Origin of the sequence: Pseudomonas sp. GW460-12-10-14-TSB1 (assembly GCF_017349775.1) — a bacterium.
Taxonomy (GTDB): domain Bacteria; phylum Pseudomonadota; class Gammaproteobacteria; order Pseudomonadales; family Pseudomonadaceae; genus Aquipseudomonas; species Aquipseudomonas piscium.
In genome coordinates this window covers 1-53,827 of sequence record NZ_JACNAC010000033.1, presented here as the reverse complement: position 1 = coordinate 53,827, position 53,827 = coordinate 1, and the positions used below count along the sequence as shown (strand labels likewise).

General features: G+C 64.6%; 54 protein-coding genes (1 of these 54 cut by a window edge). 23 read left to right on the top strand and 31 right to left on the bottom strand.

Features of this window, described 5'->3' with window-relative positions; genetic code table 11:
• Positions 1-1,134: the 5' portion of a gluconate:H+ symporter gene (locus J4D52_RS19070; RefSeq protein ID WP_102677505.1), read on the bottom strand. 207 nt of this gene lie to the left of the window's left edge; only the first 1,134 of its 1,341 coding nucleotides appear in the window; it begins with the start codon at positions 1,132-1,134; its stop codon lies beyond the left edge, outside the window.
• Between the two features lie 219 nt (positions 1,135-1,353).
• A complete protein-coding gene (locus tag J4D52_RS19065; RefSeq protein WP_063429695.1) occupies positions 1,354-1,758 on the bottom strand; it encodes a RidA family protein in 405 nt (134 codons plus the stop codon).
• A gap of 146 nt (positions 1,759-1,904) precedes the next feature.
• On the opposite strand from J4D52_RS19065, the gene J4D52_RS19060 reads away from it, so the two are divergent.
• Together J4D52_RS19060 and J4D52_RS19055 are read left to right on the top strand one after the other, a co-directional pair.
• A complete protein-coding gene (locus tag J4D52_RS19060) occupies positions 1,905-2,831 on the top strand; it encodes a LysR family transcriptional regulator (RefSeq protein ID WP_102677506.1) in 927 nt (308 codons plus the stop codon).
• A 287-nt stretch (positions 2,832-3,118) separates the two neighbouring features.
• Entirely contained in the window at positions 3,119-4,537 is a 1,419-nt protein-coding gene (locus tag J4D52_RS19055; RefSeq protein ID WP_102677507.1) for a phosphatidylserine decarboxylase family protein, read from the top strand.
• 51 nt (positions 4,538-4,588) lie between these two features.
• Here the strand turns inward: J4D52_RS19055 and yghX are convergent, their stop codons facing one another.
• Positions 4,589-5,488, bottom strand: a complete 900-nt coding sequence (gene yghX / locus J4D52_RS19050) for a YghX family hydrolase (protein WP_102677508.1) — start codon at positions 5,486-5,488, stop codon at positions 4,589-4,591.
• Between the two features lie 185 nt (positions 5,489-5,673).
• Between yghX and J4D52_RS19045 the strand changes: the two genes are divergently transcribed.
• The 3 genes from J4D52_RS19045 (at position 5,674) to J4D52_RS19035 (ending at position 8,811) form a co-directional block, all read left to right on the top strand.
• On the top strand, positions 5,674-6,462 hold the full coding sequence (locus J4D52_RS19045; protein WP_097302905.1) for a DeoR/GlpR family DNA-binding transcription regulator: 789 nt from the start codon (positions 5,674-5,676) through the stop codon (positions 6,460-6,462).
• 64 nt (positions 6,463-6,526) lie between these two features.
• A complete protein-coding gene (locus J4D52_RS19040; protein ID WP_025809674.1) occupies positions 6,527-7,393 on the top strand; it encodes an AraC family transcriptional regulator in 867 nt (288 codons plus the stop codon).
• Positions 7,394-7,551: 158 nt separating this feature from the next.
• Complete coding sequence (locus J4D52_RS19035; RefSeq protein ID WP_102677530.1) at positions 7,552-8,811, top strand: DUF1479 domain-containing protein; 1,260 nt, start codon at positions 7,552-7,554, stop codon at positions 8,809-8,811.
• 18 nt (positions 8,812-8,829) lie between these two features.
• Here the strand turns inward: J4D52_RS19035 and J4D52_RS19030 are convergent, their stop codons facing one another.
• On the bottom strand, positions 8,830-9,285 hold the full coding sequence (locus J4D52_RS19030) for an Rrf2 family transcriptional regulator (protein ID WP_063429709.1): 456 nt from the start codon (positions 9,283-9,285) through the stop codon (positions 8,830-8,832).
• A 148-nt stretch (positions 9,286-9,433) separates the two neighbouring features.
• On the opposite strand from J4D52_RS19030, the gene J4D52_RS19025 reads away from it, so the two are divergent.
• Entirely contained in the window at positions 9,434-10,333 is a 900-nt protein-coding gene (locus J4D52_RS19025; RefSeq protein ID WP_102677509.1) for an NAD(P)/FAD-dependent oxidoreductase, read from the top strand.
• A 25-nt stretch (positions 10,334-10,358) separates the two neighbouring features.
• On the opposite strand, the gene J4D52_RS19020 is transcribed toward J4D52_RS19025, so the two are convergent.
• The 3 genes from J4D52_RS19020 to J4D52_RS19010 form a co-directional block, all read right to left on the bottom strand.
• The gene (locus tag J4D52_RS19020; protein WP_102677510.1) at positions 10,359-11,300 is read right to left on the bottom strand and encodes a class I SAM-dependent methyltransferase; all 942 of its coding nucleotides are present in this window, start codon (positions 11,298-11,300) and stop codon (positions 10,359-10,361) included.
• Positions 11,301-11,574: 274 nt separating this feature from the next.
• Positions 11,575-11,961: a hypothetical protein gene (locus tag J4D52_RS19015; RefSeq protein ID WP_063429713.1), complete on the bottom strand. Its 387-nt coding sequence runs from the start codon at positions 11,959-11,961 to the stop codon at positions 11,575-11,577.
• Between the two features lie 379 nt (positions 11,962-12,340).
• On the bottom strand, positions 12,341-12,631 hold the full coding sequence (locus tag J4D52_RS19010) for a hypothetical protein (RefSeq protein ID WP_164485740.1): 291 nt from the start codon (positions 12,629-12,631) through the stop codon (positions 12,341-12,343).
• Positions 12,632-12,772: 141 nt separating this feature from the next.
• On the opposite strand from J4D52_RS19010, the gene J4D52_RS19005 reads away from it, so the two are divergent.
• On the top strand, positions 12,773-12,934 hold the full coding sequence (locus tag J4D52_RS19005; RefSeq protein WP_081001468.1) for a DUF2986 domain-containing protein: 162 nt from the start codon (positions 12,773-12,775) through the stop codon (positions 12,932-12,934).
• An 80-nt stretch (positions 12,935-13,014) separates the two neighbouring features.
• On the opposite strand, the gene J4D52_RS19000 is transcribed toward J4D52_RS19005, so the two are convergent.
• The 3 genes from J4D52_RS19000 to J4D52_RS18990 all read right to left on the bottom strand — a co-directional run bounded on the left by J4D52_RS19000 (position 13,015) and on the right by J4D52_RS18990 (position 16,304).
• Positions 13,015-13,821: a lytic transglycosylase domain-containing protein gene (locus tag J4D52_RS19000; protein ID WP_063429717.1), complete on the bottom strand. Its 807-nt coding sequence runs from the start codon at positions 13,819-13,821 to the stop codon at positions 13,015-13,017.
• A gap of 191 nt (positions 13,822-14,012) precedes the next feature.
• Positions 14,013-15,149, bottom strand: coding sequence for a hypothetical protein (locus J4D52_RS18995; protein ID WP_146018007.1), 1,137 nt, complete (start codon positions 15,147-15,149; stop codon positions 14,013-14,015).
• Positions 15,150-16,013: 864 nt separating this feature from the next.
• Positions 16,014-16,304, bottom strand: coding sequence for a hypothetical protein (locus tag J4D52_RS18990; RefSeq protein ID WP_025809660.1), 291 nt, complete (start codon positions 16,302-16,304; stop codon positions 16,014-16,016).
• 406 nt (positions 16,305-16,710) lie between these two features.
• Between J4D52_RS18990 and J4D52_RS18985 the strand changes: the two genes are divergently transcribed.
• Together J4D52_RS18985 and J4D52_RS18980 are read left to right on the top strand one after the other, a co-directional pair.
• Positions 16,711-17,091 (top strand): RidA family protein, encoded by a 381-nt coding sequence (locus J4D52_RS18985; RefSeq protein WP_102677512.1) that lies wholly within the window; start codon positions 16,711-16,713, stop codon positions 17,089-17,091.
• A gap of 124 nt (positions 17,092-17,215) precedes the next feature.
• Entirely contained in the window at positions 17,216-19,204 is a 1,989-nt protein-coding gene (locus J4D52_RS18980; RefSeq protein ID WP_102677513.1) for a U32 family peptidase, read from the top strand.
• Between the two features lie 131 nt (positions 19,205-19,335).
• Here J4D52_RS18980 and J4D52_RS18975 read toward each other — a convergent pair whose 3' ends face one another.
• A complete protein-coding gene (locus tag J4D52_RS18975; protein ID WP_025809658.1) occupies positions 19,336-19,881 on the bottom strand; it encodes a thioesterase family protein in 546 nt (181 codons plus the stop codon).
• Positions 19,882-19,988: 107 nt separating this feature from the next.
• On the opposite strand from J4D52_RS18975, the gene J4D52_RS18970 reads away from it, so the two are divergent.
• Positions 19,989-20,951 (top strand): GlxA family transcriptional regulator, encoded by a 963-nt coding sequence (locus J4D52_RS18970; RefSeq protein WP_025809657.1) that lies wholly within the window; start codon positions 19,989-19,991, stop codon positions 20,949-20,951.
• Between the two features lie 80 nt (positions 20,952-21,031).
• On the opposite strand, the gene J4D52_RS18965 is transcribed toward J4D52_RS18970, so the two are convergent.
• Genes J4D52_RS18965 through J4D52_RS18955 form a run of 3 tightly spaced genes read right to left on the bottom strand, consistent with a single transcriptional unit; the run spans position 21,032 to position 26,769 of the window.
• Entirely contained in the window at positions 21,032-22,432 is a 1,401-nt protein-coding gene (locus J4D52_RS18965) for an efflux transporter outer membrane subunit (RefSeq protein ID WP_102677514.1), read from the bottom strand.
• A 5-nt stretch (positions 22,433-22,437) separates the two neighbouring features.
• On the bottom strand, positions 22,438-25,578 hold the full coding sequence (locus J4D52_RS18960) for an efflux RND transporter permease subunit (RefSeq protein WP_102677515.1): 3,141 nt from the start codon (positions 25,576-25,578) through the stop codon (positions 22,438-22,440).
• A gap of 27 nt (positions 25,579-25,605) precedes the next feature.
• Positions 25,606-26,769, bottom strand: a complete 1,164-nt coding sequence (locus J4D52_RS18955; RefSeq protein ID WP_102677516.1) for a MexC family multidrug efflux RND transporter periplasmic adaptor subunit — start codon at positions 26,767-26,769, stop codon at positions 25,606-25,608.
• A gap of 171 nt (positions 26,770-26,940) precedes the next feature.
• On the opposite strand from J4D52_RS18955, the gene J4D52_RS18950 reads away from it, so the two are divergent.
• From J4D52_RS18950 to J4D52_RS18940, 3 genes are all read left to right on the top strand, one after another.
• On the top strand, positions 26,941-27,501 hold the full coding sequence (locus tag J4D52_RS18950; RefSeq protein WP_053278505.1) for a TetR/AcrR family transcriptional regulator: 561 nt from the start codon (positions 26,941-26,943) through the stop codon (positions 27,499-27,501).
• 114 nt (positions 27,502-27,615) lie between these two features.
• On the top strand, positions 27,616-28,455 hold the full coding sequence (locus J4D52_RS18945) for a helix-turn-helix domain-containing protein (protein WP_102677517.1): 840 nt from the start codon (positions 27,616-27,618) through the stop codon (positions 28,453-28,455).
• Positions 28,456-28,548: 93 nt separating this feature from the next.
• Complete coding sequence (locus J4D52_RS18940; RefSeq protein ID WP_025809650.1) at positions 28,549-28,959, top strand: hypothetical protein; 411 nt, start codon at positions 28,549-28,551, stop codon at positions 28,957-28,959.
• A gap of 201 nt (positions 28,960-29,160) precedes the next feature.
• Here the strand turns inward: J4D52_RS18940 and J4D52_RS18935 are convergent, their stop codons facing one another.
• The 6 genes from J4D52_RS18935 to J4D52_RS18910 all read right to left on the bottom strand — a co-directional run bounded on the left by J4D52_RS18935 (position 29,161) and on the right by J4D52_RS18910 (position 33,000).
• Positions 29,161-29,601 carry a GNAT family N-acetyltransferase gene (locus tag J4D52_RS18935; protein WP_102677518.1) on the bottom strand — a complete coding sequence of 147 codons (441 nt, stop codon included), beginning with the start codon at positions 29,599-29,601 and terminating at the stop codon, positions 29,161-29,163.
• Positions 29,602-29,614: 13 nt separating this feature from the next.
• Positions 29,615-30,013, bottom strand: coding sequence for a hypothetical protein (locus J4D52_RS18930; protein ID WP_009048349.1), 399 nt, complete (start codon positions 30,011-30,013; stop codon positions 29,615-29,617).
• A 115-nt stretch (positions 30,014-30,128) separates the two neighbouring features.
• On the bottom strand, positions 30,129-30,494 hold the full coding sequence (locus J4D52_RS18925) for a DUF2784 domain-containing protein (protein ID WP_025809643.1): 366 nt from the start codon (positions 30,492-30,494) through the stop codon (positions 30,129-30,131).
• 36 nt (positions 30,495-30,530) lie between these two features.
• Complete coding sequence (gene pcsA / locus J4D52_RS18920; RefSeq protein ID WP_063429733.1) at positions 30,531-31,250, bottom strand: phosphatidylcholine synthase; 720 nt, start codon at positions 31,248-31,250, stop codon at positions 30,531-30,533.
• A 302-nt stretch (positions 31,251-31,552) separates the two neighbouring features.
• Entirely contained in the window at positions 31,553-32,149 is a 597-nt protein-coding gene (locus J4D52_RS18915) for an NADPH-dependent FMN reductase (protein WP_102677519.1), read from the bottom strand.
• The gene (locus J4D52_RS18910; RefSeq protein ID WP_063429737.1) at positions 32,146-33,000 is read right to left on the bottom strand and encodes a sterol desaturase family protein; all 855 of its coding nucleotides are present in this window, start codon (positions 32,998-33,000) and stop codon (positions 32,146-32,148) included. The genes J4D52_RS18915 and J4D52_RS18910 overlap by 4 nt, the downstream gene beginning before the upstream one ends.
• Positions 33,001-33,069: 69 nt before the next feature.
• Here J4D52_RS18910 and J4D52_RS18905 point away from each other — a divergent pair, with 69 nt between their 5' ends.
• Positions 33,070-34,029, top strand: coding sequence for an AraC family transcriptional regulator ligand-binding domain-containing protein (locus tag J4D52_RS18905; protein WP_102677520.1), 960 nt, complete (start codon positions 33,070-33,072; stop codon positions 34,027-34,029).
• Between the two features lie 135 nt (positions 34,030-34,164).
• Positions 34,165-35,406 (top strand): MFS transporter, encoded by a 1,242-nt coding sequence (locus J4D52_RS18900; RefSeq protein WP_102677521.1) that lies wholly within the window; start codon positions 34,165-34,167, stop codon positions 35,404-35,406.
• On the opposite strand, the gene J4D52_RS18895 is transcribed toward J4D52_RS18900, so the two are convergent.
• A complete protein-coding gene (locus tag J4D52_RS18895) occupies positions 35,403-36,029 on the bottom strand; it encodes a TetR/AcrR family transcriptional regulator (protein ID WP_063429743.1) in 627 nt (208 codons plus the stop codon). The two genes, J4D52_RS18900 and J4D52_RS18895, sit on opposite strands and share 4 nt — an antisense overlap.
• Positions 36,030-36,121: 92 nt before the next feature.
• Here J4D52_RS18895 and J4D52_RS18890 point away from each other — a divergent pair, with 92 nt between their 5' ends.
• Complete coding sequence (locus tag J4D52_RS18890) at positions 36,122-36,736, top strand: NAD(P)H-dependent oxidoreductase (protein WP_063429745.1); 615 nt, start codon at positions 36,122-36,124, stop codon at positions 36,734-36,736.
• A 63-nt stretch (positions 36,737-36,799) separates the two neighbouring features.
• Here the strand turns inward: J4D52_RS18890 and J4D52_RS18885 are convergent, their stop codons facing one another.
• Together J4D52_RS18885 and ppnN are read right to left on the bottom strand one after the other, a co-directional pair.
• Positions 36,800-37,117 (bottom strand): DUF2388 domain-containing protein, encoded by a 318-nt coding sequence (locus J4D52_RS18885; RefSeq protein ID WP_007924983.1) that lies wholly within the window; start codon positions 37,115-37,117, stop codon positions 36,800-36,802.
• A gap of 167 nt (positions 37,118-37,284) precedes the next feature.
• Positions 37,285-38,658 carry a nucleotide 5'-monophosphate nucleosidase PpnN gene (gene ppnN, locus J4D52_RS18880; protein WP_063429746.1) on the bottom strand — a complete coding sequence of 458 codons (1,374 nt, stop codon included), beginning with the start codon at positions 38,656-38,658 and terminating at the stop codon, positions 37,285-37,287.
• Between the two features lie 293 nt (positions 38,659-38,951).
• Here ppnN and J4D52_RS18875 point away from each other — a divergent pair, with 293 nt between their 5' ends.
• The 3 genes from J4D52_RS18875 (at position 38,952) to J4D52_RS18865 (ending at position 42,107) form a co-directional block, all read left to right on the top strand.
• Complete coding sequence (locus J4D52_RS18875; RefSeq protein WP_158246973.1) at positions 38,952-41,087, top strand: C1 family peptidase; 2,136 nt, start codon at positions 38,952-38,954, stop codon at positions 41,085-41,087.
• Positions 41,084-41,494, top strand: a complete 411-nt coding sequence (locus J4D52_RS18870) for a hypothetical protein (RefSeq protein WP_102677523.1) — start codon at positions 41,084-41,086, stop codon at positions 41,492-41,494. Before J4D52_RS18875 ends, J4D52_RS18870 begins: the two co-directional genes overlap by 4 nt.
• A gap of 208 nt (positions 41,495-41,702) precedes the next feature.
• Complete coding sequence (locus J4D52_RS18865; RefSeq protein WP_102677524.1) at positions 41,703-42,107, top strand: response regulator; 405 nt, start codon at positions 41,703-41,705, stop codon at positions 42,105-42,107.
• Between the two features lie 92 nt (positions 42,108-42,199).
• On the opposite strand, the gene J4D52_RS18860 is transcribed toward J4D52_RS18865, so the two are convergent.
• On the bottom strand, positions 42,200-43,069 hold the full coding sequence (locus J4D52_RS18860; protein ID WP_009048360.1) for an oxaloacetate decarboxylase: 870 nt from the start codon (positions 43,067-43,069) through the stop codon (positions 42,200-42,202).
• Positions 43,070-43,573: 504 nt separating this feature from the next.
• Between J4D52_RS18860 and J4D52_RS18855 the strand changes: the two genes are divergently transcribed.
• Positions 43,574-44,113: a DUF4174 domain-containing protein gene (locus tag J4D52_RS18855; RefSeq protein ID WP_025809620.1), complete on the top strand. Its 540-nt coding sequence runs from the start codon at positions 43,574-43,576 to the stop codon at positions 44,111-44,113.
• A gap of 131 nt (positions 44,114-44,244) precedes the next feature.
• On the opposite strand, the gene J4D52_RS18850 is transcribed toward J4D52_RS18855, so the two are convergent.
• Positions 44,245-45,468 (bottom strand): acetylornithine transaminase, encoded by a 1,224-nt coding sequence (locus J4D52_RS18850; protein ID WP_102677525.1) that lies wholly within the window; start codon positions 45,466-45,468, stop codon positions 44,245-44,247.
• A gap of 101 nt (positions 45,469-45,569) precedes the next feature.
• Between J4D52_RS18850 and J4D52_RS18845 the strand changes: the two genes are divergently transcribed.
• The gene (locus J4D52_RS18845) at positions 45,570-46,472 is read left to right on the top strand and encodes a LysR family transcriptional regulator (protein WP_097302937.1); all 903 of its coding nucleotides are present in this window, start codon (positions 45,570-45,572) and stop codon (positions 46,470-46,472) included.
• A gap of 170 nt (positions 46,473-46,642) precedes the next feature.
• On the opposite strand, the gene J4D52_RS18840 is transcribed toward J4D52_RS18845, so the two are convergent.
• The 6 genes from J4D52_RS18840 to J4D52_RS18815 all read right to left on the bottom strand — a co-directional run bounded on the left by J4D52_RS18840 (position 46,643) and on the right by J4D52_RS18815 (position 52,698).
• A complete protein-coding gene (locus J4D52_RS18840; protein ID WP_102677526.1) occupies positions 46,643-47,035 on the bottom strand; it encodes a VOC family protein in 393 nt (130 codons plus the stop codon).
• Between the two features lie 48 nt (positions 47,036-47,083).
• Positions 47,084-47,455, bottom strand: a complete 372-nt coding sequence (locus tag J4D52_RS18835) for a GFA family protein (RefSeq protein ID WP_063429757.1) — start codon at positions 47,453-47,455, stop codon at positions 47,084-47,086.
• Positions 47,456-47,639: 184 nt separating this feature from the next.
• Positions 47,640-48,953 (bottom strand): FAD-binding oxidoreductase, encoded by a 1,314-nt coding sequence (locus tag J4D52_RS18830; RefSeq protein ID WP_102677527.1) that lies wholly within the window; start codon positions 48,951-48,953, stop codon positions 47,640-47,642.
• A 58-nt stretch (positions 48,954-49,011) separates the two neighbouring features.
• Positions 49,012-50,376, bottom strand: a complete 1,365-nt coding sequence (locus J4D52_RS18825; RefSeq protein ID WP_102677528.1) for a glutamine synthetase family protein — start codon at positions 50,374-50,376, stop codon at positions 49,012-49,014.
• Between the two features lie 480 nt (positions 50,377-50,856).
• Complete coding sequence (locus tag J4D52_RS18820) at positions 50,857-51,516, bottom strand: isoprenylcysteine carboxylmethyltransferase family protein (RefSeq protein WP_102677529.1); 660 nt, start codon at positions 51,514-51,516, stop codon at positions 50,857-50,859.
• A gap of 279 nt (positions 51,517-51,795) precedes the next feature.
• Positions 51,796-52,698, bottom strand: a complete 903-nt coding sequence (locus tag J4D52_RS18815; RefSeq protein WP_025809604.1) for a LysR family transcriptional regulator — start codon at positions 52,696-52,698, stop codon at positions 51,796-51,798.
• Positions 52,699-52,873: 175 nt separating this feature from the next.
• On the opposite strand from J4D52_RS18815, the gene J4D52_RS18810 reads away from it, so the two are divergent.
• Complete coding sequence (locus J4D52_RS18810; protein WP_110721782.1) at positions 52,874-53,518, top strand: hydrolase; 645 nt, start codon at positions 52,874-52,876, stop codon at positions 53,516-53,518.
• 72 nt (positions 53,519-53,590) lie between these two features.
• Positions 53,591-53,827 (top strand): antibiotic biosynthesis monooxygenase (locus tag J4D52_RS18805; protein WP_207272146.1); only part of this gene is annotated, 237 nt, incomplete at its 3' end.

Sequence of the window (53,827 nt, the reverse complement as noted above, 5' to 3'; positions counted from 1 at the left end):
GACGCCCAGGGTCGGCAGCACAATGGCGGCGGCGCTCATCATGGCCACGGTGGCCGAGCCCACCGCGAAGTGCATCAGGCCCGCCACCAGCCAGGCCAGCAGCACCGGGTTGATGTCCAGCCGGGTCAGGGAGTCGGCCAGCACCTTGCCCACGCCGCTGTCGATCAGGATGCCGTTGAAGGCGCCGCCGGCACCGATGATCAGCAGGATGCTGGCCAGCGGTGGCAGGCTTTTCTGGGTGTGCCCCAGCAGGTCCAACATCGACAAACCACGGCGCAGGCCCAGGGACCAGTAGGCGAAGACCACGGCGATCACCAGCGCCACCAGCGGGTTGCCGAAGAACGACAGCAGCACGGACAGGGTCGAGCCGGCGGGCAGGGCGCTGGCGAAGGTCTTGCCGATCATCAACAGCAACGGCAGCAGGATGGTCAGCAGGGTCAGCCAGAAGTCCGGCAACACTCGCGCGCCACGGGCCTCGCAGCGTTCTTCGAGGAAGGCCGCCTGCCAGGGTTCGGCCCGGCTGCGCGCTACCAGGCGGATCCACAGCGGCCCGGCGACTATGGCGGTGGGCAGCCCGACGATCAGGCCGTAGAGGATCACCTTGCCGACGTCGGCCCCCAGCAAGTGGGTAATGGCCATGGCCGCGGGGTGGGGTGGCAGCATGCAGTGCACGCACATCAGCGACACCGCCAGCGGCACGCCGAGGTACAGCAGGTTGAGCCGGGTTTCCTTGGCCACCACGTACACCAGGGGAATCAGCAGGATATAGCCGACCTCGAAGAACACCGGGATGCCGGCGATGAACCCCACCAGCATCATCACCCAGGACGCGCGCTGCTCGCCCAGGGTGTTGAGCAAGGTCTGGGCGATGCGTTCGGCGCCCCCCGATTCCTCGAGCATCTTGCCGAGGATGCTGCCCAGCCCGATGATCGCGGCGAGAAACCCCAGGGTATCGCCCAGGCCCTTCTGGAAGGATTCGAGCATGGCATTCAAGGGCATCCCCGAGCCCATCCCGACCAGGCCGCAGGCGGCGATCAGCGCCAGAAAGGCATGCACCCTGAACCTGACAATCAACACCACGATCATCACGATCGCGGCCAACAACACCCACAGCAACGCGCTACTGCTTTGCATCGGCCAACCCTCTTATTGATTTTGTGACGGGGTCCGTCAAAGGACTTCGCGGGGCGAGAGTTAACTATCGGGCGCGCGGGGCTGACAAAAGATCATTGGTCAGCAGATGGGTGATGCTGGGTCAGGCGTGAGCACGGGTGTGGGAATGGGAGGGGCATGGCCGGTCTGTCCGGCCGTGGAAGCCCGGGTCACGGACGTGACCCGGTCGAGGGTTGTGAATCAGCCGGCGGTGCTTTCCGGCAGCCTGGCGATGACCTTGATCTCGAAGTCGAAGCCATACAGCCAGGTCACGCCCACGGCGGTCAGTGTCGGGTGCGGTGCTTTCCCCCAGAACTCCGGCACCACCTTCCAGATGGTTTCGAAGCGGGTTTCGGGATCGACGATAAACACGGTGACGTCGATCACCTCGTCGAAGGAGCTGCCGGCGGCCGCCAGGATCGCGTTGAGGTTGGTGAACGCGAGGCGCACCTGGGCCTCCAGGTCCGGCTCGGGCGCGCCATCGGCGTTGCTGCCGACCTGTCCCGAAACGAACAGGAAACCATTGGCGCGGATCGCCGGCGAGTAGCGGTTGCGCTGGTAAAGCGCCTGGCGTCCGGGCGGAAAAACCACGTCGCGCTGAGTCATGTGTTGCCTCCATCGATAAGGGTCGAAGCCGACCTGGAATGAACGATGAAGCCGACTCTAGGCACTTGCGCCTGGCCGATAAACGAGCAACCGTAGCCATCACTGTTTGTGAAATCCAAACAATCCAATGGTTAGCCGGGGTGGAAATGGACCGTTTTGATGCGATGCAGGCCTTTGCCCGGGTGGTGGAAGCGGGCAGCTTCACCAAGGCCGCCGACACGCTGCACATGAGCAAGACCAGCGTGACGCAACTGGTGCAGCAACTGGAGGCACGCTTGCGAGTCAAGTTGCTCAACCGCACCACGCGCCGGGTCCACCTGACAGCCGACGGCGCGGTGTATTACGAACGCGTGGTGCGCCTGCTGGCCGACCTCGACGATGCCGAGACCAGCCTGTCCAGCGCCTCGACACTACCCAGGGGACGCTTGCGGGTGGATGTGCCCAGCCCGCTGGCCAGCATGATCCTGGTGCCGGCGCTGCCCGGGTTTCACGCCCGCTACCCGGACATCCAGATCGACCTGGGTGTCAGCGACCGTATCGTCGATGTGCTCGGCGAGAATGTGGATTGTGTGGTGCGCGGCGGCGAGCTGACGGACCAGTCGCTGATGGCGCGACGGATCGGCGATCTCCAGCTGGGCGTGTATGCGGCGCCCAGCTACCTGGAGCGCCTCGGCACCCCCGCGCATCCGCGCGAGCTGGAAGACTCCTTGCATCGTATCGTCGGCTTTCTCTGGGCGCGCACCGGCAAGGCCTTGCCTTATGCCATGCGCGGCCACGGCGAGAGCCTGCAGATCAAGGGCCGCTACGTGCTGGCGGTCGACGATGGCAATGCCTACCTCGCCGCCGGCCTGGCGGGCCTGGGCGTGCTCTGGCTGCCGGACTACATGGCCAGGGGGCACCAGGAACGGGGCGAACTGGTGCGTCTGTTCGAGGACTGGCAGCTCGATCCGATGCCGATCTACGTGGCGTTCCCACCCAACCGGCATATCAGCATCAAGCTGCGGGTGTTCATCGACTGGGTCGCGGAACTGATGGCCCGGCATGCGCCGGTCGCCAGCCGAGCGGGGGCGTGAGGCGGTCGGCTGGATGAATTTTTTAGCCGGCCCCCCGAAACCCGCCGGAGCAGCTTTACTTGTGCAGGCAAGTCGCGCCTGTAGATGGCCGTTCGGCCGCCGCATTCTGCCCGGGACCGGCATTGCGAGAAGGACAGGGAATGTCGTTCACCCCCCTATACAACCCTTGTCGCCCCCCTGACATGAGCGCCTGCTGGAGCAGTCGTTTGCTGGCCAGTACCTCACCGCAGTCTGGTCGCGCCCGCGCCATCGCAGCCCGGGCGCCGCCTCTTTAAAGGAGTAAAGAAATGACTCAGTACGACAAGCAACTCAACAACCCCAAACAGCGTTCGCGGCAGGCACGCCTGGAAAGCACCGGCGCCGAGCGCCTCACGCTGGCCAACGCCGGGCCGATCCAGATGGGCTTCTGGGTGCCCAACCGGGTATGGGCCACGGCCAAGTTCCTGGTACCGCTGCGCGACCTGATCGCCGAGAAGAAAAAGGCCGGCACCCTGACGCCGATGCGCAAGGAAATCATCGAGTTCAAGACCTGGGTCACCCACAACAGCGTGTACCGCATGTGGATCAATTCGATGATCGAACAGTCGAACGCCTATGTGGCGACCCTGGACGAGGCGACCCAGGAGCAGATCAAGGACTCGGACGGCGATGTGCTGTGGATCGCCGGTTATGACAGCTTTTTCGAGATCCTCAACGAGATCATCAGCACCTCCCCGTCGTTCAACGCCACGGCCCAGGTCGGCACGCCGATGAACGCCTTCCTGGCGGTGTCGATGGGCACCGAGGCGGGTGTGGCAGTGTTCCATGACACGACCTTCAACCAGCAGTTCAAGAAGGTGCTCAACGCCTGGAATACCTTCCTCAAGAGCAGCGCTTCCCTCGACAAGCTGGATATCAACGACCCGGAAAAAGAGGGCTCGTGGATCTCCAAGGCGGCCTACGAGGCCGGGGTCTGGACGCAGATGGAGCATGACCCGAACCTGCCCGGCTACGGCTTCGATTCCTGGAACGCGTTTTTTATCCGCCAGTTCGTGCCGGGGGCGCGGCCGTTCAAGGGCCTCCCGGCCACCCAGGTCGATATCGGCTGCGAGACCACGCCCTGGCAGTACGAAAACGACCTGGCGTTCGAGACCGAGTTCTGGATCAAGGACGTCAATTACTCGCTGCTCGACCTGTTTGCCGGCCAGGATAAGTGGGCCAGCCTGTTCCAGGGCGGGCAGGCCTACCAGGGCTTTTTGTCGGCGACCCACTACCACCGCTGGAACGCTCCGCTCGATGGCAAACTGGTGCGTTCCTGGGTGCAGCCGGGCACCTATTTCGCCCAGCGTCCGGGGCAGGGCGAAGGCGAGGGCACCTGGGAGGGCACCGAGTCGCAGCCGTACCTGGGGCATGTCGCCGCCCGGGCGATCTTTGTCTTCGAGCACCCGGCCTGCGGTTATGTCGCGCTGATCTGCATCGGCATGGTCGAGGTCTCGACCTGTGTGATCGAGCCGCAGTTCATCGTCGACGAAGGCGCTGCGCCGGTGAACATCACCCGTGGCACCGAGATCGGGCATTTCGAGTTCGGCGGTTCGACCCACATGATGATCTTCCAGAAGGACCGGGTGCAGCTGGAGGACTGGGCGGTGAATGCGGTGGCGCATCAGAACGACCCGATACCGACGCCCTTGGGTAGCATTATCGCCACGGCGTTGCCGAAGGAGTGAGCCGCTGAGTACAAGCGACGGCGCGCTCGCGCCGTCGCCTTCATCTTTGTGTCAGCCGCTGGCCAGGACCAGGTACTTGCGAAACCACGCCAGCGTCCGGTCCCAGGCCAGGTTGGCGGCCGCCTCGTCGTAGCGCGGGGTCGAGTCGTTGTGAAATCCGTGGTTCACCCCGGGGTAGATATAGGCCTCGTAGGTCTTGCCCGCGGCTTTCAGCGCCTGCTCGTAGGCTGGCCAGCCTTCGTTGATGCGCGTGTCCAGTTCGGCGTAGTGCAGCAGCAGCGGGGCCTGGATCCGTTCGACTTCCGCGCTGTCCGGCTGGCGCCCGTAGAAGGGCACGGCCGCCGCCAGTTCCGGGTAGGCCACGGCCGCGGCATTGGCCACCCCACCGCCATAACAGAAGCCGGTGATGCCGACCTTGCCGGTGCTGGCGTCGTGCTCGAGCAGCCATTGGATGGCGGCGAAAAAGTCGTTCATCAGCTTTTCCGGATTGACCTTCTGTTGCAGCTCGCGGCCCTTGTCGTCGTTGCCGGGGTAGCCGCCGACCGACGTCAGGCCGTCGGGGGCGAGGGCGATGAAACCGGCCTTGGCCAGGCGCCGCGCGACGTCCTCGATATAGGGGTTGAGCCCGCGGTTTTCGTGGGCCACCACCACCGCCGGCAGCTTGCCTTCGGCTTTCGCCGGGCGCACCAGGTAACCCCGAACCTGTTCGTGGCCCTTGGGCGAGGGGTAGGTGATGTATTCGGCGACGATCTCCGGATCGGTGAACGACACCTGTTCGGCCAGGGCGTAGTTCGGCGTCAGGGCGGCGAGGGTGGCGCTGGCGGTCAGCCCGACCAGGGTGAAGGCCGCCGCCCGGTCGAGAAACTCGCGGCGGCTGATCTTGCCGTGGGCGTAGTAGTCGTAGAGTTCGAGCAACTCGGGGGCGAAGTCTTTGGCACTGAGACGTTCCATCGCGCGCTACCTCTTCAATCATGGGGGGCGTCCTGGTGCCGCACGGCCTGTGGGCGGGACAGGTTCGACCTGGGATTGAATCAGTAAAGCAAGCCTGGGACCAGGCAGCCAATGCGCAGGGCAAGCGTTGTGTTTGGGCGGGGTCTTGGCTAATCTCGCATAAACACGCAAGAACAGGCATAACCATGCAAAACCAGCATTCAGTCGCCGAGCTGCCCCATGTGCGCCGGCAGAAGATCCTGTTGCTGCTCGAACGCGACGGCAAGGTCATGGCGTCCGAGCTTGGCCAGCATTTCGCAGTCTCGGAAGACACCATCCGCCGCGACCTGGCGGAGCTGGCCGATGCCGGGCTGCTGCAGCGGGTCCACGGCGGCGCGCTGCCACGGCCCAAGGACACCGGCAAGGATGTGTTCACCCGCCTGGGCGAAAGCAGCGAGGTCAAGCGCCACCTGGCCAGGCTCGGCGCGCAGCGGGTGCAGGAAGGGCAGATCGTGATGTTCGACTCGGGCTCGACCACGCTGCTGATCGCCCAGTCCCTACCTGCCGATATCGGCATCACCGCGGTCACCGCTTCGCCGCTGATCGCTATCGCCATGGCCGAATACCCGCGCAGCCAGGTGATTCTCGCCGGCGGCCGGCTCAACCCGGCTACCCTGTCTGCCGGCGGCCACGAGGCGGTACGCCTGATCCAGGGCATCCGCGCCGATCTGCTGTTCACCGGGGTGTGCGCGATTCACCCGGAAGTCGGCATCACCTCGCAGCACTTCGACGAGGTGCCGGTGAAGCAGGCCTTGCTCGACAGCGCTTCGCAGGTGGTCGCGGTGACCACCGCCGACAAGCTCGGCGCGGTGGAACCCTTTGCCGTGGCGCCGTGCAATCGCCTGCATACGCTGATCACCGAGCAGCACCTGGCCTCGGGCAGCATCGAGGACTATCGGCGCCTGGGCATCGAGGTGGTGCAGGCGCCGGTGTGACGGCGGCGCCACTTCAGGGTACTTTCCCTGGCCATGAGCCTCGCCAACAGGACAGCGTGTCGCCATGAAACCGAGCTTCGAGCAGATCCCCACCACGGCCACCGCTTCCTGGTCGATGCTCGATCGGCGTTTGCCTGAGGCAATTCCCTTCGAATGGCACCACCACCCGGAATACGAACTGACCCTGACCCTCAACAGTCGCGGGCAGCGTTATATCAGCGGCGATGTGCGTGCCTATGACGACTGCGACCTGGTTCTGCTGGGGCCGAACGTGCCCCACAGCTGGAGTTCGCAGCAGCGGATCGATCCGCGCCAGCCCCATGTCGCCCTGGTGATCTGGTTTTCCGAAGCCTGGGCAACGTCCCTGGTCGAGCTGTTTCCAGAAATGGCCGGCCTGCGCCCCATGCTGGCCGCGGCCCGGGGGGCCGTGCAGTTCAGCGGCGAGGCTGCGCGGGAGTCGCGCCCGCTGATCGAGGCCATGGTCGCCCAGGATGAACCGACGCGGCTGGTGTCGTTGCTGGCCTTGTTGACCCGCCTGAGTCGCGACCCTGGCGCGGAGAAGATCCTGCCGGCCGCCGCCGGGCCGGTGGTGATCGAGGACGGGCGCCTGCAGCGGGTGCTGGAGCATATTCACGCTCATTACTGCGAAGCGCTGACCATCGCCGAGCTGGCGGGGCTGGCCTGTGTCAGCGTCTCGGCGTTTCACCGGATGTTCCGCCGCCATGCCCGGGCCACGCCCCTGGAATACATCGCCCGCCTGCGTATCGGCCGCGCCTGCGAGTTGCTGGTGCAAGGGCCGCAGACCCCGGTGACTCAGGTCGCCGAGGCGGTGGGCTATGGCTCGCTGGCCTTGTTCAATCGCCAGTTCAAGGCCCGGCAGGGCATGACGCCTTCGGCCTTTCGCCAGCGTCACCGCGCGCATTTCCAGTGACAGGATCCTGCTGTTGGAGGCGATAGAAACGCCATAATCGTATCGGTCGACGCGCCAAACCCTACTGCCCGCGGCCAGGGCCCTGGGGTTTCATGGCGGCAGTGCGGCGCCATGCCCGCGCAGCGCTTCTCCCGACCAGAACGACACAGGCCATGACGATGAATCCTTCCGCTGCCTTCCACTGCAAAACCCTGCCCGATAATTACCCTGAGCACATAGTGCGGATGAAGCGCGCCTTGCGCGCGCGGATCGGCGACGTGCAGTCGCTGTTCGCCGAGGTCAGCGCTTTTATCGAGCAGGAGATCGCCTCGATCGATGCCCACGGCGGCCATGCCTGGCCGGAGCTGGACTATGAGCAGATCGCCGCCGGCCGGGTCAGCGCCGAACAGCGCGCGGCGATCCACCGGCGCGGTTGTGTGGTGGTGCGCGGGCACTTTGCCCGGGAGACGGTCAGCGCTTGGGACCAGGACCTGTTGGGCTATCTTGCGCAGAATGACTTCGAGCGGATCTACCGTGGCCCGGTCGACCGTTTTTTCGGCAACCTGGAAGTCTCGCGGCCGCAGATTTTCCCGATCTACTGGTCGCGGGCGCAGATGCAGTTGCGCCAGCACGAGCGCATGGCCCGGGTGCAGGGTTTTCTCAACCGGCTGTGGAAGAGCGAGTCCCAGGGCCGGCAATGGTTCGACCCTGAGGTGAATGCGCTGTACCCCGACCGGGTCCGGCGCCGGCCGCCGGGTACCCGTTCCTCGGGCCTGGGCCCGCACACCGATTCCGGCGCCCTGGAGCGCTGGCTGCACCCGGCCTACCTGAAGGTCTTCGACAGCCTTTACCGCAATGACTTCGCGGCGTACGACCCCTGGGACGCGGCGCATCGCACCGAGGTCGACGAGTACGCCTACCGCGACACGGTGACCTGCTCGGTGTTCAGGACCTTCCAGGGCTGGACCGCGCTGTCGGACATGCGCGCCGACCAGGGCGTGCTGCACTGCGTGCCGATTCCCAAGGCCATGGCTTATCTGCTGTTGCGCCCGTTGCTCGACGACGTGCCGGAAGATCAGCTGTGCGGCGTGGCGCCGGGCCAGGTGTTGCCGGTCTCGACGCAATGGCATCCGTTGTTGATGCGGGCCCTGAGGCCGATCCCCGAGGTTCGCGCCGGTGACTCGGTGTGGTGGCATTGCGACCTGATCCACAGCGTGGCCGGGGTGGAGAACCAGCAGGGCTGGGGCAATGTGATGTACGTGCCGGCGGCGCCCATGTGTGCGAAAAACCGGCGTTACGCCAAGGCGGTGTATGGCGCTTTCGAGCGGGGCCTGTCGCCGCCGGACTTTCCCCGGGAGGACTATGAAAGCACCTGGCGGGGCCGGTTCAGTCCGCAGGAGCTGAACGCCATCGGCCGGCGCGGATTGGGGCGGGAGTGAGCCGTGGGCTGGCGGTGCTCAGGCCGAGGGCGGCGGTGTCTGCTGCTGAACGGCCCGATAACGCTCTTCAAAATCCTCGGCCAACTGCGCCAGGGTGATCTTGCCCAGGCGCTCGACGAGCAAGGCCTGGGCGGCGTCGAAGACTTCGCTGAGGGCGGTATTGACGGCCTGTTCCACCAGGCATTGCGGATGGTCGGTGGACAGGCCGATGGCGAAGATCGAACTGCTTCCCAGGGCCTGGTGGATGTCCAGCAGGGTCATGTCCGACAACGCCCGGGCCAGGCTCCAGCCGCCGCGATGACCCTTTTCCGAACGCACGTAGCCCTGCTCCTTGAGCAGCGCCATGGTGCGTCGCACCACCACCGGGTTGGTGCCCAGCATCTGGGCGATGGTCTCCGAGGTGGCGGGGCTGTCATGCCGGTCCATATGGATCAGCACATGCAGCATGCGCGATAGCCGGGTGTCGTTTCTCATCGGGCGCTCAGGGTTCCTGGAGGGGAGGCGAAGGCGGAGTATCGCTTGTAATGATAAAAGTTACGAGATCATTGACCTTGCTCTTTCAAGCAACTTACGATGTGACGAGATATTTTTTCGTCCCCTACCTTGTCTGGGAATGCCCACCATGGACTATCACGTGATCATCGTCGGCGGCAGCTACGCCGGTCTTTCCGCAGGCCTGCAGCTGGCCCGGGCGCGCCGCCGGGTGCTGGTGATCGATGCAGCCGAACGGCGCAACCGCTTTGCCGAAACCTCCCACGGTTTTCTCGGGCAGGACGGTCGCTCTCCCGCGGATATTGCCGACGAGGCCCGGGAGCAGTTGCTGGCCTACCCGACAGTGGAGTGGCTGGCGGACACCGCGATCGACGCCGGCCAGGACGCCGAGGGTTTCTGGCTGAGCACCCGCGGTGGCCAGCGCCACAGGGCCCAGCGGCTGATCCTGGCCACCGGGGTGGTCGATGAGCTGCCGGAGGTCGAAGGCCTGGCCGCGCGCTGGGGCAAAAGCGTGTTCCATTGCCCGTACTGCCACGGCTATGAGTTGGCCGGTGGGCCCATCGGCGTGCTGGCGACTTCGGAACTCTCGATGCACCAGGCGCTGATGCTGCCGGACTGGGGCCCGACCACCTTGTTCATCAATGACGCCTTTGCGCCGGACGCCGAGCAGCTGGCCAGCCTTGAACGGCGTGGCGTGCGGGTGGAGCGCGAGTCTGTGCGGCGCATCGCCGGCGACAAGGCCGAGGTGATCCTGGCCGATGGCCGGGCGATCGCGGTCGAGGGTTTGTTTGTCGTGCCACGTACCCGCCTGGCCAGCCCGCTGGCCGGGTTGCTGGGCTGTGAGTTCGAGGAGGGGCCGCTTGGCGCCTTTATCAAGACCGACGCGACCCGCGAGACCAGCGTGCCCGGGGTATTCGCCTGTGGCGACGCCGCGGCGGCATTCAGCTCGGTGGCCATCGCCGTGGGCGACGGGGCCAAGACTGGTGCGGGCACGCATCGCTCGCTGATATTCGGCCTGGCTCCAGTGTAAAAGGGCCGGGCAAAGGGCGCCGGGTTTACTCGACCCGGCGGAACACCAGGGCCTTCAAGCCGCTTTCGATATCGGTATCGGGAAACTCCGGCGGGTTGTCCAGGCGTTGCTCGAAGCGCAGGCCCGGGGCTTCGCGGGTAACCCCGTCGATCAGGAAGTCCGAGGCGACGGCCGGGTCGTTCATGCAGGCCAGTACGTAGCCATCGGCGGTGAGCAGTTCCGGCAGGCGGCGCAGCACCCGGGCATAGTCCTTGGTCAGCAGGAAGCTGCCTTTCTGGAAGGAGGGCGGGTCGATGATCACCAGGTCGTAGGGGCCGGCGTTCTTCACCTTGCTCCAGGACTTGAACAGGTCGTGGCCGAGAAAGCTCACCTGGCTCAGGTCATGGCCGTTGAGCCGGTGATTATCGCGGCCACGGCTCAGGGCCGGGCGCGACATGTCGAGGTTGACCACATGGGTCGCACCGCCCTCGATGGCCGCTACCGAGAAGCCGCAGGTGTAGGCGAACAGGTTCAGCACGCGCTTGCCCCGGGCATTGGCGCGCACCCAGTTGCGACCGTAGCGCATGTCGAGAAACAGGCCGTTGTTCTGCTTCTTGCCCAGGTCCACCCGATAACGCAGGCCTTCCTCGACCAGGGTCCATTCATCGATAGGCTCGCCCACCAGCCAGTCCACCGGGCTTTGCAGCTGATAGCGGTGTTGCAGCAACAGGGTATGGGCGCCACAGGCCTGCCACTCGGGCGAGGTGCTGATTGTCAGCAACAGTTGCTTGAGCGCCTCCAGCTGTTCCGGCTCCGGCTCCTTGAACAGCGCCACCAGCACCACACCCTGCAGCCAGTCGACGGTCAGTTGCTCCAGCCCCGGCCAGCAACGCCCGCGGCCATGGAACAGACGCCGGGTTTCCGCGGGAGCGCAGGCCAGGGCTGTCAGCAGGTGGTGGTGGAGGATGGAGAGGGCGTCGGGGTTCATCGAAGGAGGGCCGGCAATAAAAGGGCGGGCATTTTAAACAAAACTGACCCTGAGGACTTACAAAACCAAGGTCTAGCCGATTTTAAAGAGGTGCTACGGCTCAAAAGGTCATGGCAGGTGTTTCAGCCAAGTGCTTGTATCCACCCGGATGAGCATGCGGGGGCAGGCCTCTAAAAGTCTGGGTATGGGGGGCTTGAGGTTCAGTCAGTGGCGCGATGTTTTTCGTCAGTTCACGAAAGCCTACTTCAACAAACCAAGGTTTGGTGCCTTGTTGTTACTCTGGTTGGCACTGTTTTTTCAATAAGCCAGGAAACAGTTTTGGAGCGATTTTATTGTCAACAGAGATTGTTAAGTTGCTGGTGTTTAATTCGTCGCGGATAGTCGAGGTGCTGATCTTTATATTGTTTATGTAGGTGGCTAGCGTCTTGCCCAGGTACTTTCGTGAGACCTGCAATAGTCGTTCGGTTGCGTCTGGCTGCAGTTTTACTTCCAGTTTGATGAGGCCAGGGTTGATATTAGCCTCGTCTTTAACTGCTATTTTCAGCTCTTTGAAGTCGCAGGAAGAGTTGAACCTGATTTCGGCTTCCGATGTCGAGGCCATGCTTTGTGAAGCCAGGGAGAGGGTAAGTAGTAATGTCGAGATGCGAACTGTCGAGAACATGAATACCTCTTTTCAGTCGGAGTGATGGTATTTGGGATTGTTGTCTGCGCAGCAGCTTACTCTAAATCATGAGTGGGTTGTCAGCCTCTGGAATAAGCAGCCGAATAAAAATGGTGTGAGCTTATTCGCCCAGGGTTGAGGCTTGGTTGCCGGAGTTTTTACTGAGTTGGGCCCAACAGGCAGCTGTCTGGTTTCATTAGACCACTACGGATATGTTTGTTGGTGTCGAGGCTTGGGAGGGCGAGTTGTTAGAGGAGCGACAAAGAACCCGCATGATGGTCCTTGAAGTCCCTTCAACCAATGCCGCGTGGGGAGCGCGGCAAGTCAGTGGCCTGCACCCGTGCCGATGGCCGGGTGCCATGTCGAGCGGGGCTGCCGATCAGGTGTGGAGCAGGGCGATGGCAAAGGAAACCACGATCATGCAGGCGACCGCAAAATTGATATTCATGACGTACTTGTCCGAGGGTTTAAAAGTGGCGCCATTTTGCCGACATCGGGCGCAAATGAAAAATTCGCTTTCATGATTTGTATGATCGACAGGAGTGATGGCTGAGGGCGTCGTGCCACGGGGGATATCTACTACGGGCTCTGGTACCCGATCGTCATCGCGGTGATGACGGCGATCCTGGGCACCTTGTTCCTGCCGGAAACCAAGGATCGGGATATTCATCACGCCTGAAGGCGCTTACCCGTCCTCTCCCGGGGGGAGAGGACGTATTGCCAACGTCATGCCCTAAAAGCGCACCACAGGCATCCGGTCCAGGATTTTAAGTTGGTATCATTCAAGGGCTTAAAAACCGGGTAGAAGAACATGAATCGTCGTAAAAAAATCAAGCAGCTATTAGAGGCTCACGCCAAAAAGGCGAGTGCCAAGCTGGCACCGAAAAACAAGCCTAAATACATCAGCAAAGCTGACCGATTGAAGCTGGCTGCCGAGTCCAGTCCTGACTCGGTCATTTCTTCCGAGCGTTGATCTACGTGGGTTAAGTGCCAGCGTTATCCGCCGTGGAGGGGCCTGCGTATTACCTGTTCCGGGTTATGCGCCCTGCGGTACTAGCGACGGTTGCGATAGCGTTCGGTCAAGGACTGCACGAGGCTGACGTAGGATTGCGTCTCGGCGTAGGGAGGCACCCCGTTGTACTCGACCACGGACGCTTCGCCGGCGTTGTAACCTGCCAACGCCAGCATCTGGTTGCCGTTGAAGCGCTTGAGCAGCCAGGCCAGGTAGCGCACGCCGCCACGAATGTTCTGTCGTGCGTCGAACGGATCGTCCACAGCGAAGCGCTCGGCGGTGGCGGGCATCAACTGCATCAGCCCCTGGGCGCCTGCTTCGGAAATAGCGTTGGGGCGAAACGCCGATTCGGCATGTATCACTGCGCGGACCAGTGCCCTGTCGACACCATAATGATCCGAAGCAGCTTCGATCTCCCGTCGATAGGAATGAGTGTCCAGGCGCAGTGAGGCGACCTTGAAGTCCTTTGGCGCCATGCACAGATAGCAGCCCTTGATGTAATAGAGCTCAAGGACATCGACCCGCGCGGAAATCCCGACGGGGCGCCGGCTCACATATTGACGAATACCCCTGTGAATGAAGGTGTACACCAGAATCCGCACCGCGCCTGAGTCGTTCTCTCGCACAAGTCGTGGCCGGGCCAATGCCTTGGCGCCGACACCGGCGTGCGCCATGCCATTCAGGCGAGTGCAGCGGGCGCTGGGGATGGCTTGGCTGGTGTAGCTGACGGCTCCGTCCCTGGCTTGGCACTTGAACATGGCGCTGGCGCACAGTGGAGCGACCAGCAAGGCCAGCCCGATGCCGCCAAGAAGGCTCTTGCGAGCCCATCGCCATGCTCTGGAACTCATCACATCGCTCCGCGCTGCAGGCGCCGATTAGGCCTGGGGAAGCCTGGCCCGGGAGCTGTCTTTGGAGGGCCTGCTCTGGGTGACCCGCCTTTTGTTCTGATAGTTATACCCCTTGCAACCGGCCTTGGAACTTGCGTTGACGTACGGGCTGCTCAAGCAGCCTCACAGCTCCGCCCGTCAAACTGTCCGCATCATGTCAGCCTGGCAATGGACCCTGCAGGCAATGCTCGGTCCGTCTCCAGCACAGTCAGTTGTTCAATGATCCGATCACACTCATTCTTAGAAGTCTCTCGGTCGGTGATCGAGTAGGGCTGGGCGTTAACCCACACTCTTATCAGCTCAAGCGAAGATGGCTCAGCAGGGCTACGGTGAAGCTGCTGAAGGAGAAACCCTGCCTGGGTCCATTTGGGCATCAGTTCAAGGAGTGTCTGGCGTCGAGAGGGTGACAGCGTTATCCAAAGGGCTTCAATCTGATGGGTAAACGACGATTCGATGATATTCCAAGGCTGAGGGCGCAAGCCTTGGACACCCGCCTCAAAGACAGACCGGGACGGATCTGCGATTGCTGCTATTAGTAGTGCATGTCTGCTACCGCCCTCGATATCCAGAACGAGCGAACGAACTGCACTGTTGTTTTGAACCAGAGCTGCTTCTAACCAACCTTGAGGGATTCGTACGCCCAGGTGTTTTGCCAGCCCGAGCACGCCCAGCCACTGGGCTTTTGTACTAGGTATTTCGCCAGCCAGACGCACCTGAAGTACCTGCGATGGGTCGACGCCATGTTGCTTGGCTGCCCATAGCGCAGTCGACCTGGTTGCTGGCGATGGGTCCGTCAAAAAATCTTTGATCAGTTGTGTATGGCACGTTTGCGATCGGATGGCTTCTAGAAACGACAGTCTCCTGAGAATGCTGCTGTTGCTGCTGAGTCCGAATGCGATGGCCTTTTGAGCCGACGCTTGCGGAAGCTCCATTGCTTTGCCAAGCGCTAACCGACGCACACTGAAATCTACGTGGTGAAGGCTCGTTATCAGAAACGCCTCCAGTTCATCTTCAACCTTTGTCCGAGCGAGTACCCTGAAGAGCAACCTCGCGCAGGAGCCTCGGCTGGCTTCGAAGGCTGCCGTGCTTTGAGCGAGGCATTCAGGCGTTGCTAGCAGCGCTTCGAGTTTATTGAGCGTCACTCCATGGTCTTCGCGCCGGCGATGTTCAAGGGCAAGAATGGCGAAAAGCTGGGCGATCAGCGCAGCGGCGTACCTTGGCGTCAGGTAGTCTTCGAAAGCGTCTCTGGCGACCTCGCGAACCTGAGGTACCCAGTCGTTGAGCCGCACGATAATAGCCGCCAGCCGTTCGGTCGACTGAGACGATCTGAGTAGCCGTAAGCCGGCCTCCCGGTCGAATCCATCCCAGGAGGTAACAAGCGACTGCCAATCACGTGTAGGTGAGGTCTCTACGGGATCTGGCGGGAGTGTGGTGCGAGCGGACGCTAGTGTTTTGCCGGTGATTCTTTGCAGCCAATTTTTCCACATGAAGCTGTCTATCCTTGAAATCCGAACATTGGCGTGGGGTATAGCATGTCCGTAACCGTAGTTGTTTTGGAACGCACGGACTCTCTCGCGACTGGGTTGCATCTGTGAGTGCTGCCTCTGGTCGCTTTCGCCATACTACCGAACAGCCCAAGCGCCTGCGGCATCCCCAGGCAGGCGGCCGAGAGAGGTCTGTCATGGGGGAGGTGCTAGATCCGAAAAAATGGGGTGACGTCCATATACGGACATTGAGCTTACGGAGTTGCCTTGAATGTTGTGCTACGCCTGTAAACGGCCAGGCTGCTCGATGTAGCGATAATCAAGGTTTGGCCAGTATAGGAGAATCCGAAAGCTCTCAGCTCGAGTTCAATCGCCAGTTTGTGAAAGACACTGGCCTGTTTGTATCGGGCGCCATGCAGCCACGAACCCGGCTCTATCAGAAGTAGTGGATGTGTTGTCAGCTTGGCCAGGCACTTCGAAAGCCTAGGCGTTTCGGCTGGCGCAGGAGGAGTCGCGGTGGCTTGTGAGTGGCAGCAATCGACCCAGGGCCGTCGCTCGCTGCTAGCGCAAGCCAACCCTATCTGATGATTGCGCACGATCACCTCTGCGCGAAGCAAACCTACAAAGCTTGCGACAGCGAGAGTGGCGGGCGGGCAAACGGAGGGTGCACTACTTGATCTGCACAATGACCGGTCCTTCCGTCACGATCGGCGGGTCGGCGTGGATATTCGAGGCATTTTTCTGAATCCAGTCGCGCGCGACTTTCAAGCTCGCATCGGTACCGGTCTTGTCCGTGCAAACCGTCACGGATGTACCGCCATCACCGGTATTCAGCAGTGTGTAGCTGATGAGGCCAGGCACCGTCCGCAGGGCCGCTTCGACGTCGGCGTTGCGCTCTTCCAGAAGCTTGAAAAGCTGCTTTGCTCCAGTACCCAGGTAGGTTCGTATAACCGCATACATGATCGTCTCCTTGGGGAGTACGTCTTGATGTCAATCCAGATCCGCTGATAGCCGTTATCACTCAGGTTTCAGTCCGCCCTGATTTATTAAGCTTAGCCACGCGTCGGCGCCAGGCGAAAGGCAACGACCACTGGCCACTTTTGGCCGTTTGCGGCCCATTGGAAAAGACCAATCATCGACCTGCCCCAGTCGTTCGCAGGGAGCGTTAACCGTTCGATGACGCGCCTGCCATGGCGCGTTTACCGGGTGTCTGGCGGTCGAGGAGGCGGACCTTTTTACACAGTGGGCACAGGTGGTTTTCCCGCCGATTCGCCCACGTCCGGCGCCGGGCCTGTAAACTGGCGCGCCAAAGCCGTTGCCCCGCGAGGCGCCGGCCATCCTTTATCACCTCGAACAAGAGAGCCCCATGGCCAACCACGATATCGACTTCATTCCCGATCCCGACGCGGACTCCATCTCCTCCGACGTCGCCGGTTTCGCTGGCATCCTGGTTTCCACCCAGATTCCCACCCGCGCCGACGGCAGCCTGGAACTGGGCGGCATCACCGAGCAGAGCGAGTGCACCCTGCAGGCACTCAAGGTGGCGCTGGAAAAGGCCGGCAGTTCCATGGACCGGGTTATGCACCTGACCATCTACCTCACCGACATGGCCGACCGCGCCGCGTTCAACGCGGTCTACCAGCGCTTCTTCGCCAAGCCCTGGCCGGTGCGCGCCGCCGTTGGCGTGGCGTCCCTGGCGGTCGAAGGCATGCGCGTGGAAGTCACCGCGATGGCGGCCAAGGCCTGACTTCCGGCCTGTGTCCGGTGGTGCCGCTCGGCGAGTGGGCGCCATCGGGCAGTACACGGGTGCCGGTCAGGCGTTTCGCCGCTACAATGCGCGCCTCGACCGTGACAAGCCTGACTAAAAAAATATGTCCTTGCCCAAGCATCACCTGGAATTGCTCAGCCCTGCCCGCGATGTAGCCATCGCCCGCGAGGCCATCCTGCATGGCGCCGACGCCGTGTACATCGGCGGCCCGAGCTTCGGCGCGCGCCACAACGCCTGCAACGAGGTGAGTGAAATCGCCGAGCTGGTGGAGTTCGCCCGGCGCTACCACGCGCGGATTTTCACCACCATCAACACCATCCTCCACGACAACGAGCTGGAGCCGGCGCGCAAGCTGATCCACCAGCTGTACGACGCGGGCGTCGATGCGTTGATCGTCCAGGACCTGGGCGTGATGGAGCTGGACATTCCGCCGATCGAGCTGCACGCCAGCACCCAGACCGACATCCGCACCCTGGCGCGAGCCAAGTTCCTCGACCAGGCCGGTTTCTCGCAACTGGTCCTGGCCCGTGAGCTGAACCTGCAGGAAATCCGTGCCATCGCCGACGAAACCGACGCGGCGATCGAGTTCTTCATCCACGGTGCGCTGTGCGTGGCCTTCTCCGGCCAGTGCAACATCTCCCACGCGCAGACCGGCCGCAGCGCCAACCGTGGCGACTGTTCCCAGGCCTGCCGCCTGCCGTACACCCTCAAGGACGAAAAGGGCGGCGTGATCGCCTACGAGAAGCACCTGCTGTCGATGAAGGACAACAACCAGAGCGCCAACATCCGCGCCCTGGTGGAAGCCGGCGTGCGCTCGTTCAAGATCGAAGGGCGCTACAAGGACATGGGCTATGTGAAGAACATCACCGCCTACTACCGTCAGCGCCTGGACGACGTGCTCGAAGACCGTATCGATCTGGCTCGCGCTTCCAGCGGCCGCACCGCGCATTTCTTCCTGCCCGACCCGGAAAAGACCTTCCACCGCGGCAGCACCGATTATTTCGTCACGGATCGCAAGATCGACATCGGCGCCTTCGACTCGCCGACCTTCACCGGCCTGCCCGTGGGCGTGGTGGAGAAAGTCGCCAAGCGCGACCTGCAAGTGGTGACCCATGAGCCGCTGTCCAACGGTGACGGCCTCAACGTGCTGGTCAAGCGCGAAGTGGTGGGTTTCCGCGCCAACATCGCCGAGCCCAAGGGCGAGTTCGAAGAGGACGGCGAGAAACGCTATCGCTATCGCGTCGAGCCCAACGAGATGCCGGAAGGCCTTTACAAGCTGCGGCCGAACCACCCGCTGAACCGCAACCTCGATCACAACTGGCAACAGGCCCTGCAGAAGACTTCCGCCGAACGTCGCGTGGCCCTGAGCTGGGTCGCGCGCCTGCGTGAAGAGCAGCTGGAAGTGACCGCGACCAGTGAAGAGGGGATCAGCGCCAGCGTGACCCTGAACGGCCCGTTCGGCGTCGCCAACAAGCCGGAACAGGCGCTGGAGCAACTGCAGGACCTGCTCGGCCAGCTCGGCACCACGCAGTACCACGCCATCGACATCAAACTCGATGCGCCGCAGGCTTACTTCATCCCCAACTCCCAGCTCAAGGCGTTGCGCCGTGAGGTGATCGAAGCCTTGACCGCCGAGCGGATCGCCGCCCACCCGCGTGGCAGCCGCAAGGCCGAGACCACGCCGCCGCCGGTGTACCCGGAGTCGCACCTGTCGTTCCTGGCCAACGTCTACAACCAGAAGGCCCGCGACTTCTATCACCGTCATGGCGTGAAGCTGATCGACGCGGCCTACGAGGCGCACGAAGAGGCCGGTGAAGTGCCGGTGATGATCACCAAGCACTGCCTGCGTTTCTCCTTCAACCTGTGCCCGAAACAGGCCAAGGGCGTGACCGGCGTGCGTACCAAGGTGGCGCCGATGCAGCTGATTCACGGTGACGAAGTGCTGACCCTGAAGTTCGACTGCAAGCCGTGCGAGATGCACATCATCGGCAAGATGAAAGGCCACATCCTCAACATGCCGCAACCGGGCAGCGTGGTCGGCCATATCAGTCCCGAAGACCTGCTCAAGACCATCCCCCGCGCTCCGCACTGAGTGGGTGGGCGGGCGCGTCGCCATGGCGTCGCGCTTGCCCGCTCGGTCACACGCTGGCTGTCGCGCATCAACGCCATTGTCGACCTGGGTCGGCAATGGCGTTCTTGTCTCAGGTTATGTTCCTGCTTGTTTCAACGCGCCGCAGCTTCCTCGGCACGCAACTGAACGCTCATGTCGTCGCAACTTTGCGACCAGTCCTTCAGCCACTGTGGCAGCTCGGGCGATTGGTCCAGGCCCAGCTCGTGGACGAACTCGCCGGGGGCGATGGTGCCTTTGGCCGAGCGGAACAGCCCGCGCATCACCACCACGCCTGTGACTCGGCCTTTGCTCACGAAGCGGTGCTCCATAAAGCTCCATTTCTCGTCCCAGCCGAGGATCCGGCTGTGGACCTCGAAGGCTTCGAACAGCTTGAGTTCACGGCGGAACTTGCCCCACACATCACCGACGATCGGCACCGCCCTGTGGCGCAGGGCCACGCGGTAGGCGCCGCTGCGCAGGACGAAGTCCATGCGCCCGAGGTCGGCCAGGGTGAAGTAGCGGCCATTGGTGACGTGCAGGTTGAGGTCGAGGTCGAGCGGCCAGACGCGCATGCGCACGACGGTGGTGGCCAGACCTTCGACCGGCTTGCGCCACGGACGACGAAACAGCATGAGCAGCATGCGGAACCAGAGATTCATGAATACACCGAGGATTGAAAGGATGGCCGCACTTTAGGGGAGGGGAATCGGCTAAGGTAGGTGCGCAAATGACTTTTTTCATGCGAAAAGCGCAACGGAATCCACTAATGCACGTCACCTTGCTCCTGGCCGATCACTGTTCCGCCGCCAGCGCCACCCTGGCCCTGGAAGTGTTGAGCGCCGCCAACCTGTTCGCCGAGACCGCCAACGCGCCGTTCGAGGTGGTGGTCGCCTCGCTGGATGGCGCCGATGTCGATGCCTGGGGCGGGCAGGCGCTGCGGGTGCAGCAGTCCGTGGCCGAGATCGCCCGGACCGACCTGGTGCTGATCCCCGGTTTTCTCTTCACCTTGAAGGAGGCCTTGCCGGCATTTGCCGGCTATGGGCCCTGGCTGCGACAACAGCACGCCCGGGGAGCGGTGCTGGCATCGATGTGCACGGCCACCTTCCTGCTGGCCGAAGCCGGCCTGCTGAAGGGCGCCCGCGCCACCACCCACTGGGCTTTCGCCGAGCTGTTCCGGCGCCGCTACGCCGGGGTCGAGCTGGACGAAGGGCAGCTTCTCTGCGAAGACGATCGCCTGATCACCAGTGGTGGCGCGAGCGCGGCCATGGACCTGCTGCTGCACCTGGTGCGGCGCTTCGCCTCTTTGGAGCTGGCGCAGAAATGCGGCAAGTACCTGCTGATCGACAAGGTGCGCAGCGAGCAGTCGGTGTATGTCATGTGGTCATTGCCGAAGAGCCATGGGGATGGCGAGATCCTGCGGGTGCAGGACTGGCTGGAGGAACACTTCGACCAGCCGCTGCTGATCGACGACACGGCCCGGCGCTTCGGCTTCGGCGCCAGGAACTTCAAGCGCCGTTTCAAGGAAGCCACCGGCTACACGCCGCTGGCCTATCTGCAGACGTTGCGCCTGGAGAAGGCCAAGGAACTGCTGGAGTCCACGCGCATGACCCTGGACAGCATCACCTACAAGGTGGGCTACGAAGACAGCAACTCGTTTCGCCGGCTGTTCCAGCAACGGGTCGGCCTGTTGCCGGCGGCTTACCGCAAGAAGTTCCAGGCCGCTGGCTGAGTGCCGATGACCAGCGCAAAAAAACGGGCAGGGCAGCGGGCTTGCCTGCCCGCTACCCTGCCCGGGTTGTAAGCACACCCCTAGAGCGTCTGCCTGTCCCAGCCTCCGCCCATGGCCCGGAACAGGTCCACCAGGGCGATCTGCCGCTGGGTGCTGATGCGGATCAGCGTGGACTGGTCGTTGAAGGCGCTGCGCTGGGCGTCCAGGTAGCGCAGGTGATCGTCCAGGCCGCTGTCGTAGCGGGCCTTGGCCAGCTCCAGGGTGGCCTGGCTGGTGCGGGTCAGGCCCTGGCGCGCCGCCTCCTCGCGGCGCAGGGTGTCGCTGGCGGCGAGGGCATCGGCGACTTCGCGGAAGGCCTGTTGCAGGGTGCCTTCGTAGGCGGCCACAGCGCTGTCCTTGCGCACCTCGGCCAGGTCCAGGCTGGCCCGGTTGCGCCCGCCGGCGAAGATCGGGATCGACACCGAAGGCAGGAACGACCAGGACCGCGAACCGCCGTCGAACAGCCCGGACATCTCGCTGCTGGAGGTGCCCAGGCTGCCGCTCAGGGTGATCCGCGGAAAGAACGCCGCCCGCGCCGCGCCGATATCGGCGTGGCGAGCCTTGAGCCGATGCTCGCTGGCCAGCACGTCCGGACGCCGGGCGAGCAGCTCGGACGGCGTCCCGGGCAGCATGTCCTGCACCAGCAACAGTTCGTCACGTGGTTGGGCGGGCAGGGCGCGCAGCGCGTCCGGCGTGCCCACCAGCAGGGTCAGGGCATTGTGCGCCAGGCGCAGCTGGCGGTCGGTGTTTTCCAGATCGGCCCGGGATTGCTCCACCAGGCCCTGGGCCTCCTGATAATCCAGGGCCGTGGCGGTGCCGATGGTGCGCCGCTGGCCGATCAGTTCCAGGGACTGTTCGCGGCTGCGCAGGGTGTCCCGGGTCAGGGCCAGCTGGCGCTGGGCACCGTCCCAGGTCAGGTAGGCCTGGATCACCTCGGAGATCAGCGCCAGCTGGCTGGCGCGGGTGGCTTCCGCGGTGGCCAGGTATTGCTCCAGGGCGGCGTCCGACAGGTTGCGCACACGGCCGAACAGGTCGATCTCGTACTCCGGCAGGCTCAGCCCCACCTGATAGGTACTGGACACCCCGGCCGTCTGGCTGGACGACAGGTCGGCTGGCAGGCGCTGGCGGTTGCCCGAGCCGCTGGCGTTCAGCCCTGGCAGACGGTCGGCGCGCTGGATGCGGTATTGCGCCCGGGCCGCCTCGATATCCAGCAGCGCCTGGCGCAGCGAGCGGTTGTTGGCCAGGGCGCTGTCCACCAGCACCCGCAGGTCGGGATCGAGGACGAAGGCTTGCCACTGCGGTAGCTCCTTCGGCGTCGCGGCCTGGCCTTCCCAGGTCGCGGCGATCGGCGCCGGCGGACGCTCGTAGCGCGGCGCCAGGGAACAGCCGGCCAACAGCAGGGCCAGGGGCAGGGCGGCGTAGATCAGGGGGTTGGATTTCATGCCGGTCATTCCTCGGTCCGCGCGGGTTGCAGGTCATCGTTGCTCGTCGTGGGTTCGCGGCGCAGCAGCGACAGCACCCAGACAAAGAAGATCGGGACGAAGATCACCCCCAGCAGGGTGGCGCTGAGCATGCCGCCGATCACCCCGGTGCCGATGGCGCGCTGGCTGGCCGCACCGGCGCCGGTGGCCAGGGCCAGCGGCACCACGCCGAGGATGAACGCCAGGGAGGTCATGACGATCGGCCTAAAGCGCAGGCGCGCCGCCTTGAGGGCCGCGTCCCGCAGGCTATAGCCTTCGGCCCAGAGGTCCTTGGCGAACTCGACGATCAGGATCGCGTTCTTCGCTGCCAGGCCGATGATGGTGATCAGGCCGACCTTGAAGTACACGTCGTTGGGCATGCCGACGGCGGTCACCGCCAGCACCGAGCCGAGGGCGCCCACCGGCACGATCAGCATCACCACCAGGGGAATGGTCCAGCTCTCGTACAGCGCCACCAGCAGCAGGAACACCACCACGAAGGCCAGGGCGAAGAGTTGCAGGGCCTGGCCGCTGGCGATCTTTTCCTGGTACGACAGGCCGGTCCATTCGTAGCCGATGCCGGCCGGCAACTTGGCCGCCAGGCGTTCGATCTCGGCCATGGCCTCGCCGGTGCTGACCCCGGGCATGGCATCGCCGGAGATGCGGATGGTCGGGTAGCCGTTGTAGCGGGCGATCTGCACCGGGCCTTCTTCCCAGTGGGTGGAGACAAAGGCGCTCAGGGGCACCAGGGCGCCGCTGCTGTTGGGGATATAGAGCTTGAGCACGCTTTCCGGGGTCATGCGCTGGCTCTGGTCGGCCTGCACCACCACCCGTTGCTGGCGTCCGGCGTTGGCGAAGTCGTTGATCACCGCCGAGCCGAAGGCGGTGGACAGGGCGTTGTTGATCGCGTCGAACCCCACCCCCAGGGCCTGGGCCTTGTCCCGGTCGATATCCAGGCGCAGCTGTGGCGCCTCGGCCAGGCCTTCCATCATCGCGTAGAGGATCTTCGGGTTGCCGTAGGTTTCGCCGAGTAACTGGTCGCGTGCCGCCAGCAGGGCCTCGCGCCCCAGGCCGCCACGGTCCTGCAGGCGCAGGGAGAAACCGCCGGAGTTGCCCATGCCGTCGATTGGCGGCGGACTGACGGCCATCACCGTACCGTCGTCGGGGCTGGCGAAGCGCTGGTTGACCTGGGCGGTTTCCGCCTCGGCCGACTGCTCGGCGCCGCGTTGCGACCAGTCCGTCAGGGTCGGGAAAGCCAGGGCGGCGTTCTCGCCCTGCCCGGAGAAGCTGAACCCCAGTACCAGGAAGGTGTTGGCCACGGCCTCGCGGGAGGCGAGGAACTGCTCCAGCTGCTGGCCGGTGGCCGAGGCGCGCTCGCGGGAGGCGCCCGGTGGCAGCTGCACGTCGACGATCATGTAGCCCTGGTCTTCCACGGGCACGAAGGACTCGGGCAGGCGCAGGTAGACGAAGCCCAGCAGCATCACCACGCCCAGGTAGACCAGCATGTAGCGCCCGGCGCGTCGCACCAGGTGGCTGTTCAAGGCGCTGTAGCGCTCGGTCAGGCGGCCGAACAGGCGGTTGAAGGCACCGAAGAAGCCGCGTTTCTCATGGTGCCCCGGGGCCACCGGCTTGAGCAGGGTGGCGCACAGCGCCGGGGTGAAGGTCAGCGCGAGGAAGCCAGAGAAGAGGATCGACACCGCCAGCGACAGCGAGAACTGCTGGTAGATGACCCCCACCGAGCCGGCCATGAACGCCAGCGGCATGAACACCGCCGACAGCACCAGGGTGATGCCGATGATCGCCCCCGAGACCTGGCCCATGGCCTTGACGGTGGCCGCCGCCGGGGACAGGCCTTCCTCGGCCATGATCCGCTCGACGTTCTCCACCACCACAATGGCGTCGTCCACCAGGATGCCGATGGCCAGCACCATGCCGAACATGGTCATCATGTTCACCGAGAAGCCCAGCAGGTACATCACCGTTAGCGTACCGGCCAGGCACACCGGCACCACGATGCTGGGGATCAGGGTGTAGCGCAGGTTCTGCAGGAACAGGAACATCACCAGGAACACCAGGACCATGGCTTCGATCAGGGTGTGGATGACCTTTTCGATGGCCACGTCGACGAAACGCGAGGTGTCATAGGGCACGGAGTACTGGACGTTCTCCGGGAAGTTCACCGACAGCTCGTGCAGGCGCTCCTTGACCGCGCTGGCGGTCTTGATCGCGTTGGCCCCCGGCGACAGCTGGATGGCCGCGCCCACCGCCGGTTTGCCGTTGAGGCGGGTGGTGAAGTTGTAGTCCTGGCTGCCGACCTGGATCCGCGCCACGTCGCCCAGGGTGACCTTGGAGCCGTCCTGGTTGGCGCGCAGCACGATGCGCGCGAATTCCTCGGGGTTGTCCAGGGTGCCCTTGACCGCCAGGGTGGCAGTCAGCTCCTGGCCGACCGCGCCCGGGGCGCTGCCGAAACTGCCCGCCGGGACTTGCACGTTCTGCGCGCGGATGGCGTTGCCGATGTCCTCGATGGACAGGCCGTAGCCCACCAGGCCATGCGGGTCGATCCAGACCCGCATGGCCGCTTCCGAGGCGAAGAACTGCAGCTTGCCCACGCCTTCGACCCGGCGGATCTCGTTGTTGACGTTACGCGCGGCGTAGTCGGCCAGCAGGGTGGTGTCCTGCTCCCGGGCGCCTTCCTTGTAGCTCAGGGCGTAGATCATCAGGAAGCCGGCGCTGGTCTGTTCGACCTGGACGCCTTGGCTGAGTACGGCCTGGGGCAGGCGCGCCTCGGCCTTCTTCAGGCGGTTCTGCACCTCCACCTGGGCCATGTCCGGCTGGACGCCCGGCTCGAAGGTGACGACGATTTCGGCGACGCCGTTGGAATTGCTGGTGGAGTCGAAATACAACAGGCCCTTGGCGCCGTTGAGCTCCTCCTCGATCACGCTGGTGACCGAATCCACCAGCACCTTCGCCGAAGCGCCGGGGTAGGTGGCGGTGATGCTGATCTGCGGCGGCGCCACGCTGGGGTATTGGGCCACTGGCAGGGCGGGGATCACCAGCAGGCCGGCCAGGGAAATGAATAAGGCGACGACCCAGGCGAACTTGGGCCGTTTGATAAAGAACAGAGACATGGTGTGTCCTCGAACGCAGGGCCGGGCTTACTGGCGGGCTGCCTGCTGCTGCGCGGGTTGCGGATCGGGCTGTTGAATGGCGACCTTGTCGCCGGGGTTGAGGCCGCTCATGCCGCCGACTATGACCTTGTCGCCGCTTTCCAGGCCCTGGGTGATCTGCCAGCGCTTGTCCTGCATGACGCCGGTCTGCACCGGGCGCTGGGCGACGCTGTCGCTGGCGTCCACCACCAGCACCCGGGCCTGGCCGTCGCTGCCGCGCTGCACCGCGCGTTGCGGCACCAACAGGGCCTGGCGGTCGGTACCCTGGGGTACCTTCACTCGCACGTACATGCCCGGCAGCAGGGTGCCTTCGGGGTTGTCGAAGCGCCCGCGCAGGGACACCTGGCCGGTGCCGCGGTCCACCGAGACGTCGGAGAACAGCAGTTCGCCCTGGCTCTGGAACTCAGTGCCCTCGACCTGGATCGACAGTCGCGACTCCTCGCCGGCGGACAGGCTGCCTTGCTTGAGCGCTTCGCGCAGGCGCAGGGCCTCGGCCACCGGCTGGGTGAAGTCGGCGTAGATCGGGTCCAGTTGCTGGATGCGCGCCATCAGGGTCACTTCGCCCTGGCCCACCAGGGCGCCCTCGGTGACCAGGGCCCGGCCGATGCGCCCGGAGATCGGCGCGCGGACCGTGGCGTAACCCAGGTTGAGGCGGGCGGTTTCCACATCGGCGCGGGCCGACTGGCGAGCGGCCTGGCTGCTCTGCAGGGCGGAGCGGGCGGTGTCGAGGTCCTGCTGGCTGACCGCTTCGACTTTCGCCAGTTGTTCATAACGCTTGAGCCGGGCCTGGGTCTCGCTCTGTTGCGCCTCGATCCGCGCCAGCTCGCCCTGGGCGCGGGACAGCGCGGCCTTGAGCGGCGCCGGGTCGATCTGGAACAGCAGGTCGCCGGCCTTCACGTCCGCGCCTTCCTCGAAGTGGCGCTGGATCACGATACCGGCCACCCGCGCCCGCACTTCGGCGACTCGCACCGGCTCGATACGGCCGGGCAGTTCGCTGCTCAGGGCCAGGGTTTCGGGGAGCACGGTCAGGGTCTCGACCTGCCTGGGCGCACTCTGTTGCGCTCCGGGCTGCTCGCCATTACCGCAGCCGGCCATGCCCATCAGGGCCACCGCTGCCAAGCTCAATACACGCAGTTCGCGCAACGCATTCATGTTTCACCTGAAGGCTGGTTCTGGAAAGGCGCGAATAATATCTATAAGATTCTTATGAGGCAAATTTGTCTCAAATGATTCTTTTCTGTTAAAAAGTGTCAACTCCCTTGAGCTTGTAGGGATTTTCTGCACAATGCGTGCGTTCTTCCTGCCCAGAATGAGTCTGCCTTTATGTCTTCGCCCGCTTCCGACGAAAAACTCCTCAAGGCGCTGGCCGTGGCCATCGTCGACCATCCGTGGGGGACACTGAAGGAACTGGCCGAGGCGGCGGGGGTGAGCAAGGCTACCCTGCATCGGTTCTGCGGCACCCGGGACAACCTGATCGAGATGCTGATGAGCCACACTTGCGAGGTGATGAAGCAGATCATCGAGACCGCGGACCTGCACCAGGCCGCTCCGGCGGTGGCCCTGCGCAATCTGATCCAGTTGAATCTGGCGCAGCGCGAGCTGCTGCTGTTCATGGTCTTCCAGTACCGCCCGGACACCATGGCGCCGAACGCCGAGGGTAATCGCTGGCAGCCATGCATCGACGCCCTGGACGCTTTCTTCCTGCGGGCGCAGCAAGAGGGGTACTTGCGCATCGACGTCAGTGCGCCGGTGTTGAGCGATCTGTTCATGACCCTGATCTGCGGCATCGTCGATTCCGAGCGCCTGGGTCGCGCGGCTCCAGCAGGATCGGCTTTGGTCCTGGAACAGATGTTCCTGCATGGCGCGGCAACGCCGTCGTCCTGATTCCCGGCGTGTCGCCGGCGCTGCTTGGCGAAATGCCCTGCGGCCAGCACAATCCCCTGCGTCAGAGATTCGGGCCGGTCAGTGGCTCGAGTCTCATCCTCCACGGGTTTCGCCATGCCGGTACTGCACGACCAATATCAACCCCAGGACCCGGACCGGATCGACCGGCCGCTGTATGCGCTGCGGATCTCCATGCAGGCCACGCGCTGGGAGCGGCCGTGGCACAGCCACCGCAAGGCGCAGCTGCTGTTCCCGCTGGCCGGGGTGATCACCTGCGAGACCGACGAAGGCCTGTGGATGGCGCCGCCGCAATGCGCGGTGTGGATTCCCGGGGATATGCGGCACAACGTGCGGGGCCTGGAGCGGACCGAGAGTTACTGCCTGTTCGTCGAACCGGAACAGGTCCGCGGCCTGCCCGGGGCCTGCTGCACCCTGGCGGTTTCGCCGCTGTTGCAGGAGCTGCTCAAGCGTTGCGTGGACGTGCCCGAGCTCTATGACCTCGACGGCCCGCAGGGGCGCTTGATGGCGGTGGCCCTGGATGAACTGGCTGCCGCGCCCCAGGAACAGATCCACCTGCCCATGCCCCGGCACCCGCAGTTGCGCGCCATGGCCGCGTCGATCATCGAGCAGCCGGCCGAGCGTCGCAGCCTGGGCGGCTGGGGCGAGCAGATCGGCATGAGCGAACGCAACCTGAGCCGGCTGATCCTGGCCGAGACCGGCCTGAGTTTCGGCCAGTGGCAACGCCAGTTGCACATCCTGCTGGGGATCAAGCGCCTGGCCCGGGGCGAGTCGGTGGAGAGCGTGGCGCTGGGCCTGGGTTATGAAAGCGCCAGCGCCTTTATCCGCATGTTCAAGAAGGCCGTGGGCCAGCCGCCGGCGCGTTTTCTCGCCGAGCGCAGGATGCTGCTGGGCGACCATGTGCAGGTCCGGGACACTGAATCTTCATTTGGCTGAATTGGTCAATAGCTTGTCCAGGTTGACTGATGCAGACATGGTTTGCTTTGCAGATGATAGGCATTCTTGTTTGTCTCTTGTCGAGGAAACCTTATGAACATCGACCATCGTCAGTTTCCCCTGGTCTGGATGCACTACCGTGGCGCGGCCGGCCAGGCCGATCCTTTCAGCCAGCTCGACCAGTTGCTGCAACGCCAGCAACCCTTTGTGCTGGTGACCGCCGACGCGCCTGGGGAACAACCGCAGCAGGGCGAAGACGCCCAGGCCAGCCTCAAGCAGGCGTCGTTGTGGATGAAGCGCAACAAGGAGGCGATCCGCCGCTGGATCCGGGCCAGTATCGTGATAGCCCCCGACGGTGCGACCCAGGCCCGGGTGGAGGCCTTCGCCGACACCTACCGCAAGTTCTGGGGCTACCCCTTGCTGCACTGCACTTCGAAGGCGGCCGCCGTGGCCATGGTCGACCAGTTGCTGGGGCACAAGCGGATCAATAGCCATAACTGGTAGGTGTTCCCGGCAGACCGCGTCGCGGCCATCGCGCGCAAGCTGCGCTCCTACGGAAGAAGATCACACACCACCCCGTAGGAGCGAGGCTTGCCCGCGATGAAGGATCACGCGGTGGGGCAGGTATTCTGTGTGGCCAGCGTGGGCAAGTCGGATCGCCGCCCGCTCGCTCCTACGGGATTGTGGGAGTTGGGCGGTTCCGGTTCAGAGGGCCTTGCTCATGAACACCCGGCTGCTGCCTTCGGGGTCGCAGGCGACCTCGCCGAAGCGTTGCCAGCCGTGCTTTTCATAGAAGGACGGCGCCTGGAAGCTCAGGGTGTAGAGCACGGCCGAGCGACAGCCGCGGCGCCGGCCTTCGTCTTCGCAGGCCCGCAGCAGTTGGGCGCCGAGGCCCGAGCCGCGCAGGTTGTCGGGCAGGTAGAACAGGTCGATGAACAGCAGGCCCAGGGAGGTGCGCCCGCTGATGCCGCCCAGGACCTGACCAGTTTCCGGGTCCTTGAGTTCCACGGCCAGGGGCTGCCGATCGTTGTAGCCGGTCATCTGCTCATTGAAGGCGGCGAGACCGATGTCGAGCAGGGTTTCGAAGCTGCTGTTGAGGGTGTCGCTGATAACGATCGAGGGGTTGGTCGTGACGGCGGGTTTCATAGGGGATTCCAGTTCAGGCGTCGCGCAACAGGTCGTGGGCGTCGAGCAGGCGGTAGGCGATTTCCGGGTTCTTTTCCAGGCCACGGCGGATGGCGGCGGGGATCGATTGGCGGGTCTTGCGGCACAGGCCCGGCAGTTCGTCGAGCTGGATGGCGATGCCGCGCATGCTGCGCACTTCGTTGAAGCTGGGGGCGATCTGCACGCGGATGCCCAGCAGTTCGTACATCCGCCGCTGCATGTGTTCGAGGTCGCTCAGGCTTTGCAGGTTCTCCAGCCGGTCGAGCAGGCGCTTTTCCTCCTGGCGGGTCAGGCCGAGGATGCGCAGGTCGGTGCCAGGGGTTTGCAACAGGCGCTCGCGGTCGCAGTTGCAGGCGCCGGGCGGGCAGGGCTGGCGGATCTGGAAATCGGGCATCTATGGACTCCACTCGAAGCGATCGCGGATCGCCGTTGCCCACGGGGTTGCCTGGAAATATACACAGACGGGGCAGGCTGTGGCGCGGCAATCGACGACCATGCCGGCGATTTTTTCAAGGCTGCCGGCGCCGCCACAGCAGGCGCCCGTAGACCAGGGCGTTGATCAGCAGCACCAGAGCGCCGAGGCCCAACTGGATCTGCGGCGTCAGCCCGGCCGGGTAGATCAGCGGGATCAGGTAGTGCTCGATGAAACCGTCGCCATAACCCTGCTGGCCGGCGCCGTGGCGCATGCGGTTTTCCCAGTCGGTCAGGGGGCAGGGCAGGTGGAAGATTTCGACCGCCACGCCCCAGGTCGCGGCAGGCAGGTGCAGCCAGGCCAGGCGCGGCCACTTGAGCACCAGCAGACCGCCGAAGAGTACGAACAGGATGAAGGTCAGGTGCAGTGATACCAGGCTGTCAGCGGCGAAGCGGTAGAGCATGTCGAGTCTCGTTGCGGTCAGGGGTACGGCAGGGGTTCAGGTTCGCGTGCGGTCGAACCAGCCCAGCGCGGTGCGCCAGATGCAGATGCCCAGGAAGTACGCCGACATCGCCAGCCACAAGCCCATCACCCAGGGGCCATTGTAGGGATGGTTGATCACCAGCGACAGGCTGCACAGCAGCCAGATGGCGGTCACCGCGATGTTCACCGGCATGAAGCGGCGTACGCGGAAGGGGTGGAGGAATTTCATCCGGGTCAGGGTCAACAGCGCCAGGACCACGATGCTCGAAAGGCTCAGCCAGGGTGTCGGGGCAAGGATGTACAGCGCCAGCGCCACCACGTTCCAGGCCGCGGGAAAGCCGACGAAATAGTTGTCCTTGCTCTTCATGTTGACGTTGCAGAAGCAGAACAGCGACGACACCAGGATCACCGAGGTCGCCAGCAGCGCGCTGTAGTCCGGCAGCGGGATATAGCGATAGATGAACAACGCCGGGATGAACACATAGGTCAGGTAGTCGATCACCAGGTCCAGCACCGAGCCGTCGAAATGCGGCAACACCGACTGCACATTGACCTTGCGCGCCAGCGAGCCATCGACCCCATCGACGATCAGCGCCACGCCCAGCCACAGCAGGCAGGCCTTGGGCTGGTTGTCGAACAGCGCCAGGGTGGCGAGAAAGGCCGTGACCACCCCGGTCGCGGTGAAACCATGGGCGCCCCAGGCTTTGAGACTGGCGATGTGTCGGGTCGTTATCACGGGCGTTCTCCAGGAAATGAAACCAGCCGTACGACGCCCTATTGGAAGAAACGGGGGGCTTATCGCCAAACCTGGCCAGACTGCATCTATCGACCGGGCAGGCGGCGATAAGGTTCACCGCTGCCCGTGTCTTTGTCAGGCCGTCCATAGGCTTGTCGGCATGCGGCATGGCGCTCAAGCCCGTGGCGGCTCCTAAGACTGTAGCCACAGTTTGGCGAGGACGGGCCTCGGTGAACGCGAATTTCTTCACGGCGCTGGGGAGGCCGGGGCCCCCCGAGGTGTTCACTTGCTGTGTCGCGGTGCTACATCCCGTTGGCGAAAGGTAGGTCCCGGATATCGATGCACGAGCGCAGGTGCTTCATCGCACCGGCGTACTCGGCCAGGACCTCCAGGGTCCAGTCGGCGCGAGCGCGCAGGTGGCGTTCTTCAGGAGTGGGTTCGGCATGAGCATTGAATACGCCTTCCACCTGGCGAACGATCAGCTGTTCCGGCAAGTAGCAGATCCGGCAGTTCTTGTAGCTGGAGACGCGCAGTTCGGCGAGCGGGTAGGCGCCGCCCACGCCGGCCGAGACCCCGACCAGCAACGCCGGCTTGTGCCCCAGTTCGGTGTGGCCGGCATACACGAAGAAATTCTTGATGGCCGGGCAGGCCATGCCGTTCCACTCCGGGGTCACCACCACCAGTGCGTCGGCCTGGAGCAGGCTGGCCGAGTACTGGCTCCAGGCGGTGTTCGAGTCCGGGCTTGGCCAGAGCGGCAAGGGCGAGCGCCCGAGGTCGAGCAGCGTGACCTGCTCGCAGAGTTTCAGCTGGCGCAGGCGTTGGCCCAGGTAATGGGCGACCTTGGCCGACTGGCTGTCGGGCTGGCTGGAGCCGGCGATCAGCACGATATGCAGGCTCATTGCGCGACCTCCTGCTTGGCTTCGGGACGCGCCGCCGGTTTGGGCGAGCGCACCAGCGGCCAGAACAGTTCCTGCTGCCAGCTGATGGGGCGCAGGTCCTCGATGCCATAGGCGCTGGGCCGGCGGCGGGTGATTTTCGCGGTGCCGAACAGCACGTCCCAGAAGAACAGCAGATTGCCGAAATTGCCCTTGTAGTGGGTCACCCCGTCATGGGCATTCAAACCGTGGTGGGCGGAGTGGGTGGAAGGGGTCGAGAGGGTCCGCTCCAGTAGCCACATCAGCGGGCGCAAGGCCGGGATGCGATAGAGCCTGTCGTCCCAGGCGACGCTGCTGTGGGCGGCGAAGATCACCGTCATCTTGACGATCAGGTAGCCGTAGTAGACCGGCGCCAGGCCCATGTAGATGAGCAGGCCGGAGAGCCAGATGCCCGGCATCAGCAGGTAATAGAAGCTGTTGTTGCGGTAGACGATGCGGATGCTCATGTAGGGCGCCGAATGGTGCGCGCGGTGCAGCGCATAGAGGAACGGCAGGCGGTGGGTCAGGCGATGCCACCAGTACTGGGTCATGTCATCGAGCACCAGGAACAGGGCGGCGCCCGCCACCCAGTGCAGGTCGCCCAGGCTGTTCTTCAAGGACGGCGCGAAGGTGTCCAGCAGCAGGGTGCTGAGGAACATCACCAGGGGGAAGGTGAGGCCCAGCAACAGCGAGGAGCCGATGATCTCGATCAGCACATCGCGGCGCTGACCCTTGGGTTGGCGAAAGCAGGTACAGGCGATTTCCAGGAGGATGAAACCGAGGAAAATCCCGGCCACGACCAGGATTGGATTGTTGGCGAGCATTGTTGTATTCATGGCAATCTCGAGTCAGGCCCGACATGGGCATTGCCCGAACAATAAGAAACCAAGAGCCGCCCGGACCCTATGCGCGAACTGGACAAAAACACTGGCGAAGAGGCCAATCAACCGGTCCGCCGTTTTCACCGGGGCCAGCTCGGCCGGGTGCTGGAGCGGGTGCTGCAACGCCAGACCCGCGGCGACCGCCAGGATTACAACCTGCTCGAGCTCGAACAGCTGTGGCGCCTGGCAGCGGAGCGCGACCCGGCCATCGGCCTGCACCTGTTTAGCGAATTCACCCCCCAGGACCTGCACGTACTGGCCTACATCTGCCTGTACTGCCCGGACGTGCGCGGCGCCATGCAATGCTGGGCCGACTACGCCGCGCTGGCCTCGGACATGGACAGCCTGAGGCTGGTCAGCGACGGCGACCTGCTCGGCGTCGAACTGCATATCGATGCACCCGCCGGGCTGACCCGCTACGTGGTGGAGCATTATTGCGTCATGGCCCTGACCCAGATGCGTCACAGCACCGGGCAAGCTGTGCGGCCGGTGCGCGCCTGCTTCAGCCATCCGCGACCGGCTTACCACGAGGAATATCGCCAGTGGTTCGGCGACCACCTCGAATTCGATTGCCCGCACAACTGCCTGTACTACGACCAGGCCACCCTGCGCCTGCCGCTGCTGACGCGCCACGCCGGCATGCAGGAGTTGCTGCGCAGCGAACTGGACCGCCGCCTGGCCCAGCGCCTGCAACTGGGCGGCTGGACCGGCAAGGTCGCGGCCAGCATGCGCGACAGCCTGGCCCGTGGCGTGGTGCCGAGCCTGGAGAACCAGGCCGAGGCGCTCTACCAGAGCCCGCGCACCCTGCGCCGGCGCCTGGAAGAGCAGGGCATGACCTTTCGCCAGTTGCTCGATCAGGTCCGCGCCGAGCTGGAACAGCAACTGGAGTTTCTCGGCGAGAGCCGCGCCCAGGTGGCGGCCCAGCTGGGTTACGGCGACCTGGCGGCGTACCTGCATGCCCGCAAGCGCTGGAAGCGCGACTGAATCCATCACGCTCGCGACATCACCGCAGGCGTCGTGTGGATTCCTTAGAGGAATCCACTCCATAAAAAACATGAATTTTATTTATCGAATTCGAGCCTGTAGCGTGGCCCCGTCCCTGACCGATGGAGCGCCCCGATGTCCACCCTGCAGTCGCTGTCTCCCGCCGAACGCTACTGGCAGCGCAACCTTGCGGTGTGCGCCCTGGGGGCGTTCACCACCATTGTCGCGATGACCCTGCTGTTGCCGTTCCTGCCGTTGTACGTCGAGCAACTGGGCGTCAGCGACCCGGCGGCCATCGTCCAGTGGTCCGGCGTGGCGTTTGGCGCGACCTTTCTGTCGGCGGCGATCACCGCACCCTTGTGGGGGCGCCTGGGTGACCGCTACGGGCGCAAGCTGATGCTGATCCGCGCCAGCCTCGGCATGGCGCTGGCCATGTCGCTGATCGGCCTGGCGGAGAATGTCTGGCAGCTGGTGGTGCTGCGCCTGCTGGCGGGCTTGCTGGGCGGTTATGCCTCGGGGGCGACCATCCTGGTCGCTACGCAAACCCCCAAGGCGCGCTCCGGCTGGGCGTTGGGCGTGCTGTCTTCGGGGATCATGGCCGGCAGTCTGGCCGGGCCTCTGGTGGGCGGTCTGCTGCCGCCGCTGATCGGCATCCGCAACACCTTCTTCATCGCCGGGGCGGTGATCTTCGTGACCTTTCTGGCCACCACTTTTTTGTTGAAAGAGGCGCCGCGTGAGCCACGCCAGGCAACGCAAAAGGGCCAGGCGCCGGAGCATTCCTGGGCGTCGGTGACGGACAAGAAGCCGCTGCTGAGCATGTTCGCGGTGGCCTGCCTGCTGATGTTCGCGACCATGTCGATCGAGCCGATCATCACTGTGTATCTGCAGGAACTGCGGGCGGAAAACGTCACCCTGATGGCAGGCCTGGTGATGTCCGCCGCGGCCCTGGGCAGCATCATTTCCGCGTCGCAGCTGGGCAAGCTGGCCGACCGTATCGGCCATTGGCGGGTGCTGACTGTGTGCCTGGCCGCGGCGGCGCTGCTGCTGATTCCCCAGGCGCTGGTCAGTGCGCCCTGGCAACTGGTGCTGCTGCGCTTTCTCATGGGCCTGGCCCTGGGCGGGCTGTTGCCTTGCATCTCCAGCATCATTCGCCATTCGGTGCCGGAAAACATCGCCGGGCGGATGCTTGGCTACTCGACCTCCAGCCAGTACGTCGGGCAGGTGCTCGGCCCCCTGGCCGGGGGCTTTCTCGGCGGGCACTTCGGCATGCGCACGGTGTTTGTCGGCACCTGTGGCGTCATGGCCTTGTGCGCCCTTGTCACCTGGTGGTTCGGCTCGATGAAGTCTGCCGTGCCGGTGGCAGGTGAAGCCGGTTAGACCGGGCCGGCACCGCGCCGCGCGCTGCGCTCGACCATGGCGATTATGGTGTCGAACAGCTCGTCGCGGGCCTGCTCGCGGCTGATTTCTCCGGTGGCCGCGGCATGGGACAGGGCCTCGGCCGCCCCCAGCATCGCCCGCAGGCCGGCCGTTGCTATGGTTCCGGGCGCCGCGAAGGGGGCGAGGGCGGCGCGGCATTTTTCCAGGAAGATCAGCTCGTACTCCTCCTTGATCCGCGCCAGTTCCGGCGTACTGGCCAGCGCGGCGATCACCCCGGGGATCTCCCGCCCCTGGGTCAGCACACAGTCGACATAAGCGCTGGCGATGACCGTCGCGCGGCTGGCCAGGGTCGCTTCGCTGCGGTCCAGGGCGGCGTCCATCAATAGCGTCTGGCGTGCATCGAAGTCCTGGTACAGCGCCGCCAGCAGCCCGGCACGGGTGACGAAATGGTCATAGACCACCGGCTTGGTCACCCCGGCCTGCTCGGCGAGGCGGCCCAGGGTCAGGGCCTCGGTGCCTTCCGCGCCGATCAATTGCCAGGCCACTTCCAGCAACTGTTGCAGGCGCTCTTCCCGGGACAGGCGGCGACGGGGTGGTGAAGCCTCGGAGGGGGTGCTTGACATGCTTATATACCAAAAGTAACTTACTGTTCGTAACTTACCAAAAGTATATAGGGCCTGGTTGCCGCCCTCAATCATTTGCAGGAGCCTTTGCCATGCATGCGCTTATCGTTGTCGCCCACCATGATGCCCGCTCGCTCAGCCACAGCCTGGCGGCCCAGGTCGCCGAGGGGCTTGGGCCGTCCCACTCGTTCGAGATCGCCGACCTGTTCGCCGAGGCGTTCGACCCACGCTTCAATGCCGCCGACCACGCGGTCCATCGCCGGCAGGAACAGCCACCGGCCGACGTGCTGGCCGAGCAGGCGCGCATCGACCGCGCCGATGCGCTGGTGCTGGTCTATCCGGTGTACTGGTGGTCGATGCCGGCGCTGCTCAAGGGCTGGATCGACCGGGTGTTCGCCAATGGCTGGGCCTTCGACTTCAGCCTCGAGGAAAACCGCACGGAGAAAAAGCTTGGACACCTGCGGGTGCACCTGCTCGGTGTCGGTGGGGCCGACGCCGGCACTTACGGGCGCCACGGCTACGAGGCGGCGATGAAGGCCCAGATCGACCACGGGATCTTCGACTACTGCGGCGCCCGGGTATTGACCTCGGAGCTGCTGCTGGAATCGGAAAGCCAGGATCCGGCGCTGCACCTGCGCACGGCCCGGAGCATAGGTCGCGATCTGTTCAGCCGCGCCGGGGCCACTGCGGCGGTTCAGGCGGGGTGAGGGGAGGATGCCCTGTGCGGCTGCGCGACGTCCCGGTCGCGCAGCGCAGGACGGCACAGGCCGTTAGTGCCCGGCTGGCTGCGCCTGTTGAGTGAGGATGGCCCTGGCCAGTTCTTCATCGCTGGCGTTGAGGCCTGGGTTTTCCTGGCGGATTTTCTGCAGCACCGACTCCAGGTAGACACCACGGATGGCGCCACCGCTGGCGACGAAACTGGAGGCGTCGTCACGGGCGGGAATCACCATCTTGTCATCCTTGAAGGTCGAGTACAGCGAGGCGGAAACCCCTGCGGAGGTGGCGACATCACCCGCATCGACACGGGCCATGGCTGAACCTGCGGGCAGACAGAGCAACAACGAAGAAACGAGTAATAGGCGGCGCATAAGGGCGTCCTCCGACAGCGTGAGGCGAAAAGGAAGTGCTACACAATCTAGATGCACGGCACTGCCCAGGAGTTCCCTGAGCGCTCGCTGTGCCCGCTGGCCGGGTGTTTTGCGTGGGGCAGGAAACGGCCCCCGGCATTGCACCGGGGGCCGTCGTCAACGGGCTGTCAGCTCACGACCCGGTAGCACGGCACATAGGCCGCGCCGCCCGGCAGTTTCATCCGGTGCTGCTGGACGAAGGATTTGAGCAGGTGATCCAGCGGCTGCATGATCGCGGTGTCGCCGTGGATTTCGTACGGGCCGTGCTTCTCGATCAGGCGGATGCCCTTGTCCTTGACGTTGCCGGCGACGATGCCGGAGAAGGCGCGGCGCAGGTTGGCCGCCAGCTCGTGGGACGGCAGCCCGTGGTCCAGCTGCAGGCTGGCCATGTTGGTGTGGGTCGGGTCGAACGGACGCTGGAAGCCTTCGTCGATTTTCAGCAGCCAGTTGAAGTGGAAGGCGTCGTTGCGTTCGCGGCGGAACTGCTTGACCTCCTTGAGACCCTCGGTCATCTGCCGGGCGACCTCGGCCGGGTCGTCGATGATGATCTGGTACAGGCTGTGGGCCGCGTCGCCCAGGGTCGCGCCGACGAAGGCGTGCAGCTGCTCCAGGTAGGGCGCGGCGCTTTTCGGCCCGGTGAGGATCACCGGGAACGGCAGCTCGCGGTTGTCCGGGTGCATGAGGATGCCCAGCAGGTAGAGGAACTCTTCGGCGGTGCCGGCGCCGCCCGGGAAGATGATGATGCCGTGGCCGACGCGGACGAAGGCTTCCAGGCGCTTCTCGATGTCCGGCAGGATCACCAGCTCGTTGACGATCGGGTTCGGCGCCTCGGCGGCGATGATGCCCGGTTCGGTGAGGCCCAGGTAGCGGCTGCCGCTCATGCGCTGCTTGGCATGGGCAATGGTCGCGCCCTTCATCGGGCCCTTCATCACGCCCGGGCCGCAGCCGGTGCAGACGTCCAGTTTGCGCAGGCCCAGTTCATGGCCGACCTTCTTGGTGTACTGGTATTCCTCGGTGCTGATGGAGTGGCCGCCCCAGCACACCACCATCTTCGGTTCCACGCCCGGGCGCAGGGTGCGGGCGTTGCGCAGCAGGTGGAAGACGTAGTCGGTGATGCCCTGGGAGCTTTCCAGGTCGATGCGCTGGCTGGCCAGCTCGCTTTCGGTGTAGACGATGTCGCGCAGGGCGCTGAACAGCATTTCCCGGGTGCTGGCGATCATCTCGCCGTCGACGAAGGCATCGGCCGGGGCGTTCAGCAGTTCCAGGCGCACGCCGCGGTCCTGCTGGTGGATGCGAACTTCGAAATCCTTGTAGGCGTCGAGGATGGTCTTGGCGTTATCGACGTGGGCGCCGGTGTTGAGGATGGCCAGGGCGCACTGGCGGAACAGGGCATAGATGCTGCCGGAACCGGCTTCGCTGAGTTGTTGCACTTCACGTTGGGACAAAGTCTCCAGGCTGCCTTTGGGGCTGACCGAAGCGTTGATGACGTGTCTTGGCTGCATTCTGGATTCCTTGAAAGCGAGACCACCGGCCCATGCGGGCCCATGGCTCAAGAATAGTGAGCGGCGGGCGGGATGCCGGGAAAAACATTCTCCCGGGCTTCACGACGCGAAGGCAAACGGGGCCACCGGAACGTGCGGCGCGTCCGCCACGCTACTTTCTCACAGCTGGTGGTCCGAAGCGAAAGCGGCGTGCATCGCCCTTGGCTATGCTCAGCCCAGTCACCCATAGGGCTGGGGAGCGCCACCAGGCGCCAGCAGTGCCAGTCTGGTCACGACATCGGGAGCGCGTGAACATGGCATCTGCATCCGACCGGTCCTCGGTCAAACAGGGCAAGGCTGCGGCTACAGCACAAAAAGCCGAGAAAAAAACCACGATAAAAACCGCTGCAACGGCCGCCAAGGCTGGCAAGAAGGTCGCCAGCCGCAAGACCGCCACGGCCCCCGTCCGGGTGTTGAACGTGCGACCGGACGGCCTGGATTTTCGCGACACCATGTATATCCCGACCCTGGTGGAAGTGCCGATCCGCCGGGAACTCAGCGACTACCGCAAGACCAGGGTGCCGGTGCTCGACCAGGGCCAGGAGAACGCCTGCACCGGATATGGCCTGGCGACGGTGGCGCATTACCTGCTGCGCACCCGCCGCTATCAGTCCGACGCCACGCTCGTCAGCCCGCACATGCTGTACGACCTGGCCCGTCGTTATGACGAATGGGCCGGCGAGGCGGACGAAGGTTCCAGTTGTCGTGGGGCGATGAAGGGCTGGTACAAGCACGGGGTGTGCCCGGCGCCGCAGTGGCAGGCCAACAACCAGGCCACGACCCTGACCCAGGTGCTGGCCGAGGAGGCGGCACTGCGTCCGCTGGGGGCGTACTTCCGGGTCAACCACACCGACATCGTCGCCATGCACGCGGCGATTGCCGAGGTCGGTGTGCTGTACGCCAGCGCCACTGTGCACGAGGGCTGGCATGTGGTCGGTGGGGATGGCCATATCCAGCCCTCGGCGAACATTCTCGGCGGCCACGCCTTCGCGATCGTTGCCTATGACCAGGACGGTTTCTGGATTCAGAACTCCTGGGGCGAGACCTGGGGGTACGAGGGTTTTGCCCACCTGCGCTACGACGACTGGCTGGCCAACGGCGCGGATGCCTGGGTTGCGCGGCTCGGTGCGCCGATCACCCTGCGCGTGCCGCTGCAGGCGAGCTCGCAGGCCAAGACGGTGGCGGCGGCTTCGTCCAGCGAGACCCTGCGGGAGATCCGCCCGCATGTCATCAGCCTGGGCAACGACGGCGCCTTCGACCCGCGCGGCGACCTGGCGACCACCGCGGCCAGCGTCCAGGAAATATTCTCCGTGGACTTCCCGCGCATCACCGCCGGCTGGGCGAAAAAACGCATCGTGGTGTATGCCCACGGTGGCCTGGTGGCGCAGGCCGGGGCCATCGAAACCGTGGCCGGCTACCGCGCGGCCATGTTGCAGGCCGAATGTTATCCGCTGGCGTTCATCTGGAAGACCGATTACTGGAGCACCCTGGGCAATATGCTGGCCGATGCTGCCCGGCGCCGACGCTCCGAAGGAGTGCTGGATGCGACCAAGGACTTCATGCTCGACCGTCTGGACGACGCGCTGGAGCCGATTGCCCGGCTGCTGACCGGCAAGGCTGAGTGGGATGAAATGAAGGAAAATGGCTTGCGTGCCACGGTCAATGCCAACGGCGGGGCGCGGGTGGTGGCCCAGGCCCTGGCGCGCCTGGCCGCCCAGGGGGTGGAGATCCACATCGTCGGGCACAGCGCGGGCAGCATCCTGCTGGCGCCGATGGTGCAGTACCTGGTTTCCAAGGGCACGATGAACAGTGGGCCGATGGCACGCAGCCAGCTGAAGGGGCTGGAGGTGAAGATCGCCAGTTGCCACCTGTGGGCGCCGGCCTGCACCCTCAAACTGTTTCGCGAGACTTACTTGGCACCGATTCGCGACAAGCGCATCGAGAAGTTCGGCTTGTTCACCCTGACTGACCAGGCCGAGCGCGATGACCACTGTGCGCATATCTACAACAAGTCGTTGCTGTACCTGGTCTCCGATGCCTTCGAGGACAAGGTGCGCATCCCGCTGATCCGGCCAGATGGTGAGCCGATTCTTGGCATGGAGCGCTTCGTCACCAGCGAAAGCGATCTGGCGCAGCTGTTCGCCAGCGCCTCGAACGCCGGCTGGGTGCGCGCGCCCAACGACTTGCCGATGGGCCATCAGAATGCCTCTGGGGCCCGTCACCATGGCGATTTCGACAACGATGAAACCACGGTCCGCGCGACCCTGGCGCGGATCCTCGGGCAAGGTGGAGCGCGACAAGCCCTGGTGCTGGCGCAACCCATCGCCGAGCGGGCGCAACGGCGGCGTCAGGTGGACCTGGCCAGCAGCGTCGGACGGAGGCAACCATGAACATTCCTTTGCAGAACCGTCCCATCGAGGTGCCGGCCGACCAGTCCTGTGTCACCAGTGAGTTCGAAATCGAAGCCGGGCATCGCTACCGCTTCCTGGTGGAGGGCCAGTGGATCGATGCCAAGGACCCGCTGACCGGGCCCGAGGGCTTGCCGCACCCCGGTGGAATCCGCGAGCGGCTGGGCGGGGCCAAGCGCTTGCCCGAGGCGGCCTGGATGGCGCTGCTGGTGCGGACCAAGGGACCGGCGGGCAAGTCGCCCTGGCGCCTGCTCGGGCGCGGCGAGGGCGTCTGGTCGGACCTGTCGCCGGGGCGCTTGCAGTTCTGCGCCAACGACGTGCTCGGCTTCTACTGGAACAACTCGGGGAAGATGGACGTCAGGGTGATCGATGTCACTCAGGGTGGCTGACAGAGCGCTCGGCGCGGTGTCGGGAGCTGTTTTGGGACAGGGCGCCCCTGGGGCAATCCCGCTGCCGCCGGGGCGCAACTGACTGTGCAAGGGGTGTCTTGCCCGACACCTCGGCAGGCCGAGTGAATTTATCGGCCAGGCGCTGCTCATAACTCTAAACGGCGTAATCGCGCCAGAGTTGTGTACGCAGTCAGGGAGCGGCATCCACATGAGTCCAGTTTCATCTGTCGATCCAGGCCAGCCTTGTCGCCTGCTGTTGGTGGTCGAGGACGAGCCGATGATCCTGGAGTTTCTCTGCGAGATCCTGCAGGACGAGGGTTTCGCGACCCAGGCCATGCCCAGCGCGGATGAGGCGCTGCGGTTCCTGGAAAGCCATCCGGAGCAGGTGCGCCTGCTGCTGACCGATATCAATATGCCGGGCACCTTGAACGGCGCGGGCCTGGCCAATCGGGTGCGCGAGCGCTGGCCGGGCATGCCGGTGCTGGTGATGTCCGGTTATGAGACGCCGCAGAGTTCCGGCATCCGCTACCCGGTGGCGTTCATCCGCAAACCCTGGACCATCGGGCAGATCCTCGACAGTGTCGACGAGGCGTTGAACGGGACGGGGGAATAGAGAGTGTGGGGCGGGATGTGAGGCGCGAAGCGGCTTTCGACCACCCAGGACCTCAGGTCCTCGGTGATCGCAAGGGAGGGTGAGCTAGCGGCTCACTCTTTGACGCTCATGAACTCTTTGGCCCAGACGATGTAGTCCTCGGGCTGGGTGTAGGTATGAGCCAGTTCGGTGGCGCTGAGGTCCGAGGCCTGGGTGAAGATCTGCCGCTGTTCGCGCAGGCAGTCGTAGGTGGCCTTGATCGCCGCGAAGTACGCCGCGTGGCCGTCGACGATGATCTTCGCACCCAGTTGCGCCAGGCGCGCATCGTCGCGCAGCGCCGGGTTGCCATAGGTCACCAGCATCAAGGGCACCGACAGGTGCTCGGAGATCTGTTCCAGCTGCTCGAAATCCTTGACCCCGACCATGCAGATGCCGTCGGCGCCGGCGCGCTCGTATTGCTGGGTGCGGCTGATGATTTCCTGGATCGGCAGGATCGCCGCGTTGGTCCTGGCGATGATCGCCAGTTCCGGGTCGACCCGTGCTTCCAGCGCCGCGCGGATCTTGCCCACGCCTTCGGCGACCGAGATCAGGTCGGTGGACTTGCGCCCGAACTGGGCCGGCAGCAGGGTGTCTTCGATGGTCAGGGCGGCGACGCCGGCGCGCTCCAGCTCGACCACGGTGCGCATCACGTTGAGGGCGTTGCCATAGCCGTGGTCGGCGTCGGCGATCACCGGCAACTGGGCGACGCGGCCGATGCGGGTGGCCTGCTCGGCGAATTCGCTCAGGGTGATCAGGGCGAAGTCAGGCGCGGCCAGCACCTGCAGCGAGGCGACGGAGCCGCCGAGAATGCCCACTTCGAACCCCAGGTCGGCGGCGATCCGCGCCGACATCGGGTCGAATACGGAGGCGGTGTGAAAGCAGGAGTCTGAAGCGATCAACTCGCGAAAACTACGGCGTAAATCTTGATGAGACAGCCTGGACATACGAACTCCCGGAAGGAGGTAAAAGAGATGCCGACGATAGCGTCGAGTCAAAAATGCAATCGGTCGTCCAGCGAGCCTGTGTAGAAGGTTCGCTGCGAAGACCTGGGCAGATGAAGACGAAGCAAGCAGGTATGAAACGGCGGGCGACGCCGCACCGGATGGAAAAAGCCAGGCGGGCGCTCTTGTTATGGCCGGGATGAAGGCTATCACGCCGCCGCGGCGAAAATGATGACGAATTCGTATGGGCCCATGCCAGAACGGCATAGGCTATGCCGGTTGTCATGGGCGCCAAGGCGGGTCGATCATGCCGAACAAGAGGGTTCGCTCATCACTGGCGTTTATGGGCGCGTCGATCGGTAGCGGCGAAAACGAGCGCGCGTAGCTGTGGTTGCAGCGCCATGAACCACGGGAAAGACTCAATAAAATGTCAGAATTTGAGTCCAGGTCTGGACCTTTTCCCCTGATGCGCAATCATTAGGACGTGGATACCCAAAGGAGAGACGCATGTTCATTCGGTCATTGACCCTCGCAACGCTGCTCGCTGTCGTCGGCCCCGCAATGGCGGCCGACAACGAAGGCCCTCTGGCCCAGGATCAGGGCAAGGCGCGCCCACTGATCGTCATCGCCCCCAGCACCGTGGACCCGACGCTGGTGGCATTGAAGAAGTCCCTCGACGAACCGGCCAACCGCCAGGCCTTCAGCGAACGCAACATGGTGCTCTACACGGTGATCAACACCATCGGCCAACGCGACGGCAAGGACCTGGACCCGCAATCGACCATGGCGCTGATCCGCAGCCTGAAGCTCGGCGCCGGGGCGCAGACCAAGGTGATCCTGGTGGGCAAGGACGGCGAGAAGAAACTCGAACATTCCGGGGCCATCGAACTCAAGGAAGTCTTCAGCACCATCGACCAACTGCCGGCCGCGGAGAAGGAAGCCATTGCACCGACCTTAGCGCCGGTCTCGGAAGTCAAGGCAGCCCACGCCGGCAAAGCCGCCAAATCGGGCAAGCCTGCGGCGCCACCGAAACCGCTGGACGACTGAGTCTGGCCATCACCCTTTCCTGATAGCCCATCGCGAGCAAGCTCGCTCCTGCAGAAACATACATGCCCCTGTAGGAGCGAGCTTGCTCGCGATAACGTTCTAACTCACCTCGCCTGACCATCAGGCATCGGTCACGACACTGCCAGCATTTCTACCTCTTTTGCTGCATCGCCATCGCCTTCAGTGCCTTGCAGCGTCCGGCTGATCCCGCGCACGATCATTTCCACTTCGCGTTCGTCGATGATCAGCGGTGGCAGCAGGCGGATGGTGGTGCCCCGGGTCACGTTGATCAGCAACCCGTGATCCTGTGCTGCCCGTAGCGCCAGTTCGCGCTGAGGCTTTTTCAGTTCGATGCCGATCATCAACCCCAGACCGCGCACTTGCAGGACCTGCGGGTGATTGGCCAGCTCCACCCGCAAGCGTTGCAGCAGGTGTTCGCCCTGGCGCCTGGCGTTGGCCAGCAGGTCTTGTTCCTCGATGATCTCCAGCACGGTGCAGGCCACCCGGCAGGCCAGCGGGTTGCCGCCGAAGGTGCTGCCGTGGCTGCCAGGGGTGAACAGTTGCGCGGCCTTGCCCCGGGCCAGACAGGCGCCGATGGGGATGCCGTTGCCCAGGCCCTTGGCCAGGGTCATCACGTCCGGGACTACGCCGTCGTGCTGGCAGGCGAACCACTGGCCGGTGCGGCCGATGCCGGTCTGGATCTCGTCGAGCATCAGCAGCCAGTTGCGCCGGCTGCACAGCTCGCGCACGGCTTTCAGGTAGCCGGGTGGGGCCAGGCGGATTCCGCTTTCGCCCTGGATCGGCTCCATCAGCACCGCGGCGATACGCGGGCCGTGGGCCTGTGCGGCTTGCTCCAGGGCGGCCAGATCGCCGAAGGGCAGCTTGAGATAATCCCCTGGCAACGAGTTGAGGCCCAGGCGCACCGCAGGCCCGTCGCTGGCCGCCAGGGTGCCCAGGGTGCGGCCGTGGAAGGCGTTCTCCATGACAATCACCAGTGGCCGCTCGATGCCTTTGTGCCAGCCATGCAGCCGCGCCAGCTTCAGCGCGGTCTCGTTGGCTTCGGCGCCGGAGTTGTTGAAGAACGCCCGGTCCATGCCGGCCAGGCGGGTCAGCCGCTGTGCCAAGCGCTGTTGCCAGTCGATGCCGTAGAGGTTGGAGGTGTGCAACAGCAGGCCGGCCTGTTCGCTGATGACGCTGACCAGCCTGGGGTGGGAATGACCGATGCCCGTCACCGCCACACCGGCCACCGCGTCCAGGTACTCGCGGCCGGCCTGGTCCCAGAGACGCGTGCCCAGGCCGCGGGTGAAGCTCAGGGGCAGTGGTTGATAGGTGTTCATCAGGCAGGTGGCGGTCATGACGGGGCGCTCCATCTAGTGTGGTGTGCTGGCAGTATCGTTAGCCACCTGAGCTAGATAAACTCGTCAATTCTTTAATCATCTTAAAGTCAGAGTTGATAATGGATCTGTTCCAGGCGATGACGGTGTACGTGAAGGTGGTGGAGTCGGGGAACATGACCGCCGCCGCCCGTGAGTGCGGCCTGTCCACCACCATGGTCGGCAATCACCTGCGGGCCCTGGAGCAGCGCCTCGGGGTCAGCTTGCTCAGTCGCACCACAAGGCGCCAGCGCCTGACCGAGTTCGGCGCCGAGTATTACCAGCGCTGCCTGGCGGTGCTGGGGCTGGTAGCGGACTCCGAGCGCCTGGCGGAACAGGTCCAGGGCGAGCCATCCGGCACCCTGCGCATCACCGCGCCGCTGACCTTCGGCACCGAGCGCCTGGCGCCGGCGCTGAGCGAGTTTCAGCAGCGCTGCCCGCAGGTCAAGGTGGAACTGACGCTGGCCAACCAGCGCTTCGACCTGATCGACGGTGCCTTCGACGTGGCCTTTCGCCTGGGCAACCTGGACACCTCGTCGCTGATCGCCCGGCCCCTGGAGGACTACACCCTGACCATCTGCGCGGCGCCGGACTACCTGGAGCGCTGCGGCACACCGCAAGTCCCGGAGGACCTGCAGCACCACAACTGCCTGGCGTTCGCCTATCCGGCCGGCGACGAGTGGAGTTCCACCGCTACCCAATGGCCGTTGCGCGGGCCTGAGGGGGACGTGCTGATTCCAGTGTCCGGTTCGCTGCTGACCAACACCTCGTCCGGCCTGCACCGCGCGGCGCGGGGTGGCCTGGGGGTGGTGATGATGCCCGATGCCCTGGTGGAAGAAGACCTGCAACAGGGGCGGCTGGTGCCGGTGCTGCAGGACTATCAATTGCCCCTGAGGGCAATGCATCTGCTGTATGCCCAGGACCGCTACCGCCTGCCCAAGCTGCGCAGCTTCGTTGAGTTCGCCTTGGAGAAGTGGGGGCGCTAGCTGGCGCCAGGGTTGCAGGAGCCCGGTTTGCCAACGATGGCGGTTGTGAGGACGCTATCGCGAGCAAGCTTCGCTCCTACGGGGGGATCGCGGATGGCTTCTGTAGGAGCCAGGTTTGCCGGCGATGGCGATCTCAAGGATGCCATCGCAAGCAAGCCAAGCCAGCTGGGCTAGGACTGTATCGCCGTGCACAACTCCACCAGCAGGCCGTCGGGGCAGCGCACATAGGATACCGTCTGCCCCCAGGGTTTTTCGCTGGGCGCGCTGAGTTCGCTGGCGCCGGCGTCCAGCGCCCGTTGGTGAGCGGCGTGCACGTCTGCGCAGACCAGGCCGATTTCCATGCCCAGTGGCCTGGCCGAGCTGTGGGCCTCGACGTGGCCGCCACTGAAGTTCATCTCGCCCAGTTCATGGGCGGCGAAGGCGAGGGCGGTGGTGCCGGTTTCCAGCTCGCCATAGGTGCCGGATTCATGGAGAAAGCGGGTGGGCAGGCCGAAGGCGCGGTCGAAGAAAGCCAGCGAGGCGCTGACATCCGGGACATAGAAAATGCTGTAGGCGAATTTCATGCTTGAGCGATCCTTGTTCATTAAAACCGGAGGGCCACGAAGGCCGGTTTATGTGTCGCCCTGACACCAGCTCGGGCGTGCGCCAGAGTAGGAGTGCCCGGTCGGTTTCAGCACTTCAGGGTCGTTGTCGTCGAAGCAGCCCAGCAGCAGGGCGACGGTGGGTTCATCGTCGATCGCGCCCAATGAGCTGCCGCACCGGGGGCAGAACGCGCGGCTGGAGTAGTCGGAGGAGCGAAAGGTCGCCGGCACGCCACTCCAGGTCACCCGTTCCCGGGGGAACTCGACCCAGGCCGCGCTGAGTGCGCCGGTGTGCCGCTGGCACAGCTTGCATGAACAGTAGTGCGGATTGTGCGCCGGCCCCAGGGCCTGGAACCGGACCTGCCCGCACAGGCAGCCGCCGCTGTAAACCAATGGATTCATTGCCTGCTCCTTGAGCGTTCAGGGTGCTGCGCAAGAGTACTACCCGATTCCAGGGGGCGATGATTTTCAATGGTTACAGATCGCTACCAGGCAGGTGACATGGGCGCCAGGCTTGCCGGTGATGGCGGTCGTGAGGGCGCTATCGCGAGCAAGCTTCGCTCCTACAGAGGCGGGCATTGAGGCCTTAACGCAACCGTTCGAGCATCTGGTAGTACCACATGCCCGCCGCCAGCATTGGGTTGCCCAGCTGGTCGCCGAAGGGCACGCGGATGTGCTGGCAGGCGGCGAAGGTGTCGTAGTCGCCCAAGTGCCCGGTGATGGCCTGGGCCATGATCTCGCCCATGATGTGGCTGGTGGCGATGCCATGGCCGGAGTAGCCCTGGCAGTACCAGACGTTGTCCGAGAGTTTGCCCAGCTGCGGGATGCGGTTGATCACGATGCCCATGGCGCAGCTCCACTGGAAGTCGATGGCCACGCCCTTGAGCGCCGGGAAGGTGCGTTCGATGCACGGGCGCAGTTCGCCGGCGATGTCCCGCGAGTCCTTGCCGCTGTAGTTGGCGCCGCCGCCGAACAGCAGGCGGCCGTCGGCGGTCATGCGGTAATAGTCGAGCACGAAGCGACAGTCGTAGACCGCCAGGTCCTGGGGGTTGAGGCGCTTGGCCAGGTCGCCCAGGGGCGCGGTGGTGACGATGCCGCCCATGGCCGGGAAGATCTTGCCCTTGAGTTGTTTCGGCTCCAGCTTGTGGTACACGTCGCCGGCCAGCAGCACCTGTTTGGCATCGATGCGGCCCTGGGCGGTGATCACCGCCGGGCGCTCGCCGTGGACGATCTGCAGCACCTCGCTGTGTTCGAAGATCAGCGCGCCGAGGCTCTCGGCGGCGCGGGCTTCGCCGATGCACAGGTTCAGCGGGTGCAGGTGCAGGTTGCGGGTGTTCTTGATCGCGCCGTGGTACAGCTGGCTTTCCAGCACCTCGCGTACTTGTTGCCGGTCCAGCAGGCTGACCTCGTCGCCCATGCCGCGGCGCACCGCTTCTTCGTAGTCGGCGCGCAGGCCGGCGAGGTGGCTGGGCTTGTAGGCGGCGTGCAGGTGGCCGTGCTTGAGGTCGCAGGCGATGGTGTATTTGTCCACGCGCTGGCGGATGATCTGGTGCCCGCGCCAGCGCAGTTGCCAGATGAAATCGTCGACCTCGTCGCCCAGGGTGCGGCGCATCTGCTTGCGCATGGCCTCGTCGCCGGACAGGCTGCCGGTGACCTGGCCGCCGTTGCGCCCGGTGGCGCCCCAGCCGATCTTGTGGCTCTCGACTATGGCCACTTTCAGGCCTTTTTCCGCCAGTTCCACGGCGCTGGCGACGCCGGTGAAACCGCCGCCGATGATCACCACGTCGACGCTCACCTGGCCTTGCAGGGACGGGTAGGCGGTTTCGCTGTTCAGGGTGGTGCTGTAGTAGGAAGGGCAGCGTTCGGCTGCCGGTGTTACCGGGTTGAATGCGGCTGTCATGAGTTGCTCTCGAATGCTGGGAGGGGGCCGGGCCGGCGCCGTGACGCCGGCCACCGCGTCACGCCTGGGTCAGGTACCAGCGCCAGTCCTGCTCGCCGACTTCGGCCATGAACTGGCGGTATTCGGCGCGCTTGACCGCCAGGTAGACCCCGAGGAATTCGCTGCCCAGGGCGTCGCGAGCCCAGCTGGAGTTCTCCAGGGCGGTCAGCGAGGTCAGCCAGTCGGTGGGGAGCAGTTCAGTGGCCTGGGCATAGCCGTTGCCTTGCACCGGATCGCCCGGATCGAGTTGTTCGCGCAGGCCGCGATGGATCCCGGCGAGAATCGCAGCCGCCGCCAGGTAGGGGTTGGCGTCGGCGCCGCAGATGCGGTGCTCGATATGCCGGCTGTTGGCCGGGCCGCCCGGCACCCGCAGGCTCACCGTGCGGTTGTCGACGCCCCAGGTCGGCGCCAGCGGCGCGTAGCTGTTGGCCTGGAAGCGGCGATAGGAGTTGGCGTTGGGGCAGAACAGCAGCAGCGAGTCGAGCAGTGACGCGAGCATGCCGCCCACCGCCTGGCGCAACAGCGGGGTGCCGGCCGGGTCTGCGGCGGCGAACAGGTTGTGGCCCGCGGCGTCGGCGAGGCTCACGTGCATGTGCATGCCGGTGCCCGCCAGGTCATCGAAGGGCTTGGCCATGAAGGTCGCCTGCATCCCGTGCTGGTGGGCCACCGCCTTGACCAGGCGCTTGTAGCGCACCGCCTGGTCCATGGCCTCCAGGGCGTCGCCGTGCTCCAGGGTGATCTCCACCTGGCCCGGGGCGTACTCGGAAATCGCCGTGCGCGCCGGGATGCCTTGCAGTTTGCAGGCGGCGTAGAGGTCGGCGAGGAAGGGTTCGATCTGCTCCAGTTCGCGCAGGCCATAGACCTGGGTGTGCCGCGGTCGACCGCCGTCGGCGTCCAGCGCCGGTTGCGGGCGGCCGTTGCCGTCGCGCTTGGCATCCAGCAGGTAGAACTCCAGCTCGCAGGCCATCACCGGGTGATAACCCTCGGCCTTGAGCTGGTCGATGACCTTGATCAACAGGTGGCGTGGGTCGGCGATGCTGGCGGGCAGGCCTTCCTGCGGGTGCATGCTGACCTGCACCGCGGCGGTGGGGATCTGCCGCCACGGCAGGCGCACCAGGCTGCCGGCCAGGGGGTAGGCGCGGCAGTCGATATCGCCGACGTCCCAGACCAGCCCGGAGTTTTCCACGTCGTCGCCCTGCAGGGTCAGGCCGAGGATGGTGCTGGGCAGCGGCCGACCGCTTTCATAGACCGCCAGCAGCTCCTCGCGGTGCAACAGCTTGCCACGCGGCACGCCGTTGGCGTCGAGGATGAACAGCTCGATCATGTCGATATCGGGGGTGGCGGCCAGGAAGCTACGGGCCTCGTCAAGGGCTGCAAATTTCATGATGCTCTCGCTTGCGCCATGGCGGCGCGCAGGTTCGGTTCATGCAGCGGCGCCGGCATGGCCCGGTTGCAATGGCAGATATCTAGGCGGCAAGGCTCGACGCGCGAAGGTGCGCGTTCAGAGCGAAAGCGAGAGATCCGGAGGGCGCGAGGAATGACGCAGGCGGGAGCGGCACAGGGCCATGGGCAGGTTGACCAGCAGTTTCATCGCAGGTCCCCGGGGTTGCCGTGAAGATCGCCGTGGGTGCGTTGCGTTGTTCCCGTTCCAATGCCGATGCCGAAGCGGCTGCACGGGGCAGCAGCGCATGTCTGGCAGGGCGGGCGGCAACACAAGGCGTTCATCGGCCGGCGGATCTCGTCAAGAATTCACGGACATTTCGTGCAAGTGAGGCTCACCGTTTTACCGGGACTGGTCCTCGCTGCCAAGGGGCGCGTCACAAAATATTTAACACCACCCCTGGTAACGTGGCGGAAAAAGTCCTCAGTAGATCCAGGGCAGCAGGCGCCAGGTGTAGGCGCAGTAGGTGTCGTATTGCTTGCCGAACTCTTTGCGCAGCAACGCCTCTTCGGCGTGGATGCGAGCGATCAGCGGGATCAGCATCAAGGCGGTCAGCAGCAGGCCGACCCCGGAGCGGAAGGCCAGGGACCAGCCCACGCAATTGATCAGCAGCCCCAGGTAACTCGGGTTGCGCAGGGTGCCGTAGATGCCGGTGGTCACCAGTTGGTGGCCGGGCTGGATCGCCACCAGGCCGCTGAAGCGATTGCCCAGCACGAACACCGGCCACAGCCGCAAGATGCCGCCGGTGATAAAGAACACCACACCGAACCAGCGCGTGTCGGTGCCGCCCAAGGTCCAGAAGTTCAGGCGGTCGGTATAGGCGGGGAGAAAGGCCAGCAACAGCCCGAGGATGCCGAAGGCGACGAGGACCCAGCGGTTTTCCCGGTCTTCCTGTTTGCCGGGGCTCAGGTTGCCTTCACTGAATTGGGCCACGCCAGCCATGGCCAGCAGGGACAGGGTGATGACCCACAGCGCCGGGTGGGAGAAGAACGCCACCAGCCCGCCCATGCCGAGGATGGCCAGACCAAGGTAGACGAGGGTGGCGACCAGGCTGAGCACTGCGAGTTTGGGAGAGTTACGCATGATGGCCCCTCACGAATGCCGAGGTGTATGCATTCAGTGTAGGTCCATCGCCGCTACAGCCTGTGCCGCCTGCTGCAGCGTGTCGCCTGGATCGCCAGCAAGCTTGATTCCTACAGAAGCCGAGGCGAGGTGGCCATCAAGCGTGGGGTGTTCCCGGCCTCGGTAGGAGCGAGGCTTGCCCGCGAAGCGGTGTGCCTGATGTACCGCGTCGCCTGGATCGCCGGCAAGCCTGGCTCCTACAGAAGCGAGGTGGCCATCGGCGTGAGGTATCCCCGGCTCTTACGGCAGCACAGGCGGTTTGTCGGCCAACTGGGCCACCAGAAACTCGATAAAGGCCCTGGTCTTCTGCGGTACGCGCCGGGCCGACGGGTACACCGCGTGGATGCTGATCGGCGGCGCCTGCCATTCGCACAGCACCGGCACCAGGCGGCCGGCGGCCAGGGCGTCGGCGACGATGAAGTCGGGCAGCAGGGCGATGCCCATGCCGGCCTCGGCGGCCTGGGCCAGCAGGTCGCCGTTGTTGGCGTGCAGCGGGCCTGTGACGTGGACGCGCTGGGTGTCCTTGCCGTTGCTCAACTGCAGGCTGACCCCGCTTTGCAGGTAGCCATAGTTCAGGCACTGGTGGGCGGTCAGGTCGCGGGGCGTCTGCGGGATGCCGGCGCGCTTCAGGTAGTCCGGCGAGGCCACCATGATCCGCGGCGCCGGGGCCAGCAGCTTGGCGACCATCGAGGAGTCGGCCAGGCTGGCGATGCGGATGGTCACATCGAAACCGCCGCGCACCGGGTCCACCTGCTGGTCGCTGAGCACAAGCTGCAATTCGATGTTCGGGTGCTGCTCATGGAACAGCGGCACCAGCGGCCCGAGGCGACGCAGGCCGAAGGACATCGGCGCGTTGACCCGCAGCACCCCGCGCAATTCGCCGATACCGTCCCGCGCCCGTTGTTCGGCCTCGTCCACGGCGGCCAGGACTTCCCGCGCCGACTCGTAGTACTCGGCGCCGGCTTCGGTCAGGTGCAGGCTGCGGGTGGTGCGGTGCAGCAACTGCACGCCGATGGCTTCCTCCAGCGCCTGGATCTGTTTGCTGACTTTCGAGCGCGGCACGTCCATGGCCCGGGCCGCGGCGGCGAAGCCGTTGGCATCGACCGTGACGACAAACGCGCGCATGCATTCGATGCGATCCATGATTGTTCCTGTTTTGGAATCAATAAATCTCGATTTTATGGAATTGTCCCCTTTTGATCCAGCCCCTAAATTAGCCACCAAGCCGGCAGCAAAGCCTCCCCAGCGGAACCCGCGCCGAGCCCCTGAATTGTGCAAATCAACGCTTGAACCCACTCGACAGCAAAAGGAACGCGCCATGTCTATCCGTGAACTGCTCAACCCAAGCAACTCCGCCCTGATCCTGATCGACCACCAGCCCCAGATGTCCTTCGGCGTGCAATCGATCGACCGTCAGACCCTGAAGAACAACACCGTGGGCCTGGCCAAGGCGGCGAAGATCTTCAACGTGCCGACCATCTTCACCTCGGTGGAAACCGAGAGCTTCAGCGGCTACATCTGGCCGGAACTGCTCAGCGTGTTCCCTGACCACCAGCCGATCGAGCGCACCTCGATGAACTCCTGGGAAGACAAGAAACTGGTGGAAGCGGTGAAGGCCACCGGACGCAAGAAACTGATCATGGCCGCGCTGTGGACCGAGGTCTGCTTGAACTTCCCGGCCCTGGAAGCCCTGGCCGAAGGCTACGAGGTGCACATCGTCACCGACGCTTCCGGCGGTACCACCCAGGAAGCCCATGACATGTCGGTACAGCGCATGATCCAGGCCGGCGCGGTGCCTGTGACCTGGCAGCAAGTGCTGCTCGAGTTCCAGCGCGACTGGGCGCACAAGGAAACCTATGACGCGGTGATGGACCTGGTGCGCGAGCACAGCGGCGCCTACGGCATGGGCGTGGACTATGCCTACACCATGGTGCACAAGGCGCCGCAACGTCAGGTCAAGTAAGTCCCTCGCCAGCGGACGCTGCAACAGCCGTCCGCTGGCCCCTTTCTTCTCATCCGCGGCCTGGAGCTTGCCATGAACCTCGAACTTTCCGACGGCGTGGTCACCCTGCTGGTGCGGCACCGAGTCAAGGCGGGCCAGGACCAGGCGTACGAAGCCTGGTTGCGCCGGATCATCGGCACCGCCCGCAGCTACCCCGGGCACTTGGGGATCGATGTGGTGCGCGGCCATAGCGACGGCCTGGCGCTGTTCACCAGCGTGCTGCGCTTTGCCAGCACCGAGCAGTTGCAGCACTGGCTCGATTCCGCCGAC

What these genes read in the sequence shown, in the direction of transcription:
- J4D52_RS19065 (WP_063429695.1), bottom strand. Translation starts at nt 1,758, where the DNA reads ATGACTCAGCGCGACGTGGTTTTTCCGCCCGGACGCCAGGCGCTTTAC.
- J4D52_RS19060 (WP_102677506.1), top strand. Translation starts at nt 1,905, where the DNA reads ATGGACCGTTTTGATGCGATGCAGGCCTTTGCCCGGGTGGTGGAAGCG.
- J4D52_RS19055 (WP_102677507.1), top strand. Translation starts at nt 3,119, where the DNA reads ATGACTCAGTACGACAAGCAACTCAACAACCCCAAACAGCGTTCGCGG.
- yghX (WP_102677508.1), bottom strand. Translation starts at nt 5,488, where the DNA reads ATGGAACGTCTCAGTGCCAAAGACTTCGCCCCCGAGTTGCTCGAACTC.
- J4D52_RS19045 (WP_097302905.1), top strand. Translation starts at nt 5,674, where the DNA reads ATGCAAAACCAGCATTCAGTCGCCGAGCTGCCCCATGTGCGCCGGCAG.
- J4D52_RS19040 (WP_025809674.1), top strand. Translation starts at nt 6,527, where the DNA reads ATGAAACCGAGCTTCGAGCAGATCCCCACCACGGCCACCGCTTCCTGG.
- J4D52_RS19035 (WP_102677530.1), top strand. Translation starts at nt 7,552, where the DNA reads ATGAATCCTTCCGCTGCCTTCCACTGCAAAACCCTGCCCGATAATTAC.
- J4D52_RS19030 (WP_063429709.1), bottom strand. Translation starts at nt 9,285, where the DNA reads ATGAGAAACGACACCCGGCTATCGCGCATGCTGCATGTGCTGATCCAT.
- J4D52_RS19025 (WP_102677509.1), top strand. Translation starts at nt 9,434, where the DNA reads ATGGACTATCACGTGATCATCGTCGGCGGCAGCTACGCCGGTCTTTCC.
- J4D52_RS19020 (WP_102677510.1), bottom strand. Translation starts at nt 11,300, where the DNA reads ATGAACCCCGACGCCCTCTCCATCCTCCACCACCACCTGCTGACAGCC.
- J4D52_RS19015 (WP_063429713.1), bottom strand. Translation starts at nt 11,961, where the DNA reads ATGTTCTCGACAGTTCGCATCTCGACATTACTACTTACCCTCTCCCTG.
- J4D52_RS19010 (WP_164485740.1), bottom strand. Translation starts at nt 12,631, where the DNA reads ATGAATATCCCGATCCTTGGTTTCCGGCAGGAACAAGGTGCCCAGGAT.
- J4D52_RS19005 (WP_081001468.1), top strand. Translation starts at nt 12,773, where the DNA reads ATGAATCGTCGTAAAAAAATCAAGCAGCTATTAGAGGCTCACGCCAAA.
- J4D52_RS19000 (WP_063429717.1), bottom strand. Translation starts at nt 13,821, where the DNA reads ATGAGTTCCAGAGCATGGCGATGGGCTCGCAAGAGCCTTCTTGGCGGC.
- J4D52_RS18990 (WP_025809660.1), bottom strand. Translation starts at nt 16,304, where the DNA reads ATGTATGCGGTTATACGAACCTACCTGGGTACTGGAGCAAAGCAGCTT.
- J4D52_RS18985 (WP_102677512.1), top strand. Translation starts at nt 16,711, where the DNA reads ATGGCCAACCACGATATCGACTTCATTCCCGATCCCGACGCGGACTCC.
- J4D52_RS18980 (WP_102677513.1), top strand. Translation starts at nt 17,216, where the DNA reads ATGTCCTTGCCCAAGCATCACCTGGAATTGCTCAGCCCTGCCCGCGAT.
- J4D52_RS18975 (WP_025809658.1), bottom strand. Translation starts at nt 19,881, where the DNA reads ATGAATCTCTGGTTCCGCATGCTGCTCATGCTGTTTCGTCGTCCGTGG.
- J4D52_RS18970 (WP_025809657.1), top strand. Translation starts at nt 19,989, where the DNA reads ATGCACGTCACCTTGCTCCTGGCCGATCACTGTTCCGCCGCCAGCGCC.
- J4D52_RS18965 (WP_102677514.1), bottom strand. Translation starts at nt 22,432, where the DNA reads ATGAAATCCAACCCCCTGATCTACGCCGCCCTGCCCCTGGCCCTGCTG.
- J4D52_RS18960 (WP_102677515.1), bottom strand. Translation starts at nt 25,578, where the DNA reads ATGTCTCTGTTCTTTATCAAACGGCCCAAGTTCGCCTGGGTCGTCGCC.
- J4D52_RS18955 (WP_102677516.1), bottom strand. Translation starts at nt 26,769, where the DNA reads ATGAATGCGTTGCGCGAACTGCGTGTATTGAGCTTGGCAGCGGTGGCC.
- J4D52_RS18950 (WP_053278505.1), top strand. Translation starts at nt 26,941, where the DNA reads ATGTCTTCGCCCGCTTCCGACGAAAAACTCCTCAAGGCGCTGGCCGTG.
- J4D52_RS18945 (WP_102677517.1), top strand. Translation starts at nt 27,616, where the DNA reads ATGCCGGTACTGCACGACCAATATCAACCCCAGGACCCGGACCGGATC.
- J4D52_RS18940 (WP_025809650.1), top strand. Translation starts at nt 28,549, where the DNA reads ATGAACATCGACCATCGTCAGTTTCCCCTGGTCTGGATGCACTACCGT.
- J4D52_RS18935 (WP_102677518.1), bottom strand. Translation starts at nt 29,601, where the DNA reads ATGAAACCCGCCGTCACGACCAACCCCTCGATCGTTATCAGCGACACC.
- J4D52_RS18930 (WP_009048349.1), bottom strand. Translation starts at nt 30,013, where the DNA reads ATGCCCGATTTCCAGATCCGCCAGCCCTGCCCGCCCGGCGCCTGCAAC.
- J4D52_RS18925 (WP_025809643.1), bottom strand. Translation starts at nt 30,494, where the DNA reads ATGCTCTACCGCTTCGCCGCTGACAGCCTGGTATCACTGCACCTGACC.
- J4D52_RS18915 (WP_102677519.1), bottom strand. Translation starts at nt 32,149, where the DNA reads ATGAGCCTGCATATCGTGCTGATCGCCGGCTCCAGCCAGCCCGACAGC.
- J4D52_RS18910 (WP_063429737.1), bottom strand. Translation starts at nt 33,000, where the DNA reads ATGAATACAACAATGCTCGCCAACAATCCAATCCTGGTCGTGGCCGGG.
- J4D52_RS18905 (WP_102677520.1), top strand. Translation starts at nt 33,070, where the DNA reads ATGCGCGAACTGGACAAAAACACTGGCGAAGAGGCCAATCAACCGGTC.
- J4D52_RS18900 (WP_102677521.1), top strand. Translation starts at nt 34,165, where the DNA reads ATGTCCACCCTGCAGTCGCTGTCTCCCGCCGAACGCTACTGGCAGCGC.
- J4D52_RS18895 (WP_063429743.1), bottom strand. Translation starts at nt 36,029, where the DNA reads ATGTCAAGCACCCCCTCCGAGGCTTCACCACCCCGTCGCCGCCTGTCC.
- J4D52_RS18890 (WP_063429745.1), top strand. Translation starts at nt 36,122, where the DNA reads ATGCATGCGCTTATCGTTGTCGCCCACCATGATGCCCGCTCGCTCAGC.
- J4D52_RS18885 (WP_007924983.1), bottom strand. Translation starts at nt 37,117, where the DNA reads ATGCGCCGCCTATTACTCGTTTCTTCGTTGTTGCTCTGTCTGCCCGCA.
- ppnN (WP_063429746.1), bottom strand. Translation starts at nt 38,658, where the DNA reads ATGCAGCCAAGACACGTCATCAACGCTTCGGTCAGCCCCAAAGGCAGC.
- J4D52_RS18875 (WP_158246973.1), top strand. Translation starts at nt 38,952, where the DNA reads ATGGCATCTGCATCCGACCGGTCCTCGGTCAAACAGGGCAAGGCTGCG.
- J4D52_RS18870 (WP_102677523.1), top strand. Translation starts at nt 41,084, where the DNA reads ATGAACATTCCTTTGCAGAACCGTCCCATCGAGGTGCCGGCCGACCAG.
- J4D52_RS18865 (WP_102677524.1), top strand. Translation starts at nt 41,703, where the DNA reads ATGAGTCCAGTTTCATCTGTCGATCCAGGCCAGCCTTGTCGCCTGCTG.
- J4D52_RS18860 (WP_009048360.1), bottom strand. Translation starts at nt 43,069, where the DNA reads ATGTCCAGGCTGTCTCATCAAGATTTACGCCGTAGTTTTCGCGAGTTG.
- J4D52_RS18855 (WP_025809620.1), top strand. Translation starts at nt 43,574, where the DNA reads ATGTTCATTCGGTCATTGACCCTCGCAACGCTGCTCGCTGTCGTCGGC.
- J4D52_RS18850 (WP_102677525.1), bottom strand. Translation starts at nt 45,468, where the DNA reads ATGACCGCCACCTGCCTGATGAACACCTATCAACCACTGCCCCTGAGC.
- J4D52_RS18845 (WP_097302937.1), top strand. Translation starts at nt 45,570, where the DNA reads ATGGATCTGTTCCAGGCGATGACGGTGTACGTGAAGGTGGTGGAGTCG.
- J4D52_RS18840 (WP_102677526.1), bottom strand. Translation starts at nt 47,035, where the DNA reads ATGAAATTCGCCTACAGCATTTTCTATGTCCCGGATGTCAGCGCCTCG.
- J4D52_RS18835 (WP_063429757.1), bottom strand. Translation starts at nt 47,455, where the DNA reads ATGAATCCATTGGTTTACAGCGGCGGCTGCCTGTGCGGGCAGGTCCGG.
- J4D52_RS18830 (WP_102677527.1), bottom strand. Translation starts at nt 48,953, where the DNA reads ATGACAGCCGCATTCAACCCGGTAACACCGGCAGCCGAACGCTGCCCT.
- J4D52_RS18825 (WP_102677528.1), bottom strand. Translation starts at nt 50,376, where the DNA reads ATGAAATTTGCAGCCCTTGACGAGGCCCGTAGCTTCCTGGCCGCCACC.
- J4D52_RS18820 (WP_102677529.1), bottom strand. Translation starts at nt 51,516, where the DNA reads ATGCGTAACTCTCCCAAACTCGCAGTGCTCAGCCTGGTCGCCACCCTC.
- J4D52_RS18815 (WP_025809604.1), bottom strand. Translation starts at nt 52,698, where the DNA reads ATGGATCGCATCGAATGCATGCGCGCGTTTGTCGTCACGGTCGATGCC.
- J4D52_RS18810 (WP_110721782.1), top strand. Translation starts at nt 52,874, where the DNA reads ATGTCTATCCGTGAACTGCTCAACCCAAGCAACTCCGCCCTGATCCTG.